Here is a 56987-nt window from a genome sequence, read left to right on the forward strand (position 1 = left end):
TACCCGCGCGCCGACCGGCGCATCGTGCAGTACCCCGAGCGCTACGCCGACGAGATCTTCGTGGAGGCCCGGGACTGGCTGCGCGGACTCATCGCCGGCGAACCCGACGAGGACTGACCCCCGAGCCGTCTCCTTGCGCCTGGCCCCGCGCCTTCCCCTCGCCTCGCGCCTTCCCGGCCCCTGGGTATTTCGCATGGGAGCCTTCGTGCGGTTCCCCGGCGCCGGGAGCGGAGTTCGGCTCCCATGCGGCACTCACCGTCGCGACGTCCGGCTCGCGATGGCATGACGGATGCGGGAGACCAGCGATGCGCTGCCGGAGCGGAGATCCTGCTGGGTGAGCCGGACGACGATCCAGCCCAGATCCTCCAGATCGCGCTGGCGCTGGATGTCACGGCGCCACTGCACGGCGTCCGTCCGGTGCCCGTCGCCCTCGTACTCGATGGCGATCCTGAGCTCGGGGTACGACAGGTCCAGACGGGCGACGACCCGGTCACCCTCGCACACCTCGTACTGCAGCACCGGCTCGGGAAGGCCTGCACGCCGCAGCAGAAGTCTGGTCTCGGTCTCCTTGGGGGACTCGGCACCCGTCCGTGCGTGCGGCAGTGCCGCCCGAATCCTCGCCGACCCCGGGAAGGCGTGCCATGCCGTCAGCCGCCGGGCGATCTCCTCGTGGTCGATGAGGGGACGCCCGGGGAGAAGCCCCGGATAACCGTCGGCCCGGCTGAGCAGGGCATCGAGCAGGACCACCGTGTGGTCGGGGGACAGGTCCCGGGCGACGGTGAAGACCGCGGCGATCGGATCGACGACCTGTACGTGATGCACGATCCAGGTCTGCGCGCGGCCTGCATCGAGTCGGCGTCCGCGCACACGCGGGCCGTGCGGCGACGCACCGTCTCGCGGCACGGCGACCTCGATGGGTTCGAGCGGGGTCCAGCGATGCGGCGTCGGCAGGCCCCATAGGCGCACCGCGGTCCAGCCGACGAGGCGGTGATGCTCCCGCATCCGGGGCCGGTAGCACTCGACGAGTGTGAGGAACGTATCGGGCGCCGACGTGGCGCGCACGCTGCGGAACGGGCGGTCCAGGTCCGGCGCGCTCCCACGCCATCTGCCGACTCCCGCCGCGACCGCGTCGGAGAGGACGAACACCGGACCGAGGCTCGGCGGGAGGCGGATGCGGTGACGCATCGCTCCATCGAACTCCCCCGTCACCGCCGGACCGTCACCGAACCCACGCGTTGTGGACAACTCCCCGCTCTCCCGGGTTGTGCAGGGCGAAGTCGCCGGCCCGCATGGGAGCCGAAGTGCGGTGCGAAGGCCGTGGAACCCGACTTACCCTCCCATGCGGAGGGCGAGGGGGCGGGAGGGCGAGGTGGCGAGGGGCGGGAGGGCGAGGGGGGCGGGAGGGGGCGCGGCGGGGTCAGGCCGCCAGGAGGTCCAGGGTCTGGCTGCGCGCGGTGATGCCGTCCAGGGATTCGGATGCGAAGGAGCCCGCGACCGGCGAGATCATGACCTCGTCGACACCGTGGCGGGCGGCGAACTCGGCCAGGGCCGAGCGCACGGTCTCGGCGTCTCCGACCAGCCAGTTCGCGACGGTGGCGTCGATGAGCCTCTGCTCGTCGGCATTCGCGGCATCCGCCAGCCCCTGCTGCGCCTCCTCGACCGTCTCCAGCGGGATGAGAGGCTGGTTGCGTCGCAGCCGTGCCATCATCCGCAGCTGCGGCAGAGCGCGGGCGCGGGCCTCCTCCGCCGTGGGGGAGACGACGGCGTTCGCCGTGAGGAACGTGCGCGGCTCGGCCAGCACCGCGCTGGGCTGGAACGTGGATCGGTACAGGTCGAGGGCCCGGTCGAGCCCCTGCCCGGAGAAGTGGTTCGCGAACACGTACGGCAGACCGCGGGATGCCGCGAGCTGGGCCGAGTAGTCGCTGGAGCCGAGCAGCCAGATCTCCGGCGCACCGGTCGCCGAGGGCGTGGCGCGCACCGTGTACTCGCGGCCGGTCGTGAACTGCAGGGCGGCGCCCTCCGGCTGCAGCATGAGCGCGATGTCCTGCACGTGCGAGGGGAAGCGCTCGACGTCACCGGCCGTGCCGGACTGGCGCAGCAGCTGGGTGATCACGGGATCGCTGCCGGGGGCGCGGCCGATGCCGAGGTCGATGCGACCGGGCGCGATGGCCTCGAGCATCGCGAACTGCTCGGCGACGATGAGCGGTGCATGATTGGGCAGCATCACCCCGCCGGATCCGACGCGGATGCGCTGCGTGCGGGCGGCGGCCGCCGCGATGAGCATCGGTGGGGTGGTGGATGCCACGGCGGGCATATTGTGATGCTCCGCGAACCAGTAGCGCCGGAATCCGAGGCCGTCGGCGCGCTGCGCGAGGGCCATCGACGACGCCACGGCCTGCGCTGTCGTCTGTCCGGTGCGCACCGGGACCAGGTCGAGGACGGACAGGGCCGGGGTGATCGTTGAGGCGCTCATCATCATCGACAACGCGCGAGCGCCCGCAGGCATTCCACCGTGTCCCCCGAGGTCGTGCGAGGCGTGTGCGATCGCGTCGTCGGCCGGGCCCCGGTAGTGTGTCGTCGTGGCATCACAACGACGTCCTCCCGGCTCTCAGGCTTCACTGCGTGAAGCCAATCGGCGTCGAGTGGTGGCTGCGATCAAGAAGCAGGGCAGCCTGACCCAGGTCGAGCTCGTGGCTGTGACGGGGCTGTCCGCGGCATCCGTCTCCAACATCGTCAAGGAGCTCTCCGCGGCGGGCGTCCTGCGCACGAGCCCCAGCATCCGCAGCGGACGCCGGGCGACGCTGGTGTCGTTCGCCCGCGCCGTCGGTCTCGTCGCGGGCATCCACGTCGCCGCCAGGCATCTGCGCGTGCTGGTGGCCGATGTCAACGGCACCGTGCTCGGCGAGAACCACATGCCGCTGGCGCGCGACCATCGCGCCGACAACGAGCTCGACCGCGCGTCTCTGCTGCTGTCGGACATCCTCGTCAACCTGGAATCCGGCATGGACGAGCTGCGCGGCGTGGGCGTCGCGGTCTCCGCGCCCATCGACCGCGCGTCGGGGCGGGTCGCCGGTCGTGGGATCCTGCGCGGCTGGACCGGGGTCGACATCGTCGAGGTCGTGCACCGACGGCTGCGGCAGCCGGTGTTCCTCGACAACGCCTCGAATCTCGCGGCGCTCGCCGAGGCGAGGCTGGGTGCCGCGCGCGGCAGGCAGAACGTCATCGTCCTCGACATCGGCGAGGGCATCGGGGCGGGACTGCTGCTGGAGGGCCGGGTGCTGCGCGGTCACAACGGCATCGCCGGCGAGCTCGGGCACACCGTGATCGCCGAGGACGGCCCGCTGTGCCGCTGCGGCAATCGCGGATGCCTGGAGGCCATCGCCGGGGGGCCGGCGATCCTCGAGCGCCTGGGCGACGAGGGCGGGATCACCAAGGTCGTCGACGTCGTGGTGCACGCGATGGCGGGCGATGACGACTGCATCCGGGCCCTGGCCGAGGCCGGCCGGCACATCGGCGTGGCCGCCGGCAACCTGTGCAACCTCTTCGACCCGGAGCGGATCGTCGTCGGCGGCGATCTCGCCCGCGCGGGGGAGCTGCTGCTGGGACCGATCCGGATGGCGATGGAGAGCACCACCATCCTCACCGGGGCGGCGGTGCCGGACGTCGTCCAGGCGCAGCTCGGGCTGGACGCCGCGGTCATGGGCGCCGCCGTGCGGGCGATCGATGAGACGAACGTGCGCGAAGCCGTCCTCTGAGGCGGATGCGAAATCGTTGCCTTCAAGTCTTGACGTCAAGGCTTGAAGGCTGGCACACTCAGGGAGTCGCCACAGTGGCCGGCACAGCAATGGAGGTTTTCGATGAAGATCACAACCACAAGAGCGCTCGCCGCCTCGACGGCGCTCCTCCTGACGATGGGTGCGCTCGCGGGGTGTTCGAACGGGACTCAGACCGGCGATGCGCCGGCTGACACCGCCACGGACGGCGCGGCCACGATCGGGCTGCTTCTGCCCGACAACGTCACTGAGCGCTACGCGAGCGCTGACAAGCCCTACTTCGAGGAGAAGGTCAAAGACCTCTGCGCGGACTGCGAGGTCCTGTACGCCAACGCCGACGGCGACGCCGCCAAGCAGCAGCAGCAGGCGGAGTCGATGCTGACCCAGGGCGTGGACGTCCTCGTCCTCGATCCCTTCGACGGCAAGGCCGCCGCCGCCATCGTCAACCAGGCCAAGGCCAAGAGCATCCCGGTCATCTCCTACGACCGCCTCGTCGACAGCGCCGACGTCTCCTACTACGTCTCCTTCGACAACGAGAAGGTCGGGGAGCTGCAGGCGCAGGCCCTCGTCGACCGGATGAAGGAGCTCGGCCTTCCCGACGACTCCGGCATCATCATGGTCAACGGCTCGCCCACAGACCCGAACGCCGCACAGTTCAAGAAGGGCGCGCACAACATCATCGACGCGTCCGGCCTGACCGTGCTCAGCGAGTTCGACACACCCGGATGGGAGCCGCCGAAGGCTCAGGACTGGGTCGCAGGGCAGGTGACCAAGTTCGGTGACGAGATCACCGGCGTGTACGACGCCAACGACGACACCGCCGGCGGTGCGATCGCCGCGCTGAAGGCCGGCGGCGTCACCCCGCTGCCGCCCGTCACCGGCCAGGACGCCGCGCTCTCCGGCATCCAGCGCATCCTCTCCGGCGACCAGTACATGACCGTCTACAAGGCGTTCAAGCCGGAGGCCTACCAGGCCGCCGAGCTGGCCGTCTCCCTGGCCAAGGGCGAATCGCCCGAGGCCGACACCACGGCGGACACCGCCAGCGGCGACGCGGTCCCCTCGTTCCTGCTGACGCCCGTCGCGGTGACGGTGGACAACATCAAGGACACGGTGGTGGCGGACGGGCTCTACACGGTAGACCAGATCTGCACGGCTGAGTACGCCGAGGCCTGCGCGGCCAACGGCCTGAAGTAATCGGCCAGGTGGGCGCCGGCATCATGCCGGCGCCCACCGACCATGACGAAGGAGCCACAGTGGCAGCAGCAACAGACCTGGAGGAGCAGCAGCCCGCCACACGCGAGCCCGTGCTGTCGATCCGAAACATCTCCAAGGGATTCGGCGCCGTGCGCGCGCTGACCGACATCGATCTGGACGTCTACCCCGGCGAGGTCGTCGCCCTGGTGGGCGACAACGGCGCCGGCAAGTCGACGCTCGTGAAGATCCTCGCCGGCGTCCATCCCGCCGACAGCGGCACGATCACGTTCAACGGCGCACCCGCCACGATCACCTCGCCGACCTCCTCGCGCGAGCTGGGCATCGCCACGGTGTTCCAGGACCTCGCGCTGTGCGACAACCTCGACGTGGTCTCCAACCTGTTCCTGGGGCGCGAGCCCGGGCGCGGCACCATCGACGAGGAGTACATGGAGCAGCACGCCTGGGAGCTGCTGCGCCAGCTGTCGGCGAAGATCCCCTCGGTGCGCATCGCCGTCGCCTCGCTCTCCGGCGGTCAGCGCCAGACCGTCGCCATCGCGCGGTCGCTCATCGGCGAGCCGCGCATCGTCATCCTCGACGAGCCGACCGCGGCGCTGGGCGTCGCGCAGACCGCCGAGGTGCTCAACCTCATCGAGCGGCTGCGCGAGCGCGGGCTCGGCGTCATCCTCATCAGCCACAACATGGCGGATGTGCAGGCCGTGGCCGACCGTGTGGTCGTGCTGCGGCTGGGCCGCAACAACGGCGTGTTCCGCACGGCCGACGTCAGCTACGAGGACATCGTCGCCGCGATCACCGGCGCCACCGACAACCCGGTCAGCACGCGCGCCGGCCGCGCGGATGAGAAGGACGCATGATGAGCAGCGCACAGCCCGTCAAGGACAACTCCCAGCCGACGACCGTCGCGCTGGACATGCAGGACGAGCGCCTCGTGCGCGGTGAGGGGATCAAGGGCGCCATCGCGGGCTTCGGCACGCGCATCCGCACCGGCGACCTCGGGTCGCTGCCGATCTTCCTCGGCCTCATCCTCATCTGGATCGTCTTCCAGCTGCTGAACCCGAACTTCCTCTCCGCCGACAACCTCGTCAACCTCACCATGCAGTGCGCGGCGCTGGGCACCATCGCACTGGGCGTCGTCGTCGTGCTCCTGGTCGCGCAGATCGACCTGTCGATCGGGTCGCTCAGCGGGCTGGCATCCGCCATCATCGGCGTCACCTTCGTGAACCTGGGCTGGCCGATCTGGCTGGCCATCCTCCTGGCCCTCGCCGTCGGCGCCTCCATCGGCTACCTGTACGGGTTCCTCTTCACCCGGTTCGGGGTGCCGACCTTCGTGGTCACCCTGGCGGGTCTGCTGGGATTCCTGGGTCTGCAGCTGTGGATCCTCGGGCCGACCGGCACCATCAACCTGCCGTACTCGTCGTGGCTCGTGCAGTTCGCGACGACCTGGTTCCTGCCGCCGTGGCTGGCGTACCTGATCGCGGGACTGGCCGTCGTCGGCATCGTCGTCACCGACCTCATGCGCCGCAGCCGTCGCAGCCGTGCGGGCCTGTCCACGGGCTCGCTGTCGCTGGTCGTCATCAAGGCCGTCGTGGTGGCGGTGGTCGCCGCGGCGGCGATCGCGTACCTGGCCACCAACCGCGGCGTGGGCGTGATGTTCCTCACCTTCATCGCACTCGTGGCCATCATGGCCTTCCTGCTCACCCGCACCCGTTGGGGGCGCTGGATCTACGCGGTCGGCGGCAACGAGGAGGCCGCGCGGCGCGCGGGCATCAACGTGCGCACCATCTACATCTCGGCCCTCATGGTCGGCACGGTGCTGGCATCCGTCGGCGGCCTGATGGCGGCGGCCCGCCTCACCGCGGCGAGCATCTCCAGCGGTGGCGGCACGACCAACCTCGTGGCGATCGCCGCGGCCGTGATCGGCGGGACGAGCCTGTTCGGCGGCCGCGGGTCGGCCTGGTCGGCGCTGCTGGGGATCTTCGTGATCCAGTCCATCGACAACGGTCTGACGCTGCTGAGCCTGGACTCGTCGGTGCGGTTCATGGTCACCGGCGCCGTGCTGCTGCTGGCGGTCATCATCGACTCGCTGTCGCGGCGCTCGAGAGCGCAGCACGGTCAATCCTGACCGGGTCCGGAGGACGGATGCGGCCGGCGCGCGGGATCCGAACCCGCCGCCGGCCGCTCGCGTGCGCGGCGCGGGCACGGGCCCGGACACGGCCGTCGTGGGGGTGGTCACGGATGCCGCGTGCCGCACCCCGCGTGCACCACGGCATCCGTGCGGTTGCGGATCGGCATCCGTTTCCCGTCGGATGCCGGCAGTAGCATTTCCCAATGGACCCCAGCATCTTCTTCGTCATCGTCGGTGCGGTCGCGGTGGCGGCGGTCGCACGATGGCGGGGGTGGCCCGCACCGCTGCTGGTGACGGTGGTCGCACTGGCGGCCTCGTTCCTGCCGTTCGTGCCCAACATCGCCATCGACGGGCATGTGCTGCTGAACATCGTGCTGCCGCCGCTGCTGTACTCCGCGGCGCTGGACGTCTCCTTCGTGAGCTTCCGCCGGGCGATGCCGCAGATCCGCCGGCTCGGGATCGGCCTGGTCGTGGTGACGACGCTTGTCGTGGGGTTCGTGGCGTGGTGGCTGCTGCCGGAGCTGACGCTGCCGGGTGCGCTGCTGCTGGGCGCGATCGTCGCCCCGCCGGATGCCGTGTCGGCCGCCGCGATCGGCCGCAAGCTCGGCCTGCCTCGCCGCGTGATGACGGTGCTGTCGGGGGAGAGCCTGATCAACGACGCCACCTCGCTGACGCTGTACCGCGTGCTCGCGGCGGTCGTGGCGGGCGCGGCGGCCTTCCACCTCGGGGCGACCATCTGGCAGTTCGTCCTCGCGGTGATCGTGGGCGTGCTGATCGGCGTCGTGTTCGGGATCGGTCTGCATCAGCTGCGCATGCGCAGCGACGATGCGGTCATCAACGGCACGGTCGGCCTGCTGGCGCCCTTCGGCGCCTATGCGATCGCCGAGCAGCTCGGCGGCTCCGGTGTGATCGCCGTCGTCGCGATGGGACTGTTCGTCGGCTTCAACGCCCCGAGCACGAGTTACCGGACCAGACAGCAGGACGCCCCGCTGTGGCTGAGTGCGGACTTCCTGCTGGAGTCGTTCGTCTTCGCCTACATCGGCCTGCAGCTGCCGCGCGTGGTCGCCGACCTCAACGAGGGCGAGGTCGGGCCCGTGATCGGACTGTCGGCCGTGGTGCTGCTGGTCGTGCTGCTGGTGCGGCCGCTGTTCGTGTACCCCGCGCACGCGTGGGGGCAGTGGTGGGTGCGGATGCGACTGCGCAAGCTGGACCAGCAAGCCGGCGGACCGGCGGGCGCCGTCCGGCGCGGCAAGCACACCACGACGGCCGCGCAGCTGCGGCGGAGGCTGTCCGAGAACAGACTGTCCTGGCGCGACAACGCCGTGATCTCGTGGGCGGGGATGCGGGGCGTGGTGACGCTGGCGACGGCGCTGGCGGCATCCGACCTGGCGGGGCTGGACACCCAGGCCGCGCACGCGCTGGTCGTGGCGGCCTTCGTCGTGACGGTCGGAACGCTGCTGCTGCAGGGGCTGACGCTGCCCTGGCTGATCCGGGCGCTCCGCGTCGTGGACGGCAGGGAGGCGCAGCAGGACGCCAGGCAGCTCGCGGCGGTCCGAGATCGCAGCCGCAAAGCCGGTAAGGCGTACCTGCGCGACATGCGCAGGCAGTGGGCGCGCGAGCACGGGGAGGACGCGCTGCCCGCGTTCGACGGGTTCGCCAAGCGGCTGCTGCAGGTCGAGGTGGAGACGGATGCCGAGACCACCCAGATCGACCTGCGCCCGCGCCCCAGTTACGAGCAGCTGCTGGCGCTGTCCAAGGGATGGCTGTCGATGCGCAGGCAGCTGCTGCTGGAGGAGCGGGACGCCGGCAACCTCAGCGAAGAGGTCATGCACGAGCTGATCATGGCGATGGATGCCGAGGAGCTCGCGCTCGACACCCGCGCCGCCACGCGCCCGCAGTCCCGGGTGTAGGGCTCGGGCTCCCGACAGCCCGCGCTCATCCCGCCCTGCGGCGTTCGTCGACGGCCCGCGGGGCGAACAGCTCCGGCACCACTCCCTTGAGCAGTGATCCGGGCTCCACCTTCAGCGCGTCCGCGAGGCGGATGAGGGTCGGGATGCCCATCATCGCGCGCCCCTTCTCGTAGCTGCGGACGTTGGAGGGGTCGATGCGTGCGAGATGCGCGAGGTCGTCCTGAGTCAGTCCGCGCTGCTTCCGAGCCTCCGCCACCAGAGCGCCGATGTGGGCGGCGGCGGGGGAGGGGACACGGGGCACCCGTCCAGCGTCCCGCCGAGTGGTTGGTTGTGCCAGGGTTAAGGAACCCGGGTACAAGTACCTGCCACCGGGTCAGGACCTGGGAGGACGTCGATGCCCGGCGAGCAGCTGTACGAGACCGCGCTGGACGAGCTGCTCGCGGAGTTCCGCGCGCTGGCGGACAGCAGGCGGATGGCAGGCAGCTATCTGGAGCAGCTCGCCCGCCACTACCTGACCGTCGAGCCGCTGTGGGCCGACCAGCTCGGTGCGGTGTGGCTGTGGAAGGACTGGCCGGGGCGCGAGGGCAGACCCGACACCGGCATCGATCTGGTGGCCGAGGTCCAGGGCGGTGGGCTGCTGGCCGTGCAGGTGAAGTTCTTCGCCGAGAGCCATCGGATGCAGAAGGGCGATCTCGACTCGTTCTTCGAGGCGATGGGGAAGGAGCCCTTCACGGAGGGGCTCGTCATCGACACGACGAGCGCACCCTGGTCGACGAATGCCGAGGAGGCGCTGAAGAACCGCACCAAGCCCGTGCGCCGCGTCTCGCTCGCCGAGCTCCGGCACAGCTCGATCGACTGGTCGACGTACGAACTGCTGAAGCCCGAGGTGGCACCGTCCCGGCACGCCCTGAAGACGCTGCGGGCGCACCAGCACGAGGCCGTGAACGCGGTGATGGCGGGTCTGAAGCCAGGCGGGGAGCACGACCGCGGCAAGCTCATCATGGCCTGCGGCACGGGGAAGACCTTCACGGCGCTCAAACTCGCCGAGCGCTGGACGAACGAGATTGCCGGCGGTGCGGCGACCGTGCTGTTCATGGTGCCGTCGCTGGCGCTGCTGCAGCAGTCCCTGGACGAGTGGTCCCGCGAACGCGACCCGGAGTTGGGGTTCCGTGCCTTCGCCGTGGGATCGGATGCCAACATCGGGCGCCGCCGGAACGACGATCTCACGAGCGTGCTCATGGAGGACCTCGGAGCGCCCGCGACGACGAACGGCCGCAGGCTCGCGGAGCTGCTCGGCGACGTCGAGGAGGAGCACGAAGGGCTCACGGTCGTGTTCTCGACCTACCAGTCCATCGAGGCGGTCTCCGAGGCGCAGCGCCTGCGCGGCGACACCTTCGACCTCGTCATCTGCGATGAGGCGCATAGGACGACCGGCGTCACTCTGACTGATCAACCCGAGTCGCACTTCGTCAAGGTGCACGACAACGACGTGATCCCGGCATCCGCCCGCGTCTACATGACCGCGACGCCGCGCATCTTCGCGCCTGAGGTGAAGAACGCTGCCTCGCAGAAGTCGGCCGAGCTCGTCTCGATGGACGACGAGGAGCTGTTCGGGCCGGTGCTGTACCGGATCGGCTTCGACCAGGCGGTGCGTAGCGGGCTGCTCACCGACTACAAGGTCGTCGTGCTGGGCGTCAGCGAGGACGACGTGATCGGCGAGCTTCAGCAGGATCTCTCCGATCACGGGCATGAGCTGAAGATCACCGACATCGCCAAGCTGGTCGGCTGCTACAACGCTCTGGCCAAGCGCAACGCCGGGACGATCGCGGAGGGCTTCGGCGGCGATGTCCTTCCGATGCGCCGTGCCGTCGCCTTCGCGGCCGACATCAAGACATCGAAGAGCGTCGCGAACGACTTCGAGGTGCTGGCCAACGGTCACCTGCGCAACCTGCTCAACGACGATCCGACGGATGACCTCGGTGTTCAGGCCCGCCACGTCGACGGCACGATGAACGCGACGGTGCGCGGGGAGCTGCTCGACTGGCTGAAGGCGACGCCGGAGTCGGATGAGTTCGGCAAGCCGGTCGCGCGTGTGCTCACCAATGCGCGGTGCCTGAGCGAAGGCGTCGACGTGCCGAGCCTGGATGCGGTGCTGTTCTTCAGCCCGCGCAAGAGCCAGGTCGATGTCGTGCAGGCCGTCGGGCGCGTGATGCGCCGCTCACCGCACAAGAAGCTCGGCTACATCGTGTTGCCGATCGCGATCCCGGCGGGCATCGCGCCGGAAGAGGCGCTGAACGACAACGAGCGCTACAAGGTCGTTTGGCAGGTGCTGCAGGCCCTGCGCGCGCACGACGAGCGTCTGGACGCGGCGATCAACCAGGGCGCGTTCACGGGGAAGCTGCCTGAGCAGGTCGTGATCGAGCGGGTCAGCCTGTCTCCGGCGGCCAAGCGCGAGGGCTCGGCGTTCGATTCCGAGCGCAGGGGGCCGGAGGAATTCGGATCGGATGACGGGTCCGGCTCCGTGCCTCTCGCTCAGACATTGCCCGGGCTCACCTCGACGGCGGATGCCTGGAAGGACTCGGTCTACGCCAAGCTCGTCGCCAAGGTCGGCGACCGCATGTATTGGGACGATTGGGCCGGCGACATCGCCCAGATCGCCCAGCGGTTCATCGCCTTGATCACCGCGCACGTCGGCGCCGCGGGGCGAGACCCCGCGCCGTTCGAGGGCTTCCTGAAGGCGCTGCGCGCCACGGTGAACCCCGAAGTCTCCGAGGCCGAGGCGATCGAGCTGCTCGCCCAGCACCTCATCACCAAGCCGGTCTTCGAGGCGATGTTCCCGGAGGGCTCCTTCACGCAGGACAACCCCGTCTCGACGGCGATGGAGCAGGTGCTGTCGACCTTCGACGAGAACACGGCCTTCGCGCGCGAGCGCGAGCCGCTGGATGCGTTCTACACCAAGGTCACCGAGCGCATCCGCGGGCTGGACACCGTGCACGCCAAGCAGCAGATGCTCGTCACGCTCTACGACAAGTTCTTCACGAAGGCGTTCCCGCTGCTCGCCGACCGCATGGGCATCGTCTTCACCCCGGTGGAGGTGGTCGACTACATCCTGCGGTCGGCGGATGCCGTGTACCACCAGCACTTCGGCAAGCACCTGGGTGATGAGGGCGTGAACATCCTCGAGCCGTTCGTCGGGACGGGCACGTTCCTCACCCGGCTCATGCAGACCGGCCTCGTCAAGCCCGAGGACCTCACGCGCAAGTACACGCAGGAGCTGTTCGCGAACGAGATCGTGCTGCTGAGCTACTACATCGCCGCCGTCAACATCGAGAGCGTGTACCGCGAGCTGTGCGCGGAGCATGGCATCGAGCCGGCGGAGGGAGGGTTCCAGGGGATCTCCCTAACGGACACCTTCGCGATCGATGAGCGCGACAGCCAGTTGGCGGGTGGGGTGTTCCCGGGGAACACCGCGCGGCTGGAGCGGCAGAAGGCGACGAAGGTGGATGTCATCGTGATGAATCCGCCGTATCGGGCGGGGCAGGCCAGCGCGAACGACGGGGCGCAGAACGCCAGGTACCCGATCACGGATGCCCGGATTGCGGAGACCTATGCCAAGCGGTCGACGGCGACGCTGAAGAACGGACTCTACGACTCGTACTACCGCGCGCTGCGGTGGGCGACGGACCGCCTGGGCGATCAAGGCGTCATCGCGTTCGTGTCGAATTCGGGGTTTATTGATGGAGCGACGGCGGATGGCGTCCGGTTGACCTGGGCGCAGGAGTTCAGCGATGTCATCGTGTTCAACCTGCGGGGCAATGCACGTCACATGGGTGAGGTCCGCCGGCGCGAGGCAGGGAATGTCTTCGGGGAGGGGTCGCAGACGGGTGTCGCCATCACCATGCTGGTGAAGGATGCGAGTCATCAGGGGGGCGCACGTATTCACTACGCCGATATCGGTGACTATCTCAGCCGTGAGGAGAAACTGGACCGGCTTCGGTCTGACACGTCGGTCATGACGACGGAGTTCGAACCGGTCACACCGAATGGCGCTGGCGATTGGATCAACCAGCGAGATGCAAGATACGGCACGTGGCAGCCCATAGGCGACAAGGCCACGAAGGGGCGAGCAGGCGAGGCGATTTTCATAGATTTCTCGAACGGCTTGAAGACGAATCGTGACGCCTGGGTCTTCAACTTCAGCCAGATTGCACTGCGTGCGAACGTCCGGTCGCATGTTGACAGCCTCAACGCTGAACGGGAGCGGGTGTTCGCACTGATCGCGGAGGGGATAGAAGGCCGACCAGATGAACTGCTTGTGCGTGATTCCACTCTTGCGGCGTGGGATGGAATTAATGTGACAGATCTGCGTCGCAACCGCCCGACGACTCTTGACAGTGCAGGCTATCGGCGGGCCCTCTACCGTCCGTTCATGCGCGAACACGTGTATTTTGATCGAACCCAGAGGCTGAACAACCGTACGTATCAGTTGCCGAAGCTCTGGCCGACTGCCGCCCACGCGAACGTGACAATTGCTGTCAGCACGAAGGGCTCAGCGCCCCTTCTCGTGTGGGAAGTGCCAAGTCTGGATTTGAATGGTCTTACCCAGCTCTTCCCCCGTTACACCTGGGAACCGGCATCCGCTCCTGACGGTGCTTTCAATCTCGACGCACTCGCGGCATCCGACTCCGATGTCGTCGTCGACGGGTACCGGCGCGTCGACAACATCACCGACGCGACCCTCGCCGCCTACCGCAGGGTGCACGGCGATGCCGTCACGAAGGACGACATCTTCTACGGCGTCTACGCGCTGCTGCATCATCCGAGCTATCGTGAGACGTACGCCGCCGATCTGCAGAAGATGCTCCCGCGCATCCCGCAGGTGGTCGGCTTCCCCGAGTACGCCCGCATCGGCCGACAACTCGCCGACCTGCACGTCGACTACGAGTCGGTGGAGCAGTACCCGCTCACCGAGAACCTCGCGCTCACCGCGCCGGACGACCCCTACGAGCGCTACCGCATCGACAAGCTGTCCTGGATCTCCCGCAAGGACCACACGGTGATCCGCTACAACGCGCACCTCGAGATCCTCGGCATCCCCGAGGAGGAGTCGCTCTACAAGGTCGGCGGCCGCAGCCCCCTCGAATGGGTGATCGACCGCTATCGCGTGAAGGTCGACAAGGCCTCCGGCATCGTCAACGATCCCAATGCCTGGCTGCGCGAGCAGCACAACCCCCGCTACGTCGTCGACCTCATCCGCTCCCTCGTGACCGTGAGCCTCGAGACTCAGCGGCTGATCGCCGCGCTGCCGGCGTTCGAGGTGATCGAGCCGGGTGAAAGGAACGAGTGATGAGCGACTCATCCGTCGTCATCCTGGGTGTTGAGCTGTCAGGATTCGGCGACCTCGCAACCTGGATCGAGGTCCTGTGCACTGCCGTCGCCGGCGGCGCAGCAGTTCTGGTCTTCGTGACTCTTCGGCTCCGCGAGCGGCGGCAGGCACTTACAGACCTCCATACGTCGCTGACGTCTGGGGAGATCGCGCAGGCACGTAACGCGATCGGTGCTCTTCTCTATTCGGGAATCGATGGTGGACGAGCGAACCGACTCGCTTCCATAGAGGCATATTTCACATTGATCTGGGCGGTGCAGCGGGCCCGTAACGTGTTCCGTACGTTTCGCATCAGATGGACATCGCTCGGCGCACCACAGCGACAGATCGTGACGCGAATGCACGCTGGGTGGAAGGACGCGAGTCTCGCGCTCACGTGGAACCTCACCGAGATCGCCGAGAACATCGTTCGGTTTCATGACCTCTATGGCCGTGAATGGTCCATAGAAGACACGGACGCCTGGGCGGACATCAGCGCGTATATCGATGCGGATCGATTCCGCTGACTACGCGGTAATCACGGTTATACATGTCACCTCAGGCGGAGGGAAGACTGCGGGTTTGACCTTCGTCACGCAGCAGCCGTGTCCGACCCCTCTGGCAGTATTCGAATGGCGCCTCTGAGGGGAAGTGCCGCCTGAGAAGGGGAGAGTATGGGTTACGCAGTCATCGACCTGGAGACCACGGGCTTCTCGCCCGCGCGCGGCGATCGCATCCTGGAGGTCGGCGTCGTGCTGCTCGACGATGCCGGCGCGGTCGAGTACGAGTGGACGACGCTCGTCAATCCGCAGCGCGACGTGGGGGCCACGCACGTGCACGGCATCCGTGCGGGCGACGTCGTCAATGCGCCGCTGTTCTCCGACATCGCCGCCCATCTCGTGAGCATGCTGAGCGGGCGGACGCTCGTCGCGCACAACCAGGCGTTCGACGTCCGCTTCCTGCGCGCCGAGCTGGAGTCCGGCGGGTACCTGCTGCCGTCGACCTATGCGGCGCTGTGCACCATGCTCTGGTCCCGCTCGGTGTTCGGCGCGGCCAAGCTCAGCGACGTGTGCGCCGTGCTGTCCATTGAGAACGCCGCCGCCCACGCCGCGCTCGGCGACGCCCGCGCGACGGCCGCCGTGCTCGCCGCTCTCATCGACGCGGCGGGGCACAGCCCGCGGTGGGAAGCGGATGCCGAAGGAGCCGTCTTCCCGCTGACGCCGGCCGGGCAGGGGCCCGCGCGGAACGCGCCGCGGGCCGAGGCCTCCGCATCGTCGCCGATGGCGTTCGTCGACACCGCGGGGCTCCCGCTCTGGGAGCGCGTGAGCATCCCGCTGGACGCCTCAGATCCGGCTGCGGCCGTCTACCTCGACATGCTCACGCGCGTCATGGAGGACGGGCTCATCTCCACCGTCGAGTACTCGCGACTCGAGGCCATCGCCGAGGTTGCGCATCTCGACGCGCACCGGGTGACCGCGCTGCACGCCGACTACCTCGCCGCAGCCCGGGCAGAGGCCCTCGCCGACGGCATCGTCAGCGACGCCGAACGTCGTGAGCTGGCGCAGATCGCGACCATCCTCGACCAGCCGATGCCCGCGCTCCCCGCGAACCAGCCCGCCGCGCAGCCCATCGCCGTCGGCGACGTCGTGCGGCACCGCCGCGATGATGCCGCCTCACCGGCACCCGGCACCGGAGCGCATTTCACCCTCGTGCCCGGTGCACGCGTCGTATTCACCGGCACGCTGAGCCGTCCGCGTGATGCCTGGGCGCGGGCGATCGCCGACGCGGGCTTCATCACCGGCAGCGTGACCAAGAACTGTGTGGTGCTCGTCGCCGAAGACCCCGCGAGCCAGTCGGGCAAGGCGAAGACCGCCCGCGCCCACGGTATCCCCATCGTCACCGAGGCCGAGTTCGTCCCGGCCTTCGAGGCGTACCTGGCACGGAACTCCGCGGGGTGAGATGTCGCGCTCCCGCGTGTACCCGCCAGCGGTCGCCATCCTCCGACCGGCATCCGGTGCGAGTTATCCACAGATGCTCGAAACGATCTTCGAATGTCGGAGGCCTCGTCCATGATGGAGACATGGCAGCTTTCACCGACGTCGCGGCGCTGATCCCCACCCTGCGTGGGCGGCTTCGCGACGGAGCCGACGCGGACCTCGCGCGGGCGTCGATGATGGCGATGACGGATGCCGACGTCGTGCGGATCCTGGAGGAGACGGCGTCCCTCGCGCACGAGGTCGAGCAGATCCAGGTCATGGCGGCCGGCATCATCGCCCTGCGCTCGAAGCGGGAGCGGGGACACTCCGGGCTCTCCGCGTCGCGAGGGCACAGGTCGGCCGCAGCACTCGTCCAGAACGTCACAGGATCGACCAAGGCGGATGCCGATCGGCAGGTGCGCGTGGGGGAGGCGCTCGTGGATGACGGCGCAGCGCCCGCCGATCCGGCGCCCGCGCGTGAGGCGCTGCCGGTCGCCGTTCCGTGGTTCCAGCCCCTCCGCGACGCGCTGCGAGACGACCACCTCACCGCAGCGCAGTTCGATGCGATCCGGCGCGGACTCGGCGAACCTGCCGAACAGCCTCATGACCGCGCGGATGCCGGGGGCGGGGCCACCGATGAGGAGCAGCGCGTCAGGTGGACCCGGGCCGCCGAGCACCTCGTCTGCGACGCCTCGCATCGCACCGCCGAGGAGCTCTGGCAGCAGGCGCGAACCATCCGCGACATGCTCGACCCCGAAGGCGCGGAAGCCCGGTTCATGGAGCGGTTCGAGAAGAGGTCGTTCCGCACCTACCGTGCACAGGACGGGCAGAAGCGGGCGACCATGGTGCTCGACGACGAGGGCGACCTGTTCCTCGAAACCGTGCTGGCGGCGGCGCTGCGGCCACGGCGCGGCGGGCCGCGGTTCGTCGATCCCGAGGAGAAGGCGCGGGCGGCATCCCTCTCGGAAGACCCGCGCACCAACGATCAGCTCGCGTACGACCTGATCCTCGACATGCTCAGGGCAGGGACCCTCGCCGATGCCGAGAGCGTGTTCGGCACGCGCCAGGCCGGAGTGCGCCTGGTCCAGACGGTGAACGCCGTCGGCGTCCGATCCGCCGTCGCGCACAGCGAAGACCACCTGATCTCGGTCCCGGCTTCGATCGCCGAGCAGCGCGGCTGCGACAGCGGATTCGTGGCCGTGACGGTCGATTCCTGTGGCAACCCGCTCGATGTCGGCCGGGAGCAGCGGCTCTTCACACCGCGGCAGCGCATTGCGCTGGCGATTCGCGACGGCGGATGCCGCTGGGACGGATGCGACAGACCCGCCTCCTACTGCGAAGCCCACCACATCGACGAATGGAAACGGGATCGGGGTCGAACAGACATCGACCGTGGGATCCTGCTGTGCCGCTACCACCACATGGCGCTGCACCACGGCGGATGGCGGATCGCGCGAGAAGGTCGCGGCGATTTCACCCTGCAAGATCCCGCAGGGGACGAGCATGCGATGCGACCGCGCACCGTGCTGAGCTATGCGTTCGGTGGGATCGACCCGCCGCCGAAAAGAATCCGCTCCGCCGTCTGAGCGGAGCGAACGCCCGCACGACCGTTCCCCGTGCTGATCACGGGGAAGGACGGTGCGCCTCGCGAGGGGGCGGTGTGCCTCACGAGGGGGCGGTGCGCCTCATGGGGAAGCACCGTGTGCCGGGCCGGTCACGTCATGCGCGGGTCGGATCACCGCTCTGCGAGTACCAGCAGCTCACCGACCTCGCAGTCCAGTGCTTCGCAGATGGCGCGCAGGGTGGAGTAGCGGATGGCGCGGGCGCGGTCGTTCTTCAGCACCGACAGGTTCACGATGCTCACGCCCACCCGTGCGCTGAGCTCCGTCAGGGTCATGCCGCGCTCGGTGAGAAGCTCGTCCAGCCGGCAGTGGATGCCGGTGTCCTCCTCGTCGACGGCCGCCGGAGTCATACCAGACCCTCCGTCTCCCGCTGCAGCAGCGCGCCGCGGCGGAAGACGATCACGAGCACGCCGAGGGCGAAGGACGCGGCGATGAGCGGCACCTGGTCCAGGAGCAGTGCATATCCCCGGTCGAAATCGAAGTCGCTGTCGAGCACCGCGAACACGCCGTTCAATCCCATCTTCGAGAAGAAGGCGCTTCCGAGTGCGGTGACCAACAGCACCATTGACATCGCCAAGGTGAGGCGCACGTTCACCCCGTCGAACACAAGGCCGCGCAGAAGACGGCGGCAGATCAGGATGGCCAGCGCAGTCGTCGCGACCAGGCCCAGGGTATGAGTCGCGATCGCGATGACGAGGGATGCGATGCTGATGGAGTTCACGTCCTGCACGACCAGCGTCGCGGTGTCCACGCTCGCCGTCGCGCCGGACCCGATGGCGGCGGTGATCTCCTGCACGGGGATGCGGGAGGTGACGGTCACCGCGCTCGCGTTCTCGAAGAGGGAGACCGTGTCGCGGATGCCGGAGTACACCAGCCATCCGACGATCAGTGCTCCGACGACGATGGCCGTGTAGAAGTCGTTGCGATCCGCGATCGCCTGCGTGCGCGCATCCTTCGCCATGATCACACCAGCCTTTCTGTGTCGCGCTGCATGCGCTGACCGATCTCGAACGCGCCCGCCACCACCGCGAGGGCGGCGGCCCAGCCGAGCGGGGCGAGAGGCACGGCGGCGAGGAACGTCGGCAGCATGGTGCCCGCCAGCTCCACGGCATCCGCGATCTGCGCGTTCGCGACGCCGTGCACGACGGCGCCGCCGATGCCGCTGACGACGACGAGGATCGCGACGGCCCCGATCCCCCAACCGGCCGAACGCACGAACGGGCGGCCGTGGAACACCAGCAGGCACAGCCAGGCGACGACGACGCACGCGCCGATCGGAAGCAGAGTGACGAGGACGTCGCCGAAGATCAGCATCCCTCGCGCGGATGCCGGGACGGACGCCAGCAGCAGTGTCGCGGAGTCGTACGAGGCCTCTGTCACCGCATCGGAGTCCGTCGGCATCGGAGCGTCCATCAGGGGCATACTCACCGGCACTGCGGCGCCGGAGAGGATCTCGACGATCCGGGCGACCAGCAGGACGGTCTGCGTCACGGCGATCGCTGCGGCCGCACCCGCGATGAAGCCGAGGATCAGCTTCTCCGACAACTGGACCGCTCGTCGTGGGGTTATGGTCGTGCTCATCACCTTCTCCTTATCGATATTCGTTGTTATCGCTTGTCGATAAGATAACGAAAGTCGATAAAGGTGTCAACACCTCCCGACGCTCGCGCTGTCACGCGGATATGCCGACGGCGAACACGGCCGAACGGACCCGCCGCGGTCGTTACTCTCGATGTACAAGGCACCACTGCCGCTTCGCCCCGTGCGAAAGGAAGTCACAGCATGTTCGAGAGATTCACGGACCGAGCCCGTCGTGTGGTCGTCCTCGCCCAGGAAGAGGCGAAGATGCTCAATCACAACTACATCGGCACCGAGCACATCCTGCTCGGCCTCATCCACGAGGGTGAGGGCGTCGCGGCGAAGGCGCTCGAGAGTCTGGGCATCTCCCTCGACGCCGTGCGTGAGCAGGTGCAGGACATCATCGGTCAGGGTCAGCAGCAGCCGACCGGACACATCCCCTTCACCCCGCGCGCGAAGAAGGTGCTCGAGTTGTCGTTGCGCGAGGCGCTGCAGCTCGGCCACAACTACATCGGCACCGAGCACATCCTGCTCGGTCTCATCCGCGAGGGTGAGGGCGTCGCCGCCCAGGTGCTCGTCAAGCTCGGCGCGGACCTGAACAAGGTGCGCCAGCAGGTCATCCAGCTGCTCTCCGGCGGCCCGGGAGGCCGGGAGACGGCATCCGTGGGTGCGCAGACCGGCGACGGACCCGCCTCCTCGCAGGGCGGCTCGCAGGTGCTCGACCAGTTCGGCCGCAACCTCACCCAGGCCGCCCGCGACGGCAAGCTCGATCCGGTGATCGGGCGCGAGAAGGAGGCGGAGCGGGTCATGCAGATCCTCTCCCGCCGCTCCAAGAACAACCCCGTCCTCATCGGCGAGCCCGGCGTCGGCAAGACCGCCGTCGTCGAGGGACTCGCTCAGGCGATCGTCAAAGGCAACGTCCCCGAGACGCTCAAGGACAAGCAGCTGTACTCGCTCGACCTCGGCTCGCTCATCGCCGGATCCCGCTACCGCGGCGACTTCGAGGAGCGTCTGAAGAAGGTCACGAAGGAGATCCGCACCCGCGGCGACATCATCGTCTTCATCGACGAGATCCACACCCTCGTGGGGGCGGGCGCCGCCGAGGGAGCGATCGACGCGGCCAGCATCCTCAAGCCCCTGCTCGCGCGCGGTGAGCTGCAGACCATCGGCGCCACCACTCTCGACGAGTACCGCAAGTACTTCGAGAAGGATGCCGCGCTCGAGCGCCGCTTCCAGCCGGTGCAGGTCAACGAGCCCACGCTCCCGCACGCCATCAACATCCTCAAGGGGCTGCGCGACCGCTACGAGGCGCACCACAAGGTGCAGATCACCGACGGTGCGCTCGTCGCCGCGGCGAACCTCGCCGACCGCTATGTCAGCGACCGCTTCCTGCCGGACAAGGCCATCGACCTGATCGACGAGGCCGGCGCCCGCCTGCGCCTGTCGATCCTGTCCAGCCCGCCGGAGCTGCGGGAGTTCGACGAGAAGATCGCCAGGGTCCGCCAGGAGAAGGAGGCGGCCAGCGAGGAGCAGGACTTCGAGAAGGCGGCGGCTCTGCGCGACCAGGAGAAGGAGCTGCTCGGCGAGCGGCTGCGCCTGGAGAAGCAGTGGCGCGCGGGCGAGGTCTCGTCCCCCGCGGTCGTTGACGAGGGTCTGATCGCCGAGGTGCTCGCGCAGGCCACGGGCATCCCCGTCTTCAAGCTCACCGAGGAAGAGTCCAGCCGCCTCGTGTTCATGGAGAAGGCGCTGCACCAGCGCGTCATCGGGCAGGAGGAGGCCATCGCGGCGCTCTCCCGCACGATCCGCCGCCAGCGCGCGGGGCTGAAGGACCCGAAGCGGCCCTCGGGCTCGTTCATCTTCGCCGGCCCCACGGGCGTCGGAAAGACCGAGCTGGCCAAGGCGCTCGCCGAGTTCCTGTTCGACGACGAGGCGGCATTGATCTCCCTCGACATGTCGGAGTTCGGTGAGAAGCACACCGTCTCACGTCTGTTCGGCGCCCCTCCGGGATTCGTCGGGTTCGAGGAGGGCGGCCAGCTGACGGAGAAGGTGCGTCGCAAGCCGTTCTCGGTCGTGCTGTTCGATGAGATCGAGAAGGCCCACCCCGACATCTTCAACTCGCTGCTGCAGATCCTCGAGGAGGGTCGTCTGACCGACGGCCAGGGTCGCGTCGTCGACTTCAAGAACACCGTGATCATCATGACGACCAACCTCGGCTCGTCGGCGATCGCCGGCGGCCCGGTCGGCTTCCAGGTGGAGGGCAACTCGCAGACGACGTACGAGCGGATGAAGGGCAAGGTCGACGAGGAGCTCAAGCGCCACTTCAAGCCCGAGTTCCTCAACCGCCTTGACGACATCATCGTGTTCCCGCAGCTGAACAAGGACGAGTTGCGACAGATCGTCGGCCTGTTCGTCAAGCAGCTGGGCGAGCGCCTGCTCGACCGCGACATGACCGTCGAGCTGTCGGATGCCGCGAAGGACAAGCTCATCGAGATCGGCTTCGACCCGACGCTCGGTGCGCGCCCGTTGCGCCGCGCCATGCAGCGGGAGATCGAGGACCAGCTGTCCGAGAACATCCTGCACGGCGAGCTCAACAGCGGCGACCACGTGAAGGTCGACGTCGTGGACGGCAAGTTCACGTTCGACTCGGCGCCGCGTGGCGAGAAGGTCTCGGTCGGCGTCAACACCGGTGGTGGGATCTCCGCGACGCCCGACCTCGCGGCCGGCTGAATCGGCGGGTTTCCCCTCTGGCAGGGCTCGGATGCTTCGGCATCCGGGTCCTCCTGTCATGTTCGCCCGGGCTTCCGGCGGCGAAGTCGGCGGGGAGAAGAGCTCTAGGCTGGAGGTTGTGAGCGAGTACAGCATCCGACCGGCGCGCACCGCCGACATCTCCGGCATCCATGCGCTTCTGGAGCCGCTGGTGGAGCGGCGCATCCTGCTGGGCAAGGATCTCGCCGTCCTCTACGGCGCCGTGCAGGAGTTCGTCGTCGCCGAGGCGGATGGCGAACTCATCGGATGCGGTGCGCTGCACGTGATGTGGGAGGACCTCGGCGAGGTGCGCACACTGCTGGTGCGGGAGGACCATCTGCACCACGGCATCGGGCGCGCGCTCGTCGAGGAGCTCGAGCGTCGCGCCGAAGACCTCGGGCTCACCCGGCTGTTCTGCCTCACCTTCGAGACCGTGTTCTTCACGCGGCTGGGGTTCACCCCCATCGGGGAGCACGTCGTGGCACCCGACGTGTACTCGCAACTGCTGCGGAGCGGTGACGCCGGTGTCGAGGAGTTCCTCGACCTCGCGCACGTCAAGCCGAACACGCTCGGCAACACGAGGATGCTCAAGCACCTGAATTAGCCTGGAAGCATGCCACGTCAGTCAGCCGCCGTCTACCGCCGTCGCCGGCTCGTGGCCGTGCTGCTCCTCCTGCTGCTCGTCACCGCAGTGATCGTCGGCGGCGTGTGGCTCGCGAAGGCGCAGCCGTGGAAGGTCTTCCTGGACGCCGTGTCCACCGCCTCGGCATCCGCGCAGCCGACCGTCTCTTCCACCGCGGCCGGCACGCCGTCCAGTGGCGCCGGCCCGACCGATGCGCCGAGTCCGCGACCCACGGAGACCGATGGGATCGTGGCGTGCGAGGCGGGTGACGTGGAGGTGAAGGCGGTGACGGATGCCGAGACCTACGCCGCGGGAGTGCTCCCGAAGCTGTCCATCGAGCTCACCAGCAAGAGCGACCGGGACTGCACGATGAACGTCGGATCGAGCACGCAGGTGTTCACGGTCACCAGTGGCAATGACGTCTGGTGGCGCTCCACGGACTGTCAGACCGATCCGACCGATCAGATCGCGACGCTGAAGGCGGGCACCACGGTCAGTACACTCACTCCGGTCGTCTGGGACCGCACGCGTTCCGCGGAGGACACGTGCGACCAGGAGAATCGCAGCCGGGCCCCGGGTGGCGGTGCCTCCTATCACGTCAGCGTGTCGATCGGCGGGTTCGACAGCGCCGTCTCGCGGCAGATCTTTCTGCGCTGAGTGGGACCCGTCAGCGTCAAATTGTTGCTTTTTCACCAATATTTTGGGATACCATGGATCTCGGTCCTCGGAACTCCGCGGTGAAGCCATCCCCAGTGGTGTCGTAATCAGCGTCCCCAGCGCTTCGACAGTCATCGCAGTGAGGGCTCGAGGGTCCTCTCGATTTCCTCAGTCCCCAATGGGGAATTCGAGAGGACCCCACTCTTCTATGCTGGATGCATGGCGAAGAAGAGGGGGAGCGCGAGGCGTCCGAAACCCCAGGATTTCCGCTCCGATGCGCTGGCGCAGGCCCTGGAGAAACAGGACATGGCGGCCGTCGCACTGTCCCTGCGCCACGGCAACGTCATCGTGCCGCTGATCAAGCCGGGGCCGCGCGATAACCCGCTCGACGGCGGGGAGGTGTGGACGTACCGCGATCCGGACACCGGGGAGGTGGCTCTGCTGCTGTTCAGCGACGCGAAGAACAAGCCCGCCAATCTTCCGCCGGGTGTCGGCATCTACTCGCCGTCCTGGCTGAAGGCGTTCCTCATCGCGCACCGCGACGTCATCACCACCGTCTTCCTCGACATCGCCGGGCCGCACCCCATGCAGGCGCCGCCGGCGGAGTTGCTCAAAGCGCTCGACGACTGAGCAGGCAGGGAGGATCGGTTTCGGGTGGCCTGTTCCCGGATCGACTGGTCTTGTACGCTCCCGGTCCGACCGGCCTCTGCTTGACCGGATCAGGGAACGCCGGAATACGGGCGGTCAGAATGGCGGGATCTCGTCCTTCTTCCTGCGTCCGGTCATCCGGGTGCGGATGTCGCCGAGTGCGGCACGCAGGGTCTTCGATCTGTCGTCGACCACCTGCTGGTAACCGAGTCTGGCGGCTTCGCTGCGGCGGTGCGCGGCCTGCGTGACGGGACGGATCTCGCCGGCGAGGGACAGCTCGCCGACGGCGGCGACGGTGCGTGGGACTGACAGCCGGCGGATGGAGCCCGCCACGGCGACCGCGATGGCGAGATCGGCGGCGGGTTCGGTGAAGCGCACGCCTCCCACGGTCGAGACGTACACATCGAGCGTGGAGGTCTGGACGCCTGCGCGTCGTTCCAGGATCGCGAGCACCATCGCCACCCGGGAGGAGTCCAGGCCATGCACCACGCGCCGGGGGTTCGGGGCGTTCGACTCGATGGTCAGCGCCTGCACCTCCACGGGAAGTGCTCGCCGCCCCTCCATCGCGATGGCCACGCAGGTGCCGGGCTCCGCCGCGCCCTGCGACAGGAACAGCCCGCTGGGATCGGGCACCTCGGTGATGCCCGCACCGGTCATCTCGAAGCATCCGACTTCGTCGGTGGGGCCGAACCTGTTCTTCAGTGCTCGGATGAACCGCAGCGCCGTCTGCCGATCGCCCTCGAAGTGGCACACCACATCGACCAGATGCTCCAGCACGCGGGGGCCGGCGACGGCGCCGTCCTTGGTGACGTGCCCGACGATGATCACCGGCAGTCCGCGATCCTTGGCGACGCGGATGAGCGTGGCGGCGACTTCGCGCACCTGGCTGGGCTGGCCGGCCGCACCGTCGATCAGCCCGGATGCCACGGTCTGCACCGAGTCCACGATCACGAGGTCCGGAGCCACGGCGTCGATGTGGCCGAGAATCGTGGCGAGATCCGTCTCACTGGCCAGGAACAGCTCGTCGTGCAGCGCACCGGTGCGCTCGGCGCGCAGCCGCACCTGCGCGGGGGATTCCTCGGCGCTCGCGTACAGCACGCGCCGCCCTGAACGGGCGGTGGCCGCGGCGACCTCCAGCAGCAGCGTCGACTTGCCGACCCCCGGATCGCCGGACAGCAGGATGGCGGCCCCCGGGACGATGCCGCCGCCCAGCACACGGTCGAACTCCGCCACTCCGCTGCTGCGGCGCGGGGCGTCGGCCGTCGTGATCTGCGTGATCGGCCGCGCCGTGCGACTCGCCGGCGGCGCGACGGCATCCGTCTGCCGGACGATGCCCGTCTGCGCGCTCCGCTCCTGCACGGTTCCCCACTGCTGGCACTCGCCGCAACGTCCGACCCACTTCACCGTCGTCCATCCGCACTCCGTGCAGACGAAGGCGGGTGGGGCGGGTTTGCGGGTGACCATGCTGTCAGGTTAGCCGCGGTGTCCGACACTCGCGCGGTGTCGGACCTGCCCGGCGTTCATGGGGCGCACGTGGCCGCTCCAGCTCAGCGGATGCGGCGCATCGCACCAAATTGAGCGGGGATGCCCCGCGCTGTGCGCCGGATCTCGATTGGCGTGCGGGTGTGAGCGTGCCGTAAGCTGGACGGCGGTGACGTGTCCGAGCGGCCGAAGGTGCAACTCTCGAAAAGTTGTGTAGGGTAACCCCCTACCGTGGGTTCAAATCCCACCGTCACCGCCACGGTGGAAGCCCCGCGATACCTTGAAAACAGGGGGATCGTGGGGCTTTCACAATGCCCGAGGAGTGGCCGATGCCATGGCGGGACTCGGGGCCGCTCGTGCCGAGAGCGATCTCTCTCCCCGCGCATGATAGCCGCCATCCGCGCACGATGGCCACCATCCCCGCTCGGCACCGTCGTCATCCCCGCTCGGCGGCGACGGCCTCACGCACGGCGGACGCCGTCTCCACGATGAACCGCTGCAGGAACCCGGGGTCATCGCCGGCGACGATGAAGGTGGAGATGCCGTCCTCCACGGCGAGCGCGGTGAGCTGCTCGGGGGTCTCGCGGCCGGAGATGTTCAGCAGGCGGACGATCTCGTCGGGCCGGCGATCGGCATCCGCCGCGGCGTCGTCGATGCGCGCGTTGGCCTGCGCGATGTCCCCCGGTCGCATGTACCCCAGCGAGGGAAGCCACCCGTCGGCGAGCCGACCGGTCAGCCGCAGCATCCGCGGCTTGTACGCACCCACCCAGATCGGCACGCGATGAGCGGGCGCCGGGCCGCGCTTCGCCCCATCGACGGGGTAGTACGCGCCGCCGCGCACGACGGCGTGCGAGTCGGTGTCCCACAGGTCGCGGATCAGCGGGATGGCCTCGGTGAGCGCCTCGACGGCCTGACCGGCGGTGAGGCGGCGCCCGCCCATCGCCTCGATCGCGTCCCAGAACCCGCCGCTGCCGATGCCGAGGGCGAACCTGCCGTCGGAGAGCAGGTCGAGGGATGCTGCGGCCCGGGCGGTGACGGGCGCCGGCCGCAGAGGCAGGTTCAGCACGTTGGGTGCGATCCGGATCGACGTCGTCGTGGCCGCTGCATACGACATCAGCGTCCACGTGTCGAGGAACGCGGGCTGGTAGGGGTGGTCCTGGAACGTCACGAGATCGAAGCCCAGCCGCTCGCTCAGCTGCGCCAGCCGCACCGACCTCTGCGGATCCGCCGCAAGAGGGGTCGGGAATGTGCCGAAGCGGATCGGATGCCTGTAGTCCATGAGTCCCTCAACACTGCATTCGGACGAGTGCTTCCCGCTCGGGCCGCTCGTGCGGGCGATGCCATCAAGCGGGTCCGGATGCTGGTCAGCCCCCGATCGGATGCCGGGGCGCGCGTCGCGGGGGAGGCGGCGGCACCTCCTTGGCGGCCGTCACCTCGTCGAGCCGGATGGTGACCGGTCCGTGCCGTGTCTCCACCACGCATGTCTCGTCATCGCGTTCCCGCAGATGGCCGACGGCATCCGTGAAACCGTCCGGGATCTTCCTGCGCACCGTCATCCGCGTCCCCAGCGGGGCCTCGCGGATGAGTCGGACGGCGTCGCGCATGCCCTCAGCCTATCCACCGCCGCCGACCTTCGGACGGGATCATCCTCGCATCCGTTGATCCGCGCGGCGCCGGAAGCGAAACGCAACACCGTGTCATCGGAGGCGACATGAAGCACGTCTTTCCGACTCGCGGCGACATCGGACGGTAACGCCGCGATACGCGACGACATGTGAATTGTGACCTGTCGTGCTCGCGAGCATCGTCGTTCCCACCCCGGACCGCGGGGCCACGGAACAGGCGAAAGGCAGTCACAGGGATGAGAGCTCGCGCAGGGCGCACGACCGCGATCGGATCCGCGGCGGCCCTCCTGATGATGCTGACGGCGTGCACCGGGGCGGCGCAGTCCGCCGCCCTCGCCGAGGGCGCCGCCCCGGCCTCCGGTGGGACGATCGTGTACGCGCACCAGCAGGAGCCGCCGTGCATCTTCGGCGGCTGGATCGAGCAGGCCTACATCTCCCACCAGGTCCTCGACAGCCTCGTCTCGCGCACCGCGGACGGCGAGATCGTCCCCTGGCTCGCGGAGAAGTGGCAGGTGTCCGACGACGGGCTCGGCTACACGCTCACCCTCAAGGACGGGGTGGAGTTCACCGACGGGACGCCCGTGGACGCCGAGGCCATCGCCGACAACTTCGACTACTGGGCCGCCGGCGGCAACCCCACCGCCGCGGTGTGGCTCGACGGATTCTACGAATCGGCGGAGGCGATCGACCCCCGCACCGTCGTGATCCGCCTCTCGCGCCCGTACACGCGCTTCCTGGAGAACCTCTCGCAGGCCTACTTCGGCATCCAGTCCCCGCACGCGCTGCAGACCCGCACGGAGGAGGAGAACTGCGAGGCGCCCACCGGCTCCGGAGCGTTCATCGTCGAGGAGTGGAACCGCGGCCAGGACGTGGTGCTCGTCCGCAACGAGGATTACACGTCCTGGCCGGCGGATGCCGAGCACGCCGGCCCCGCGCTCGTCGAGCGCATCGACTGGCGCTTCGTGACGGACGCGACCACGCGCGTGGCGGCGCTGCAGTCCGGCGAGGCGGACCTCATCTACGACGTGCCGGCCACCTCCTGGGCGGCGCTGGAGCAGGCGGGATACACGCTCGAGAAGTACGTCACCCCCGGCCGCCCGCAGCAGATCTCGTTCAACACCGTGCAGGGCCCGTTCGTCGACGAGAACGTGCGCAGGGCGTTCATCCTCGCACTGGACCGCGAGGCGATCGTCTCCACCGTCGGGCAGGGCGTGATCCCCTACGAGGGCAACGGCGCCGTCAGCCGCGCCACTCCCGGGTACAGTGCGGACGCCGCCGACGCCTACACGCAGGACATCACGCGGGCTGACCGCCTCCTCGACGAGGCGGGATGGACCGGACGCGATGCGGACGGCTACCGGACCAAGGGGGGCGAGACGCTCGAGGTGCTGCTGCCGTACGGCGCGGGCACCATCATCAACGCCGACGGCGTCGCGATCCTGCAGGCCGTCCAGGAGCAGGCCAAGGCCGTCGGGTTCAAGCTCGACCTGCGGCCGCTGAGCCCGGCCGAGCACTTCAGCGGCGAGTTCAGCGGGGCCGACACGCATGACCTCAGCGTCGGGTACTGGACCTCGGTCAACGCCGGCATCCTGTACATCAACTGGCGGCCCAGCACGCCGGAGAAGCCGAACCTCTCCAACTCGGCGTTCTACGACGACCCCGAGCTGGAGCGCCTCATCCTCGAGGCCAACAGCGAGTCCGACCGGGAGACGCAGGACGCCCTGTACCGCCAGGCGCAGGAGTACATCGCGGATCGCGCGCTCTCATTCGGGCTGTACGACAGGCTCAGCACACTCGCCGTGAGCCCTCGCCTGCAGGGCGTGCGGCAGGAGCAGTCGCAGGGAGGGCCGAGCTTCCATGACGCGCACTTCATCGACTGACACGGCTCGGAACCCCAGGAGTGCACCGAGCCCCAGGAGCCTCCGCCGCATCCGAACCGTGCTGAGCGCTCCGGTCGGCGCGCTGACCGTGCTCTGGGGCGCCGCGACGGCGACCTTCTTCGCCCAGCTCGCCCTCCCCGGCGACCGGGCGACGACGATCCTCAACATCCGAACCGGTCAGGCGCAGGCGCGCACGCCCGAGGAGCTCGCTCCGATCATCGCGCAGTTCGGCCTGGACCACCCCATCCTCGTCCAGTACGCCGACTACCTCGGCGGACTGCTGCGCGGCGACCTCGGCACCTCCTTCCAGCAGTTCCGTCCGGTGCGGGACATCATCGCCGAGCAGCTGGGCGCGACGCTCGTGCTGGCCGTCGCCGGCATTGCCGCCGCCTGGATCCTCATGGTGGTGTGGGTGACCCTCACCGCCGGCCGCACGCCGCGCATCCGTGCCCTCGGCTCGGGACTCGACACGCTCGTCGCAGGCCTGCCGCACTACTGGCTGGGCATCCTCCTGCTGCTCGTGTTCGCCCTGCACCTGGGCTGGTTCCCGGTCATCGGCGGGTCGAGCCCCGCCGACCTGGTGCTGCCCGCCCTGACCCTCGGAATCCCGCTCGCCGGCTTCATGGGCCAGGCGGTGCGCACCGAGTTCGAGCACGCGCTCGAGCAGCCCTTCGTCCTCAGCGCCCGCATGCGCGGCGGCAGCGACCTCGGCATCCGGCTCTCGCACGTGCTCCGGCACGCGGTGCTCCCCGCGATCACCCTGACCGGGTGGGCGCTGGGCTCCGCGGCCTCGGGGGCGGTCATCGTCGAGAGCGTCTTCTCCCGCCCCGGCATCGGACAGACCCTCGTCGCGGCGGTGGGCAGCCAGGACCTCCCGGTGGTGACAGGGATCGTGGTGCTCGTCGCCCTCGTCTACGTCATCGCCAACCTGCTCGTGGACGTCGTCTACCGGCTCATCGACCCGAGGATCACCGCATGACCGCGCTCGCGCATCCGTCCCCGACCCGCACGGCGGGCCGCATCCGACTCCGCACCGGCACGGCCCTGTCCGCGGGCGTCCTCGCCCTGTTCGCTCTCGCGGCCCTCGCCCCGGCGCTGCTGGCCCCTCGCGAGCCGACGGCGCAGGACTTCGAGCACGCCCTGCAGCCGCCGTCCCGGCTGTTCTGGTTCGGCACCGACGAGGTCGGACGCGACCTGTTCAGCCGCATCGTCCACGGCACGAGGGAGTCGCTGCTGATCGGCGTGGGCGCCGCCGGCCTCGCCCTGCTGCTGGCGCTGCTGCTGGGGTCCCTCGCCGCGCTGGGCGGACGTCTCGTCGCCGGGCTCGCGAGCAGGCTCATCGACGTGCTCCTCGCCCTCCCGCTGCTGCTGTTCGCCCTCCTTCTCGTGGCCATCCTCGGGCCGTCCGCCACGACCCTGGTCATCTCGGTCGGGGTGAGCTCGGCGCCGGGCTACGCGCGCATGGTGCGCGGCCAGATCCTCTCGGCCAAGAACGCGGGATACGTCGAGGCCGCGCGGGCGCTCGGACACAGCCGTGCGCGCATCGTGGGCCGGCACATCCTGCCCAACGCCATGCGCCCTCTCGTGGCGCTGTTCACCATGTCGATCGGGCAGTCGATCGTGTGGGCGTCGGGGATGTCGTTCCTCGGCCTCGGCGTCGCGCCGCCCTCGTCGGAATGGGGCGCCCTGCTCGACGCCGGACGCGCCCACCTGCTGCAGGCCGGCTGGCTGACCTTCATCCCCGGGCTCGTGATCCTCGTGCTCGCGCTTGCGGCGACGACCGTCGGCAGGGCCATCCAGGAGCACCTCGAGAAGGGAGAGGGCGCATGACCCTCACCGCACAGGAGACCGCATCCGCGGTGATCCCCGACGCGGATGCCGTGCGGCTGAGCGTCCGCGGGCTCGACGTGGGCTTCACGGGCCGCGACGGGCGCACGCGCAGCATCGTACGCGACGTCTCCTTCGACCTGCGCGCGGGCCGCTGCGTCGCGATCGTCGGCGAATCCGGCTCGGGCAAGAGCGTGACCGCGCGCACCCTGGTCGGCCTCACGGGCGAGGGCGCCGTCGTCGACGCCGCCGAGCTGACTCTGGGGGACGTCGACCTGGCATCGGCCACGCGCGCCGAATGGCGCGGCATCCGCGGCCGGCGGATCGGATTCATCCAGCAGGACGCCCTGGTGTCGCTGGACCCGCTCCGCCGGGTCGGCAGCGAGATCGCGGAGGCGCTCCGGCTGCACCGCCGCGGGCGACGTGCGCACCGGCGCCGCCGGGTGCTGGACCTGCTGACGAGCGTCGAGGTGCCGCTTCCCGAGCGCCGCGCGCGCCAGCGCCCCGGCGAGCTGTCCGGAGGGCTCCGGCAGCGCGCTCTCATCGCATCGGCCATCGCCCTCGACCCCGAGGTCGTCATCGCCGACGAGCCCACCACGGCGCTCGACGTCACCGTGCAGGCGCAGGTGCTCGCGCTGCTGGAGGACATGAAGGCGCACGGCTCGGCGATCCTCCTGATCAGCCACGACCTGTCGGTCGTCGCGCACCTGGCCGACGAGATCCTCGTCATGCGCGCGGGCGATGTCCTCGAGCACGGCACGACCTCCGAGGTCCTGCGCGCCCCACGGCATCCGTACACCCGTGCGCTCATCAGCGCCGTGCCCGGCGCGCACACGCGCGGCCGTCGCCTCGCGCCGCAGCAGGAGCCCGCACCCGATCCGCACCGCGTGCGACCGGACACGGCGGGGGACGGGCCCGTCGTGCAGGCGCGCGGCCTCGTCAAGCGCTTCCGCGGCGGCCTCCTCGCCGTCGACGACGTCTCCTTCGACGTGCATCGCGGCGAGACCCTCGGCATCGTCGGTGAATCGGGCTCCGGCAAGAGCACCACGGCGCGCCTCGTACTGGCCCTGGAGAAGGCGGATGCCGGAGAGGTGCGCCTGCTGGGACACGCGTGGTCCACGGCATCCGAACGCGCACGGCGCTCCCTGCGCCGCCGCGTCGGGGTCGTCCACCAGGATCCGCTGAGCTCCTTCGACCCGCGCTGGAGTACGGAGCGCATCCTGCAGGATGCCATCGGAGCGGATGCCGGAGGGCGATCGGCACGGGACCGGCGCGTGCGGGACCTGCTCGCCCAGGTCGCACTGCCGGAGTCGGTGCGGACGCGGCATCCGCTGACGCTGTCCGGAGGCCAGCGCCAGCGCATCGCCATCGCACGGGCGCTGGCGACCTCGCCCGAGATCATCGTGCTGGACGAGGCGGTCTCGGCCCTGGACGTCTCCGTGCAGGCGCAGATCCTGGATCTGCTCGGCGACCTGCAGCGCGAGTACGGGCTGAGCTACCTGTTCATCTCGCACGACCTCGGCGTCATCCATCACATGAGCGACCGCGTCCTCGTGATGAAGGACGGCGTCGTCGTGGAGCAGGGCGACGCCGACCGGATCTTCCTGCACCCCGCCCACCCCTACACCCGGGAGCTCATCGGCTCCCTGACCACCCTCGAGAATCCCGACGACAACGGAGGAGCATCATGACAGATCGCCGCGCCCTGCACTTCAACGCATTCGTGATGAACACGAACTCGCACATCAAGCACGGGCACTGGCGCAGGCCGGATGCCCGACAGGTGGACTTCGAGGACGTCGACCTGTGGATCGACCTGGCCAGGACGCTGGAGGAGGCGAGGTTCGACGCCCTGTTCTTCGCCGACGTCACCGGGCACTACGGAGACGCCGACGCCGACTACGAGGTGTACGTGCGGCACGGCCTGCAGATCCCCAGCAACGACCCGATGGTGCTCCTGGGCGCGCTCGCCGTCGTCACGAAGGACATCGGGCTCGCGCTGACCTCGAACGTCATGCAGAACCACCCGTTCAACTTCGCCCGGCAGATCTCCACCCTCGACCACATCTCGCGAGGCCGGATCGCCTGGAACATCGTCACCGGGATGCAGGACAACGGCGCGCGCAACTTCGGGCTGCCGCAGCTGGTCGACCACACCGAGCGGTACGCATGGGCCGAGGAGTACGTGGACGTCGTCTACAAGCTCTGGGAGGGCTCCTGGGACGAGGGCGCCGTCGTGAAGGACAAGGAGAACGGCGTGTACGCCGATGCGTCCAAAGTGAACAAGATCCACCACGAGAGCCGGCGCTACCGGGTCGAGGGTCCGCACCTGCCGTCGCCGTCGCCGCAGCGCACGCCGCTGCTGTTCCAGGCCGGGTCGTCGACGGCCGGTCGGCTGTTCGCCGCGCGGAACGCGGAGGCCACGTTCATCGCCGCCCCGGATCCGAAGGTCGCCAGGTGGCAGATCGACCAGACCCGCGCGCTGGCGGTGGAGCACGGGCGCGAGCCCGGGGACATCAAGTTCTTCCAGGGGATGAGCTTCATCATCGGCGACACGGAGATCGAGGCGAACGAGAAGGCCGAGGAGTACGCCCGCTGGTCGAGTCAGGAGGGCGTCCTCGCCCACGCGGCGGTCGTGGACAGGTCGACGGGACGGGTCTACCCGCCGGAGACCCCGCTGAAGGACGTCGACACGAACACGGCGAAGGGCAGGCTCGAGCAGCTGCGCCGCTCGATCACGGATCGGGAGCCGCTCGTGGGCGACATGGCGAACCGCCTCACCCGCTCCGACCGCATCGTCGGGACGCCGGAGCAGATCGCCGACCGGATCGAGCAGTGGCAGGACGCCGGCGTGGACGGCGTCAACGTCACCAACTGGGTGTTGCCCGGCTCGTTCGAGGAGTTCGCGGAGAAGGTCATGCCGGTGCTGCGCGAGCGTGGCCTCGCCCAGTCCGACTACACGCCCGGAACCCTGCGGGAGAAGCTGTTCGGCGCGCCGCGACTGAATGCGCGTCACCCCGCGGCGCGCTACCGCGGCGCGTTCTCCGGCGGCTCCCGCTCGAAGCCCGTCGCGGTCCGCGCCTGAGAGCCGGGGCGGGATCCGGTCGGCGGCATCATGCGCGCGCCCGCCGTTGAGAGCAGCCCGCCCCGACCCGGTCGCCGAGCTCGCCTGCAGCGGATCGGAGGGGGCCCGACGGATCGGGGCCGTGCTTCTCGCGACTCGGATGTCAGGAGGACGGGGACAGATCCGGGGGCGTGCGGATGCCGAACTCGTGCCGCAGCGCGCTGAGCGCCCCGTGCCACCCGGACATGCCGGTGACGCCGGGCCCCGGCGTCGTCGACGCGGACACGAGGTAGACGCCCCGCACCGGGGTGCGCCACGGGTCGGGGCTCAGCACGGGGCGGGCCAGCAGCTGGCGCAGATCCGGCGCGCCCGCGGCGATGTCCCCACCCGGGTAGCCGGGGTTGTGCTGCTCGAGATCGTGCGCGCTGCGCGAGCTGACGGCGAGGATCGTGTCCCGGAACCCCGGTGCGAAGCGCTCCAGCTGCCGGATCACCGCCTCGCGGCGGTCGGCCGGGCAGCCGGCGGGGACGTGCGTGTAGGTCCACAGCGTGTGCCGGCCGGAGGGCGCGCGGGTGCTGTCGAACAGCGACGGCTGCGAGACCAGCACGTACGGCCGCTCGGGCAGCTCACCGCGATGCACCCGGTTCTCGGCCTCCGCGACCTCCGTGTGCGTCCCGCCGATGTGCACGGTGCCCGCCCGCCGCAGCTCCGGGTTCGCCCACGGTACCGGCTCGCTGAGGGCGAAGTCGACCTTGGCCACGCCATCGCCGTACCGGAAGCGCTCCAGGGCACGCAGGTAGCGCGGCGGCATCGTGCCGCCCGCCAGGCGGATGAGGGTCTTCGGCGTGATGTCCAGCAGGGTCGCCCGTGTCGGCGGGAGCTCGTGCAGGTCGGCGACCTCGTGATCGAGCACGATGTCGCCGCCGTGGCGGAGCAGGTCCCGGACCAGCTCGTCGCTGATCGCCTGGCTGCCGCCGGTGGGGATGGGCCATCCCCTGGCGTGCGCGAACGCCGTGAGCGAGAGGCCCGCCCCGGTCCCCGCGATGCTGGGCTGGGGGAGGATGGCGTGCGCGGCGACGCCGCTCAGCAGCGCCGGTGCCGCATCCTCGCGGAAGCGGGCATGCCGGGCGAGGGTTCCCTGCTCGAGCGCCCGCAGCGCGAACGCGGCGGCGGTGCCGGGATGGCGGGGGATGCGCAGCAGGGTGGTGCCGATGAGGTCCGCCACCTGCGTGGCGTGCTCCACGAGCGGTCGCAGCAGGCGCCCGTACGCCCGACCGTCGCGACCGAGGGAGTCCACGGTGCGCGCGAGGTCACGGTGCGCCACGGCCGCCCGCCCTCCGTCGAGCGGATGCCCGAACGAGACGTCCGGAGTGCGGAAGGCGATGCGCTCTGCGAGGGCGAACTCCCGGAAGAAGCGCGACTCCATCGCCAGCGGGTGCACGGCGGAGCAGACGTCGTGCCGGAAGCCGGGAAGGGTCAGTTCGCGGGTGGTCGCCCCGCCGCCGGCGCGGTCGGCGCGCTCGTACACGCGGACGCGCAGGCCCGCTCGGGCGAGCGTGACGGCCGCGGCCAGCCCGTTGGGCCCGGCGCCGACGACCACCGCGTCGAGGTCGTCGTCCGTGCGGGGCATCCGTTGCTCCTCCACCATCCGCTGTGCTGCCCTCCCACGGTAGCCGACGTGCTCTCCGACCCCCGCATCGTCCGAAGCGGGCAGCCTCGGGTCATGCCCTCACCTTCGCCCACGGCCGCGACGCCGTGGCGGCCGTTCATCGCCGAATCCGTCGCAGGGCTGCTGACCGGCGCCGACGTGCGGTGGTGGCTCTCGGGCGGGGTGGCGCTGGACCGCTGGCTGGGCCACGGCATCCGTCCGCGCCGCAACATCGACGTGAGCGTCGTGGCGCGTGATCTCGCAGCCCTCGTCGGGAGTCTCCCCGACGGCTTCAGCGCGTGGATCGAGACGGAGGACGATGCGCTGGTCGCGCTCACCGCGGCTGATGCGGATGCCGATGTGCAGGCCGTGCGGATTCTCGACGACACGGCGGAGGCGTGGGTCCTGCAGGTCAACGTGGAGGACGGCGCGCCCCGCGCATGGGTGTACAAGCGGGACCCGCGGCTGACGCTTCCCTGGGCATCGGCCGTGCTCGACGTTGACGGCGTGCCGACCGGCGCCCCCGAGGTGCAGCTGGTCTGGAAGGCGCTGCGGCCCCGCCCGGAGGACGACATCGACAAGGACGCCGTCCTCCCGCGGCTCGACGAGCGGGCGCGGTCCTGGTACGAGCGAGCGATCCTCTCGATCCACCCGCACTCCAGCTGGTCGATCCACGTGCGCAGCCCCCACGCACCGGCGAAGGCCAGCTGGAACCGCAGGAAGAGCTGAGTGCTCAGTCCAGTGACCAGCCCGTGTGCGCCTCGGCGAGGTAGGTGCGGCCGGCCTCGGAGTCGACGACCGACCGCAGCTCGCCGAGCTGGCGGCGCCGGTCGAAGTCGTTGTTCTCCGGCAGCCGGTGCCGCATGCCCGTCATCCACCAGGAGAAGTTCTGCGCCTTCCGGTTCCGACGCGAGGCGGCCTCGGCGTAGCCGTCGATGAGGCGGGGTCGTTCTCGGCGATCAGCGCGATGAGCGCCGCTGCTCACCGTCGGCGAGGGGGCTGGTCATCTCCGAGGCTTTCTTTGTAAGATTATGAAACGAAGTGTTGGCAAGGATCCGATCAGGCGAAGGGGCCACATGACTGTCATCGAGCTCACCGGGAAGTGGACGGTCACGGCGTCCTCCGGACCTGTCCCCGCGGGGATCGCGGGTCGGCCTATCCCCGCGCGAGTGCCGGGGGCCGTTCATCTGGACCTCCAGCGCGCCGGCCTCATCGCCGATCCCTTCGACGGCGCGAATGAGACCGAGCAGCAGTGGATCGGCGACGTCGACTGGACCTTCACGACAGTGTTCGAGTGGGCGGATGACGGCACCGAGCGTCAGGAGCTGGTCGCGGAGGGACTCGACACCGTCGCGGTCATCGCCCTCAACGGGGTGGAGGTCGGGCGCGCCGAGAATCAGCACAGATCGCATCGGTTCGACATCTCCGCAGCGCTCGTGACCGGGGAGAACACGCTGCGCATCGACTTCGCGGCGCCGGTGCCGGCGGCCGAGGCGCGCTCCCAGGAGCACGGCCCGCGTCCGCATGTGAACCACCATCCGTACAACGCGATCCGCAAGATGGCCAGCAGCTTCGGCTGGGATTGGGGCATCGACGTCGCCGGAGCCGGCATCTGGCGACCGATCAGAGTGGAGACCTGGAGCGATGCGCGCATCGCGGCGGTGCGCCCGCTCGTCGACGTGAATCGCGAGAACGGGACGGTCGGGATCGTGGACGTCCACATCGACGTGGAGCGCGCTGATCGCCTGCGCGAACCGGAGCTGGACGTGGAGGTCGAGATCGCCGGGCAGCGGATCCCGACGCGGGTCCCGATGGGGAGCACCTCCGTCGTCGTGCACGTGGAGGTGCCCGATCCGGAGCTCTGGTGGCCGAGGAGCCATGGCGCGCAGCCGCTGTACCCTCTCGCGGTGCGTCTTCAGGGGCGCGAGCAGTGGCGACGGCGCATCGGGTTCCGGACCGTCCGGGTCGACACCGCGCCCGATGAGCAGGGCACTCCCTACGCCGTCTACGTCAACGACCGTCTCGTGCACATCCGCGGAGCGAACTGGATCCCCGACCACGCCTTCCCCAGCGAGGTCGATGCGGATCGCTGCGCGCGTCGGATCGCGGATGCCACCGAGGCGAACATCAACCTGCTGCGCGTCTGGGGCGGTGGGATCTACGAGTCTGAGGACTTCTACACGATCTGCGATGAGCAGGGCGTCCTCGTGCAGCAGGACCTCCTGCTCGCGTGCGCCGCATATGCGGAGGAGGCCTGGCTCCACCGGGAGGTCGAGGCGGAGGCGCGCGAGGCGATAACGCGCCTGTCGTCGCACCCGTCGCTGGTGATCTGGAACGGTGGCAACGAGAACATCGTCGCCTACGCGGACTGGGGCTGGCGGCACAGGCTCGAGGGCCGAACGTGGGGCGAGGCGTACTTCCGACGTCTCCTCCCGGGGCTGCTGGCGGAGCTCGACCCGACTCGGTTCTTCTCCCCCGGAAGCCCGTACTCGTTCTCCGCGTATCTCAGCCCCAACCTCGGTCAGCACGGCACGACCCATATCTGGGACGTGTGGAACGAGAAGGACTACACCGCGTACGCCGAGTGGACGCCTCGGTTCGTCGCGGAGTTCGGGTTCCAGGGTCCGCCGGCGTGGACCACTCTCACGGATGTCGTGCACGATGCGCCGCTGGATCCGCACGGGCCTCAGATGCTCGTGCATCAGAAGGCGGAGCGGGGGAACGAGAAGCTCGAGCGGGGCCTCGGACCGCATCTTCCCCGGCCCCGCACGATCGACGACTGGCACTGGGCCACGCAGCTCAACCAGGCGGCCGCCGTTCGCTTCGGCATCGAGCACTTCCGCTCGCTGGCCCCCTACAACACCGGCACGATCGTGTGGCAGCTCAATGACGACTGGCCGGTGATCTCGTGGGCCGCCGTCGACTTCGCGGAGCGCCGCAAACCGCTCTGGTACGCGATCCGAGCGGTGTACGAACCGCGTCTGGTCACCGTCCAGCCCCGTGAGGAGGGCCTCGCGGCCGTCCTGCTCAACGACCACGACGATGCGTGGGCAGGGGAACTGGCACTGCGTCGCATGAGCTTCGACGGCTTCGTGCTGTCGAGCGCGGTCATCGCGTGCGAGGTCGGCGCGCGAAGCGAGTCGACGGTGCAGATCCCACCCGCGCTCCGTACGCCCGCAGATCCCTCCGGCGAGGTGCTCGTCGCCGAGGCGGCCGATTTCGGCCGCGCCGTGCATGATTTCGCGGAAGTGGTCGAGCAGCGATTGGAGCGGCAGCCCTTCGAGGCCGTCTCGAGCGCGCAGGATGGTGCCGTGCGCGTCACGGTCAGCGCGAGATCCTATGTGCGGGATCTGTTCGTGCTGGCTGATCGAGGGCATCCGGACGCGAGTGTCGATACCGGGCTGGTGACGCTGCTGCCGGGGGAGCGCTGCGACTTCACGGTGACCGGCGTGCCCCCGCAGATCGATCCCGGCGTGTTCCTCGACCCGCTGGTACTGCGCCACGCGGGTGATCTCCAGGGCTGAGAGCAACGAGGACGCCACGCGTCCGCCTGCGGACTCGTGCGCTTCGAGCCGCAGGCGGGCGTGCTCGGTGTGCATCCGAGGGCTCTGGGACACTTTGTTCAAAAAGGAACAAACCCTCTTGACGGACTTAGTTTTGTAGAGTAACAATGACCTCGGGGTCTCACCCCCTCCACCCCCTGAGCTCATCAGGGTTCGTCGACGTCGCCGGCCCAGGCTGCGGCGTGAGGAAAGGACCGAGGATGCTTCTTCACTCTCCGCGCGTTCATCGCGCATCCGCCACGATCGCCGCGGGTGCTCTCGCCCTCGGGCTCGCACTGACCGGCTGCGCGAGCGGATCGGACGGCCAGGGCTCGTCCACCGCGTCGGACACGCTTGTCGCGTTCACCGGGCAGGCCGGCGACTACCAGCGGAACTTCAATCCCTACTCACCCACGAACATCGGCGGACTGGGCACGATCTTCGAGTCGCTGTTCTTCGTGACCAACGTCAACTCGAACGACTACGTGCCGCTGCTGGCGACCGAGTACACCTGGAACGAGGATGGCACCCAGCTCGACCTCACCCTTCGCGAGGGAGTCACCTGGAGCGACGGCGAGGAGTTCAACGCGGATGACGTGGTCTTCACCTTCGGGATGCTGCTGGACAACCCCTCGCTGAACACCGGCGGGTTCGACGGAACGGCGACGAAGGTCGATGACCTCCACGTGCGCCTCGACTTCCCCGCGCCGGCGTTCGTCAGCGGACCCGAGATCCTCGGGCGCACGTTCATCGTGCCCGAGCACCTCTGGAAGGGCATCGATCCGGTCACCGACGTCGTCGCGGACCCGGTCGGCACGGGCCCGTACGTGCTGACCAACTTCAAGCCGCAGGCGTTCACGATCACCGCGAATGAGGACTACTGGGGCGGCGCGCCCGAGGTCCAGAACGTGCGCTACCTCTCCCTGTCCGGGAACACGGCGGGTGCGGATGCACTCGCCGCAGGAAAGATCGACTGGCAGACGGGCCCGGTCCCCGACATCCAGAACGTCGCGAAGAACTACCCCGGCTACGACTCGATCACCATCGGCGTGAACCAGATGGCACTGCTGACCTGCTCGAGCGCGGAGCTCGGCTGCACGGGTCCGCAGACGGAGCCGGCCGTCCGGCAGGCCATCTACTATGCGCTCGATCGCTCGCAGATCAATTCGCTCGCCTTCGAGAACACCGCCAGCGACATGTCGCCGACCTTCGCGCTGCTCCCCTCGCAGGAGGACCTCATCTCCGACGGCATCCAGGAGCGCACCGTCCCGGAGGCGCCCGAGCCGGACCGGGTCGACGAGCTTCTCACCTCGGCGGGCTACGAGAAGGGCGAGGACGGCATCTACGCCAAGGACGGCGAATCGCTGAGCCTCACGATCGAGGTGGTGACCGGCTGGACCGACTACATCACCGCCATCGACACGATGGGCCAGCAGCTCAAGTCCGCGGGCATCGAGGTCACCGCGGCTCAGTCCTCCTGGAACGAGTGGACCGACAAGAAGAGCAAGGGGAACTTCGAGCTCGCGATCGACTCGCTCGGCCAGGGCGCGGCTTCGGACCCGTACTACCTGTACAACAACTACTTCTCGACGGCGAACACCGCGCCCGTCGGCGAGGCGGCGCCCATCAACGTCGCCCGGTTCAGCGATCCGGCGGTCGATGAGGCGCTGTCCGTGCTGAAGAAGACGAACCCCGACGACGTCGAGGCGCGGCAGGAGCAGTTCGACATCATTCAGGCGGCCATCGTCGAGGACATGCCCTACATCCCCGTGCTGACGGGCGGGACGACGAGCGAGTTCCACGCGGACAAGTTCACCGGCTGGCCCACGGCCGATGATCTGTACGCATTCCCCGCGATCTGGGCCTCGCCCGACAACGCCCAGATCTTCAAGGCGCTCAAGCCCACCGGCGAGTGAGGCGCGCAGAGGAGGAGCTCGTGAAGATCGAGGACGTGACGTGATGAACTACTACACGAGAAAACTGGGGTTCTATGCCGCCGCGCTCTGGGCGGCGCTGACCCTCAACTTCCTGATCCCGCGGATGCTCCCGGGCAACCCCGTCGACATCCTGCTCGCCAAGCTCCAGCAGCGAGGCGGGCAGGTCTCGGCGGACACCCGGCGCGCATACGAGCTCCTCCTCGGCGGTGACTCCACCCAGCCGCTGATCGTCCAGTACTGGAACTACCTGGTCAACATCTTCCACGGCGACCTGGGGGTCTCGGTCACCTACTTCCCCGCGCCCGTCACGGAGGTGATCGCCTCCTCCCTGCCGTGGACGATCATGCTCGTCGGGATCGCGACGGTGCTGGCGTTCATCATCGGCGTGGCTCTGGGAGCATTCGTCGGATGGAAGCCGGGCACGTGGGTGGATTCGCTCATCCCCGCTACGACCCTCCTGGCCGCCGTCCCGTACTTCTGGCTCGCACTCATCTTCATCTACATCCTCTCCACGACGCTCTCGGTGTTCCCCTCCCAGGGCGGCTACGACGTCGTGCTGGATCCGGGGTGGAACTGGGAGTTCATCCGATCGGCACTGTTCTACGGCTTCCTGCCCGCGCTGACGATCGTGATCGCATCGCTGGGCGGCTGGCTGCTGGGCATGCGGAACATGATGGTGTCGACGCTGTCGGAGGACTACATCCTGACGGCGCGCGCCAAGGGGCTCGCCGAGGGACGGATCCTGCGCGATTACGCGGCGCGCAATGCGGTCCTGCCCTCGATCGCGGGGTTCGCCATCTCGCTGGGCTTCGTCGTCTCCGGCTCGGTTGTGACCGAGCAGGTCTTCTCCTATCCGGGGATCGGGGCCAAGCTGCTGTCCGCTGTGACCAACAACGATTACGCCCTCATGCAGGGGCTGTTCCTCTTCATCACCATCGCGGTGCTGGGCGCGAACCTGATCGTGGACCTGTTCTACGGGCTCATCGATCCCCGGACACGAGTACGGAGCTGAATCCATGACGAATATCACGCCGACCGCGGAGCGGGTCACCGCGGATGCCACCAGGACGATCGTGATCCGTCAGGTGCGTGCAGGAGGCAGACCGCCTGAGAGGCGGAGGCGATCGGTGCTGCGCCAGATGGTGCCGACGATGACGCCGTGGTTGGCGTTCGGCCTCATCCTCGTGGGAGGGATCATCCTGTTCGGGCTGATCGGGCCGCGTCTCGTCGGGGATCCGGCGGTCATCCGGGACATCGGTCTGACCGGGCCCTCCGCGGAGCATCTCCTGGGGACGACGCAGACCGGTCAGGACGTGCTCTCGCAGCTGGCTCACGCCACGCGCGGCTCGCTGGAGATCGGCTTCATCGTGGGCGTGCTCGCGACCGTGTTCTCCGCCGTCTTCGGGGTTCTCGGAGCCTACGTGGGCGGCCTGGCGGATGAGGCCTTCTCCCTGCTCTCGAACGTGTTCCTCGTGATCCCCGGACTGCCGCTGGTGATCGTCATATCCGGGTTCGTCCCCGCCGAGTCGCGCGGGCTGTGGACCATCGCCGTGGTCCTCGCGATCACGGGGTGGGCGGGGTCGGCGCGCGTCCTGCGGGCTCAGACGCTCTCGATCCGCAGCCGCGACTACGTCGCCGCATCCCGTGTCGCGGGGGAGAAGGCGTGGCGGGTCATCCTCGTCGAGATCCTGCCGAACCTCCTCCCGGTCCTCGCCTCCCAGTTCGTGTTCGCCGTGATCGCCGCCATCCTCAGTGAGGCGGGACTGTCGTTCCTGGGACTGGGCGCCTCCAACTCCTCGACGCTGGGAACCATGCTCTTCTACGCGCAGAACGGGTTCGCCCTGCCCCTCGGAGCCTGGTGGTGGTTCGTTCCGCCGGGACTGCTGATCGCCCTGTTCGGCATGGGGCTGTCCCTCATCAACTTCTCGATCGACGAGATCATCAACCCCAAGCTCAAGCACATCCGCCAGCACGCGGCCAGGCAGCGACGGGCGGCGCGCGCGGTGCGACGCGGGAAGGGGGAGCGGCGATGAGGGCGGACAGTGGCGACGGCCATCCGGTTCTGACCGTGGAGGACCTGACCGTCGTCTACGAGGTCGAGACTCCGGTCACCGCGGTGAAGGAAGCGTCCTTCACCCTCGCCGCCGGGGAGATCCTGGGATTGGCGGGGGAGTCCGGCTGCGGCAAGACGACGCTCGCCTATGCGATCAATCGGCTCCACAAGCCGCCGGCGCGGATCGCCTCCGGTCGCATCTCGTTCCATGATCGCGACGGGGAGGACATCGACCTTCTGGGCCTGGACGAGAAGCGCCTTCGGGCGTTCCGCTGGTCTCAGCTGTCGATGGTGTTCCAGGGCGCCATGAACGCCCTGAACCCGGTTCTGAACATCCGCGCCCAATTGGAGGATGTGCTGATCGAGCACGATCCGGGTTTGTCCCGCGCGGAGCGCAGAGCGCGCGCCGCCGATGTCCTCCGCCGCGTCGGCGTGGATCCGCTTCGGCTCGTCTCGTACCCTCATGAGCTCTCGGGCGGCATGCGCCAGCGCGTGATGATCGCGATGGCCATGATCCTCCAGCCGCAGGTGATGATCATGGACGAGCCGACCACGGCGCTGGATGTCGTCGTGCAGCGCGACATCCTTCGCGAGATCGTGCGCCTGCGCGACGAGCTCGGATTCGCCGTGATCTTCATCACGCATGATCTGCCGCTGCTGCTGGAGATCAGCGACCGCATCGCGGTGATGCTGCGCGGCGAGATCATCGAGCTCGGGACCGCTGACGAGGTGTACCGGAATCCTCGGCACGACTACACCCGCAGGCTGCTCGGGTCCTTCCCGAGCCTGAGCGGATCGCGCGGATCGTTCATCCGCACCGGAGTGGAAGAGGAGGCGTGAGCCGTGACCAGTGTGCGCGTCACTGACCTCGTCAAGGAGTTCAGCATCCGTTCAGGGATCCATCGCCGGCGTCTGCGCGCGGTCGATGGCGTCAGTTTCGATCTGGTCCCCGGCCGCACGGTCGCGCTGGTAGGGGAGTCCGGATCCGGGAAATCGACGATCGCCCGCATCCTCTCCAAGCTCGAGACGGCGACGTCGGGGAGCATCGAGGTCACCGACGATGACGGCGTCCCCGTGGCCCGGCGCCATTACCGGCGGGATGTGCAGATGGTGTTCCAGGATCCGTTCGCCTCCCTCAACCCCTTCCACTCCGTGGACCACCACATCGCCAGGCCCCTGCAGATCCACCGGGTTGCGCGAGGTGCGGATGACACCTATCGGCGCGTCGTCGAGATGCTGGAGCGGGTGAACCTCGACGAGTCGTTCGCACAGCGCCGCCCGCACGAGCTCTCCGGAGGGCAGCGGCAGCGCGTCGCGATCGCACGGGCGCTCGCGCCCGGTGCGCGTGTGTTGCTGGCGGACGAGCCCGTCTCCATGCTCGACGTGTCGATCCGCCTGGACGTGCTGAACCTTCTCGGCAGGCTCCAGCGCGAGGATCGGCTCGCGGTGCTGTACATCACGCACGATCTGGCCACGGCCCGGCACTTCTCCGATGAGATCCTCGTGATGTACCGCGGCCGCGTGGTCGAGCGGGGGCCCTCCGACGACGTGATCCTCGACCCGCACCACGACTACACCCGACTCCTCGCGCTCGCCGCGCCCGATCCGGAGCGGGTGGGGAAGGTCGTCAGCGGAGAGCGGGCGCCGGACCGCAGTGCGCTGGATCCGAGCGTCTGCTACAACCACTTCACCCGGACATGGGAGGAGGCGGGAGCCATGGCGCTCGCGGAGTGAGGATCGGCGGGCAGGCGGCCGCGAGCGGCAGGGGCTCGCCGATGCTGGGTTCCGATTCCGGCGATGGCCAGGGGAGAATGTGGGGGACGACTGCGTTGCCGGCCTCTGTGCCGAGGAAGGTGTCGAACTTGGATGAGATGTCCGCGGCCACTCGAGCTGCTCTCCTCGAAGTGCTCATCCATGGCGAGCTGCCCCGCGCCGAGATCGCACGTCGTCTGCATCTGTCCCGCGCGAGCCTGACGCGGATCACCCGTCAGCTCGTCGACGACGGCTTCCTCATCGAGGGCGAGACGAGGCTGATGGCGCAGACCGGGCGTCCCTCCGAGATGCTCCGCGTCAATGCGGGCGCGCGGCACTTCCTTGGCATAAAACTGACGGGGGATCATCTCTACGCCGCCGTCACCGACCTGTCCGCGGCGATCCTCGATTCCCACGATCAGCCCCTGGCATCCGCCGACCCCGTGGAGGTGGTGGCGCAGATCGCCGAGATCGCACGGGGAATGCGTGCGAGGCAGCCCGACCTCGTCGCGATCGGGGTCGCGATCGCGGGTCGTGTCTCGCAACAGGACGGCGGAGCGGTCGTCGAGGACTCCCGCTTCCTCGGCTGGGAGGATGTGCCGCTGGGGAGCATGCTCACCGAGGCGACGGGGCTGCCGTGCGCGGTGGAGAACGATGTGCAGGCCCTGACGGCGACGGAGCACTGGTTCGGCGCCGGTGCGGGCATCGATGACATGGCGCTCATCACTGTCGGTGCGGGCATCGGCTGCGGTCTGGTCGTGGGCGGGACGGTCGTCGAGGGGGCGCATTCGCGATCCGGACTGGTCAGTCACATGATCGTCGACGAGGCCGGACCGTACTGCGAGCTCGGGCATCGCGGCTGTGCCTCGAGCATGCTCGTCAACAGCTCCCTCGTGGCGGCCTACCGTCGGGCCGATGTCACGTACGAGGGCGTCGTCGAGGCCGCTCGTGAGGGTGATCCCATCGCGCTCGCGGCCTTCGCGGACGCCGGGCGGGCGCTGGGGACCCTGATCGCCGCAGTGGTCAACCTCATCGACCCGGAGAAGATCGTTCTCACCGGCGACGGCATCGCCGTGCACGAGCTGGGAGCGGCGGCGCTGCGCGAGGCGCTCGCGCAGCGCGTCGACCGTGATGCGGCCGAGGTCGATGTCGACGTGCGCCTGTGGGACTTCTCGAAGTGGGCCCGCGCCGGGGCGGGGATCGCGATCCGGGCCATGCTCGCCTGATTCCTTTGTTTCATGATTTGACAAACTGTGCAGAGGCGAGGGACGCTGGTCTCAGCATCCGATGGAGGGCCCGTCATGGCCGATATTCGCCGCTTCCACGCCGCAGGCACGGCCCTGATCGTCGTGCTCCGGGACGAGGGCCTGCCCGAGATCCTGCACTGGGGTGCGGACGTCGGAGAAGTCTCGGCGGAATCGCTCGCCGCTCTGGACGGCGCCCTCGCGCGTCAGATCCCGCCCAGCGCGCTGGACGAGCCGTGGCCGCTCACGATCCTGCCGACGGAGAGGGACGGGTTCGCCGGTCGACCGGCGCTGAGCGGATCTCGTGGCGGTTCGCCGCTCCTGCCGGACTGGCGCGTCGTCCGCATCGACGCGGATGAGCGCGGATTCTCGATCCTCGCGGATGCCGAGGGGATGCGTCTGCACAGTGAACTCCGCCTGGATGCTGCCGGAGTGCTGCATATCGATCACCGCATCGAGAACTGCGGGACGGAGGAGCTGCGCATCACCGCGCTCGATGCCACAGTGCCGCTGGACCCCCGTGCGGAGGAGCTGCTGGACTTCACCGGGCGCTGGGCGCGCGAGCGGTCTCCGCAACGGCGGCCACTCGGGATGGGGACGATGGTGCGCGAAACGCGGCGCGGCCGCACCGGTCACGATTCACCGATGCTCACGGTCGCAGGAACGACCGGCTTCACGAGCCGTTCGGGCGAGGTGTGGGGCGTGCACCTGGCATGGAGCGCGGATTCCGTGCATCGGACCGATCGGCTGCCGGAGGGGCGCGGTGTTCTCGGAGTCGGCGAGCTGCTGCGGCCGGATGAGATCGTCCTCGCTCGCGGGCAGGAATTCACCGCCCCGACCGCGTGGTTCGTGTGGAGCGATGGAGGTCTGGACGGCCTGTCCTCCCGGCTGCACCGCTCGCTGCGGGCGCGGCGCTCGCATCCCTCTGCAGCGCGGCCGGTGATGCTGAACACCTGGGAAGCGGTGTACTTCGACCATGACCTGACAACGCTGATCGCGCTGGCGGACGCCGCGGCCGACGTCGGCGTGGAGCGCTTCGTCCTCGACGACGGCTGGTTCCGCGGGCGGCGTTCCGACGACGCCGGCCTGGGCGACTGGAGCGTGGATCCCGCGGTGTGGCCGGATGGGCTGCATCCGATCATCGACCACGTGCGGTCGCGGGGAATGGGCTTCGGGCTGTGGGTGGAACCGGAGATGGTCAGCCCCGACTCCGAGCTGGCGCGGAGCCATCCCGAGTGGCTGCTGAGCGCGCCCGACCGCCCGCCTCGCGCCTGGCGGCATCAGCACGTGCTCGATGTCGCGCGGCCGGAGGTGGCGGAGCATCTGCTCGAGCGCTTGGACGCGATCCTCGAGGAGTACCCGATCGAGTTCCTGAAGTGGGATCACAATCGTGACCTGTTCGAGGCCGCGCACGCCGGGCGGGCCGGGTCGGGCGTGCACACGCGTGCGGTGTATGCGTTGCTCGACGAATTGCGGCGGAGGCATCCTTCCGTCGAGATCGAGTCGTGCGCCTCGGGCGGTGCACGCGTGGATCTCGGCATCCTTCAGCGCGCAGATCGCATCTGGGCATCCGACACCAACGATCCCGTCGAGCGCGTCCGCATCCAGCGCTGGACCGAGCTGCTCGTGCCGCCCGAACTGATCGGCAGTCATATCGGCCCGTCCCGCGCGCATACGACGCATCGCGTGACGGATCTCCGCTTCCGCATGGCGACGACGCTCTTCGCCTCCGCGGGGATCGAGGCCGACATCACCCGGTTCTCCCCGGATGAGCGCAGCGAGCTGGCCGCCGGGATCGCGGAGTACAAGCGCCTTCGCGGGCTCATGCACAGCGGGAGCCTCGTTCACGACGAGTCGGACGGTGGTGAGCAGCTGCTGACCGGAGTGGTCTCTTCCGATCGTCGTCATGCGCTGTACCGTCTCGCGCGCACCGGCACGGGCGAATGGGCTGTGCCTCCGGCGCTGCGCCTGCCGGGCCTGGATCCCCGCCTGGTGTACCGCCTCCACGTCATCGAGGCGCTGTCGGCCCAGCAGTACCTGGATGTTCGTCCCGTGCCATGGCTTGCGGAGGGCGTCACGCTGCCGGGAGCGCTCCTGGAGACGGTCGGCGTGCGGACCCCGCTTCTCGCCCCCGCGTCCGCGCTCGTGCTGGAACTCATCGCGTCCGATGGCGATCCGCCCGCGTTCAGGAGCGATGCCCCAGCACGAAGCGATCCCGCCCGGCATACGCACCGAGCACGGACTGCAGGGCCGTCACGACGAGAAGGGTGACCAGCGGGCCGCTCCGGCTGCCGGACGCGGCGTGCAGCGCCCCGAACAGGGTGGGTCCGATCGCCGCGATCGCGTAGCCGACGGACGGCGACATCCCCGACGGCGTGGACTGCACGCCCATATACTCCGCGACCTGCCGGGCGACAGGGTCGCGCCATATGCCGAGGCGGTCGTCGAAGCGGGTGCCTCGGCCTGTCGGCCGCACATCTCGTGACGGTTCGCGCGCCACCAGAGCGCGTGTGCGAGAGGGGAGGGTGCCGCGCCGGTCAGCAGCAGGGAGAGCCGCCATCCGGCGCCGGGATCCGTGCAGGGCTCCCCGGCAGGGATCTGGTGACCGCAGTCGAACTCGTCCGGCAGGGGGATCCCGGCTACTCCGCCGGCCGGACGGCGCTGAGCACGAGCTGGCGGAACCAGCGCTGAGCCGGGGACAGGCTGGCCTCGCGGCGCGTGTACAGCGACACCGGCGTGCTCTGGCCCGGCCACGGGAGCTCGGCGATCCGCAGGCCCCGGAACCATCCGCTGAACACCTCCGCGACGTGTCGCGGCAGCAGCACGACCAGGTCCGTCGCCTGGACCACGGCCGGCACGGTGGCGTACTCCTCGACGGTCAGCGCCACCTGCGGCATCAGGCCGTGCTCGGTGAGAGCCTGCAGGGGGAACACGTGCCCGCCGCGAGCGGAGACGCGCACGATGCGGCGACCGGCGAACATGTCGGGTTCCCCATCGCGGAGCGGATGCGCCTGGGAGGACAGCGCGACGTACTCGACCGCGCGCACATGCGTGCGCCACAGTCGCGGACTGCCGATCATCGAGACGCTCATGGCCAGGTCGATGGCGCCGCGGATCAGCCCCTCCTCGACCTGGTCGGCATCCAGCCGCTCCACCTGCAGATGCGGGCCGGCGGCCTCGTGCGCGAGAGCCTTCATGATCGAGGGGAGGAAGGTCTGCTCGCCGATGGAGGTCAGACCCAGCGCGAGCTCGCCGTGGAAACCCGCCGGCTCGAAGGCATCCGGGTCGCTCACGGTCTCATCGATCTGCGCGAGCGCCTCGTGCAGCGGCGCGAACAGGGCGGTCGCCTTCGCGGTGGGAACCATGTCGTGGCCCTCACGACGGAACAGCTCGTCGCCGAACTTCGCCCGCAGCCGCTTGAGGGTGTAGCTCACCGTCGGCTGGGTGACGTGCAGTCGTGCCGCTGCCGCGGTCACGCTGCGCAGTTCGTAGAGCACGACGAACGTCCGCAGCTGGTTGAGATCCGCAAGGGCCACGTATCGAGATTATCTATAGAAGAGCGATTTCGTATCTATTGGACGGTGCTTCCGGTCCGACCTAGAGTCAGGGATGACAGCCCCCGCGTGACAAGGACGACACACGTTGATCATCGACATCCATGGCCACTACACGACAGCCCCCGCATCGCTCGGCGCCTGGCGCGACCTGCAGATCGCGTTCACGAGGGGCGACGGCGACGCGCCGGACCCGGCCGCCCTGCGCATCAGCGACGACGACATCCGCGAGAGCATCGAGGCCAACCAGCTGCGCCTCATGAACGAGCGGGGCAGCGACATCACCGTCTTCAGCCCGCGCGCCTCGTTCATGGCCCACCACATCGGGGACCTCGCCGTCAGCGAGACCTGGGCCCGCATCTGCAACGATCTCGTGGCGCGCGTGAGCGGACTGTTCCCGGACCGCTTCATGATGGGGGCGATGCTCCCGCAGTCCCCCGCCGCCGACCCCGCCACCAGTGTGCCGGAACTGGTTCGCGCCGTCGAGGAGCTCGGCGCCGTGGCGGTGAACATCAACCCCGATCCATCGGGTGGGACCTGGTCCGCGCCCGCGCTGACTGATCGCGCCTGGTACCCGATCTACGAGAAGCTCGTCGAATATCAGCTGCCCGCGATGGTGCACGTGAGCACCACCTGCCGGCCGGATGTCTTCCACACCACCGGCGACCACTACCTCGGCGCCGACACGACCGCCGTCATGCAGCTGATCAAGGGCGACCTGTTCCGCGACTTCCCGGACCTGAAGCTCGTCATCCCGCACGGCGGCGGAGCGGTGCCCTACCACTGGGGGCGATTCCGCGGGCTGGCGATGGCGCTGGGCCGTCCGGAGCTCGAGGAGCACCTGCTGAACAACGTCTACTTCGACACCTGCGTGTACCATCAGCCGGGCATCGATCTGCTCACCGAGGTGATCCCCGCCGGCAACATCCTCTTCGCCAGCGAGATGATCGGCGCCGTCCGCGACGTCGATCCTCGCAGCGGGCACTACTTCGACGACACCAAGCGCTACGTCGACGCCACACCGAACCTCGACGATGCCCGGCGACGGGCCGTGTTCGAGGGCAACGCGCGCCGCGTCTACCCGCGGCTGGATCGCGCGCTCGCTGCGCGCGGACTCTGAAAGGCCCGCCTCATGCGTCTGAACAACCTCGGCATCGTCCGCACCAGCATCCCGCGCCCCGACCCCGACGACGTGGCCCGGCTGTCCCGCTTCGGGGTCGCCACCGTTCACGAGGCGATGGGCCGGGTCGGTCTCCTGCGCCCCTACATCCGTCCGGCGTACCACGGTGCACGGCTGTGCGGGCCCGCCGTCACGGTCCTGCTCCAGCCCGGTGACAACTGGATGATGCACGTCGCCGCGGAGCAGGTGCAGGACGGCGACGTCGTCGTCGCCGGCTGCACGACCGAGAGCGAGGACGGCTTCTTCGGCGAGCTGCTGGCGACCTCCCTCGTCTCACGCGGCTGCCGGGGCCTGGTGATCGACGGAGGCGTGCGCGACGTCGCGGATCTGGAGAAGATGGACTTCCCGGTCTTCTCCCGGGCCATCAACGCCAAGGGCACCGTGAAGGCCACGCTCGGCTCCGTGAACATCCCCGTCGTCGTCGCCAACGCGCTCGTCAACCCGGGCGACGTCGTCGTCGCCGACGTGGACGGCGTCGTCGTCGTCCCGCGCGAGCTCGTGGGTGCGGTGGCGGATGCCGCGCAGAAGCGCGAGGACAATGAGGAGTCCAAGCGGGAGAAGTTCCGCAGCGGTGTGCTGGGCCTGGACCTGTACGGAATGCGCGAGCCGCTCGCAGCCGCCGGCCTGGAGTACGTGGAGGACTGACGCATGCCGGACACTGCATCCGCGCACGGCGGCACCAGCGGCGGATTCACCAAGACCGAGGGCTGGCTGGACTGGTACGACGGGCCGACCTCCCCGACATTCCGGCTGCCCGAGGGCGCCGTCGACGCGCACTGCCACGTCTTCGGCCCCGGCGAGCGGTTCCCCTACGCGCCCGAGCGGAAGTACACCCCGTGCGACGCGTCCGCCGAGCAGCTTTTCGCGCTGCGGGACCACCTCGGCTTCACGCGCAACGTCATCGTGCAGGCCACCTGCCACGGCGCCGACAATCGCGCGCTCGTCGACGCGCTGCAGCGCAGCGAGGGTCGTGCCCGCGGCGTGGCCACGGTGCGGCGCGATGTCACCGATCACGAGCTCGCCGACCTGCACGCGGCCGGTGTGCGGGGCGTGCGCTTCAACTTCGTCAAGCGCCTCGTCGATCGGGTGCCCATCGATTCGCTCGAGGAGATCGTCGCGAAGATCGCCCCCCTCGGGTGGCATGTCGTCATCTACTTCGAGGCCGCGGACCTCCCCGAGCTCTACGACTTCTTCTCCGGCATCCCCACCGACATCGTCGTCGACCACATGGGCAGACCCGACGTCACCAAGGACCCGGACGGCCCGGAGTTCGGGCTCTTCCTGCGCTTCATGCGCGAGAATCCCCGCGTGTGGACCAAGGTCACGTGTCCCGAGCGGCTGAGCGTCACCGGGCCGCGCGCCCTGGACGGCGAGCAGCAGGCGTACGTCGACGTCGTGCCGTTCGCCCGTCGTGTGGTCGAGGAGTTCCCCGACCGCGTGCTGTGGGGGACCGACTGGCCCCACCCCAACCTCACCGACCACATGCCCGACGACGGGCTGATGGTCGACTACATCCCCCGGATCGCGACGACGCCCGAGCTGCAGCGGAAGATGCTCGTCGACAACCCGTCTCGCCTGTACTGGGCGTGATCCGGACTCTCCGAAGGAGCATGATCATGGCGCTCGACAAGCCATACCAGTTCGCGATGTCGCTCATGAAGCCCGAGAACCGCGAACGCTTCCTCGACGACCAGGCCGGTTACCTCGACGACTGGGACCTGAACCCCGTCCAGCGCCGGGCCGTGCTCGACATGGACCTGAACACCATGATCGCCGAGGTCGACGCGGAGACCTTCGAGGACGCCGCATGAAGGCGATCTCGTCCATGGCCACGCGCCACGCGCTCACTGACCTGTTCGCCGCGGCGGCGCAGGCGGGTCTGCCTCGCGTTCGACTCGAGTCGGTCGGGGGAGTGGATGCCGCCTCCCGCGTGGCGGACGGCGAGCTGTTCGACCTCGTCCTCCTCGCCGCCGGCGCACTGGGAAGACTGGCGGATGCCGGCCACGTGGACGCCGCGACCGTCAGACCGCTCATGCTGTCGCAGACGGCCGCCGCCGTACCGGACCCCTCCGTCGTGTCGGCACCGCTACAGGAAGGGATCGCGTTCGCGGATGCCGCGCAGCTGCGGGACGCCCTGCGATCGGCCCGTCGGATCGGATACTCGACCGGCCCCAGTGGCACCGCACTGCTGCGCATGATCGAGGAATGGGGTCTCGCCGACGAGCTCGACGGCGGGCTCGTGCAGGCGCGATCCGGCATCCCCGTGGCGGCGTCCCTCTCCTCGGGCGATGTCGACCTCGGCTTCCAGCAGCTGAGCGAACTGGTCGGTCAGCCCGGCATCCGCATCCTCGGGCGCCTCCCGGACGACTGCGCGATCGACACCGTCTTCGCGGGGGCTGTGGCCACGGCATCCGCCGACTCGGCGGGAGCCGCCGAGGTGCTGGCGTTCCTCGCCTCCGATGCCACCGTGGCGATCAGACGCCGGCACGCGTTCGGCGTCCCGGCCTGACGGACCGGACCCCGGTTCACCCGGGCGTGCCGGGGGCGGTGGCCCCCGTGCTCGCCGTCGCCGGAGCCCGGCGGATGCCGATCCACGACACCACGCCGCCCGCGGCGAACAGCGCGGCGGTGACCCAGGCCGCACTGTGGAAGCCGTCCAGGTCGAGGGTCCCGCCGACGATCGTCGACAGCAGCGCCACCACCAGCAGGCCCGCCACGCGGGAGACCGCGTTGTTCACCGCCGAGGCGATGCCGCTGCGGCGCTCGTCGATGGCTCCGAGGATGGTCGAGGTCAGCGGTGCGACGGTCAGCGCCAGCCCCAGGCCGAGCACGAGCATGCTCGGCAGCACCTGCCACCAGTAGTCGAACTCCGTCGCGACGGTGAGCAGCAGCGCGGCGCCCGCCGCCATCAGCAGCGGCCCGATCGTCATGAACAGGCGCGGGCCCAGGCGCCCCGCCCAGGCCCCTGCGCGGGAGCTGAGCAGGATCATGAGGATCGTGATGGGCAGGCTCGCCAGGCCCGCCGCCGTCGCGCTCAGCCCCGGTCCCTGCTGCAGGTAGACGCCGATCACGAAGCCGTTGAGCGACAGTGCGGCGTACACGAACAGCGTGGAGAGGTTGCCCCATGCGAAGTTGCGCACGCCGAACAGCGACAGCGGCAGCAACGCGGCATCCGATCTCTGCCGGAACAGGAAGAGCATCATCAGCACGATTCCCGCGACGCCCGGCCCCCAGATCACCGGTGACGTCCAGCCCATCCGCCCCTGCTCGATGAGCGAGAACACCAGACCGCCCAGCCCCAGCGCGCACAGCACGCCGCTGGTCCAGTCCACGCGGATCGAGCGCTCGTGACCGGGAAGAGCGAGCCTGCGCAGCAGGATCAGGTTCACCGCGATGGGCAGCACGTTGATGAGGAAGACGAACCGCCAGGACAGCAGGTCCACGAACAGGCCGCCCATGAGCGGCCCGATCATCTGCGCGGCGGTGGTCACTGCCGTCCACACCCCGATCGCGCGGGCCTGCACCTCGCCGCGCATGACCGAGGTGATCAGCGCCAGCGAGCTCGGCACCAGCAGGGCGCCCGCCGCGCCCTGCGCCGCTCTGGCGATGATCAGCACGAGCGGATCCGGGGCGAGGGCCACCGCGACCGATGCCGCACCGAACGCGATCAGGCCGACCCGCATGACCGTGACGCGGCCGTACGCGTCGGAGACCGAGCCCGCGAGCAGGATGAGCGCGCTCAGGGTGATGAGGTAGGCGTCGACGACCCACTGCTGTGTGGCGATGCCGCCGCCGAGCTCGCGACTGATCGCCGGGAGGGCGACGGTGACGACCGTGCCGTCCAGGAACGTCACGAACGACGCGAGGATGGCGACCGCGACGACCAGTCGCTGCAGCGGGGTGAACGAGGTCACAGGCAGACACTACCTCCTCCCATCGACGCGCGGGCCGTCCGAGCGTACGCTGACCTCAGGCGGGTCGACCTGCCCGCTTGCAGCCGGCGCGAGCCGATGACGAGGAGCGGTGTGCGATGGACTCGATGATGATGGACGAGATGTCCAAGAACCTGCGGATGCCGGGCATGGAGATGATGGACATGGCTGTCCTGCAGGCCTGCATGGACGCGTGTTCGGCCTGCGAGCAGGCCTGCACGATCTGCTCGATGCAGCGGATGGACTGCGCACCCGCGTGCATGAACTGCGCCGACATGGCGGGCACCATGATGCGCGGCATGATGCGGATGCAGGGCATGACGCCGGCGGTGATGATGGCGATGCTCGACGCCTGTGCGGCCATGTGCCAGTACGCCATGGACAAGTGCATGGATCACGCCGACATGAGCGAGGTCTGCCGGATGTGCGCGCAGGCGTGCCGGGCCTGCATGGACGCCTGCGCGGCGATGCGCGAGTCGATGATGAAGCAGGCGTCCTGAGGCGCGCCGTCGCCCGCGCTCCTCAGCGTGCCACGTTGTAGCGCGCCGTGCCGATCGCCAGCACCCCGTAGTCGCGGTGCAGCGCCACGGGTGCGCCTGATGGCGCCTCCAGCGCGGCTCCCCCGGCGTTCCAGACCGTCACGGCCTCGCCGTCCAGAGTGCGCAGATGAAGGACGCCGGATACCGGGTCGGCGTCCGTGACGAGGGCGTCCGCCCAGCCGAGCGGCGTCGCCGCAGCCATCCGGGCCTGGATGAGGTGCAGTGCGTGCCCCGGTGCGAACGAGGAGCACGTGTGGCCGTGGTCGCACATGCACGCAGCACGCTCATTCACCTCGAAGGGTGAAAGGCGGTTGCGCGGGCTGGTCACGGCGGTCTCCTCTTGATCGGTGGTCCGAGGCTACGTCCGGCTGCCGCCGACGTCGATCCGCACGGAAACAAGGCGAAACATCCCGCTCCCTCTCGGGGCCCGGGCGGGGAATACAGACTGGGCGGGGAGTGTTCGCCGCAGTATGACCACACTGGGAATCATCGGCGCGGGGAACATCGGCAGTCAGGTCGCTCGGGCGGCCGTGAAGGCAGGGTACGACGTGGTGATCGCGAACTCGCGCGGGCCGGAGACCCTCGCCGACCTCGTGGCGGAGCTCGGGCCGAAGGCCAGGGCCGCGACGGCCGAGGAGGCGGGTCGTGCCGGCGACGCGGTCGTCGTCACCGTGCCCCTGCACGCGATCCCGCAGATCCCCGCCGAGCCCCTCGTCGGCAAGATCGTGCTCGACACCAACAATTACTACTTCGAGCGCGACGGGCACATCGACGAGCTCGACCGCGGCGAGACCACCACCTCCGAGATCGTCCAGCGGCATTTCGCGGGCGCCAGGGTCGCGAAGGCCTTCAACCACATCTACGCGAGCGCCATCACCACCGACGGCGCCCCCGCGGGCACCGCGAACCGCCGTGCACTGGCCACGGCCGGCGACGACGCGGAGGCCGTGGCGTTCGTGACGCGCCTGTACGACGAGCTCGGCTTCGACACCGTCAACATCGGCCCGCTCAGCCAGTCCTGGCGCATCGAGCGCGACCGCCCCGGCTACGGGGTGCGGCAGAACGCCGAGGAGCTCACCGCGGCCCTCGCGGCCGCCAACAGATTGCCCTGACCCGCAGCCGCGGGTGATCGGCACCGGCTGATGACCCGCGGGCAGCGGGGGCGCTCATCTCCGCAGAGCGGCGGCGGGTGCGACGGCGGAGCGCACATGCCGCCACGCCGGATCCGACAGCCGGTCCGACAGCCGTGTGAACACCTCCGTGCTGCGAGCGCCGGGCCAGTCGGCGGGGAGGAGCGCGGCGGGAAGGCCGGGGTCGGTGTAGGGCAGCACCCGCCAGCTGTCGATGAGGCGCACGTACGCGTCGAACGGCGCGGCGGATCCTGCGGCGGCGACGGATGCCAGGAACCGCTCGTGCTCGGCGCGCAGCGCGCGAAGATCCCACCAGTCGGCGACGGCGTCGGCCAGCGGCACGGCCGGCCGGGGGTCGGCGGTGC

Annotated in this window: 51 protein-coding genes and 1 tRNA gene (2 of these 52 cut by a window edge); 36 read left to right on the forward strand and 16 right to left on the reverse strand. The window is 69.2% G+C overall.

The features are described from left to right. On the forward strand, positions 1-117 hold the end of the coding sequence (gene pheA, locus ABD770_RS08445) for a prephenate dehydratase (RefSeq protein WP_344819100.1). The gene continues 828 nt to the left of window position 1, outside the view; 117 of the gene's 945 nt are visible here — the last part of the coding sequence; the start codon falls outside the window, past its left edge; the stop codon is at positions 115-117. 135 nt (positions 118-252) lie between these two features. Here pheA and ABD770_RS08450 read toward each other — a convergent pair whose 3' ends face one another. Further along, the gene (locus tag ABD770_RS08450) at positions 253-1185 is read right to left on the reverse strand and encodes an endonuclease domain-containing protein (RefSeq protein WP_344819101.1); all 933 of its coding nucleotides are present in this window, start codon (positions 1183-1185) and stop codon (positions 253-255) included. Positions 1186-1417: 232 nt separating this feature from the next. Continuing rightward, on the reverse strand, positions 1418-2473 hold the full coding sequence (locus ABD770_RS08455; RefSeq protein ID WP_344819102.1) for an LLM class flavin-dependent oxidoreductase: 1056 nt from the start codon (positions 2471-2473) through the stop codon (positions 1418-1420). A 172-nt stretch (positions 2474-2645) separates the two neighbouring features. Here ABD770_RS08455 and ABD770_RS08460 point away from each other — a divergent pair, with 172 nt between their 5' ends. The 5 genes from ABD770_RS08460 to ABD770_RS08480 all read left to right on the forward strand — a co-directional run bounded on the left by ABD770_RS08460 (position 2646) and on the right by ABD770_RS08480 (position 9020). Continuing rightward, positions 2646-3755, forward strand: coding sequence for an ROK family transcriptional regulator (locus ABD770_RS08460; RefSeq protein WP_425562746.1), 1110 nt, complete (start codon positions 2646-2648; stop codon positions 3753-3755). A gap of 102 nt (positions 3756-3857) precedes the next feature. Continuing rightward, positions 3858-4967 carry an ABC transporter substrate-binding protein gene (locus ABD770_RS08465; RefSeq protein ID WP_344819104.1) on the forward strand — a complete coding sequence of 370 codons (1110 nt, stop codon included), beginning with the start codon at positions 3858-3860 and terminating at the stop codon, positions 4965-4967. Positions 4968-5026: 59 nt separating this feature from the next. After that, on the forward strand, positions 5027-5839 hold the full coding sequence (locus tag ABD770_RS08470) for an ATP-binding cassette domain-containing protein (protein WP_344819105.1): 813 nt from the start codon (positions 5027-5029) through the stop codon (positions 5837-5839). Then, on the forward strand, positions 5836-7107 hold the full coding sequence (locus ABD770_RS08475) for a sugar ABC transporter permease (RefSeq protein ID WP_344819106.1): 1272 nt from the start codon (positions 5836-5838) through the stop codon (positions 7105-7107). The genes ABD770_RS08470 and ABD770_RS08475 overlap by 4 nt, the downstream gene beginning before the upstream one ends. Before the next feature lie 206 nt (positions 7108-7313). Continuing rightward, entirely contained in the window at positions 7314-9020 is a 1707-nt protein-coding gene (locus ABD770_RS08480) for a cation:proton antiporter (RefSeq protein WP_344819108.1), read from the forward strand. 25 nt (positions 9021-9045) lie between these two features. Here ABD770_RS08480 and ABD770_RS08485 read toward each other — a convergent pair whose 3' ends face one another. Further along, the gene (locus ABD770_RS08485; RefSeq protein WP_344819109.1) at positions 9046-9321 is read right to left on the reverse strand and encodes a helix-turn-helix domain-containing protein; all 276 of its coding nucleotides are present in this window, start codon (positions 9319-9321) and stop codon (positions 9046-9048) included. A 93-nt stretch (positions 9322-9414) separates the two neighbouring features. Between ABD770_RS08485 and ABD770_RS08490 the strand changes: the two genes are divergently transcribed. The 4 genes from ABD770_RS08490 to ABD770_RS08505 all read left to right on the forward strand — a co-directional run bounded on the left by ABD770_RS08490 (position 9415) and on the right by ABD770_RS08505 (position 17947). Then, positions 9415-14367: a type ISP restriction/modification enzyme gene (locus ABD770_RS08490; protein ID WP_344819110.1), complete on the forward strand. Its 4953-nt coding sequence runs from the start codon at positions 9415-9417 to the stop codon at positions 14365-14367. Then, positions 14367-14912, forward strand: coding sequence for a hypothetical protein (locus ABD770_RS08495; protein WP_344819111.1), 546 nt, complete (start codon positions 14367-14369; stop codon positions 14910-14912). Before ABD770_RS08490 ends, ABD770_RS08495 begins: the two co-directional genes overlap by 1 nt. Before the next feature lie 147 nt (positions 14913-15059). Next, the gene (locus tag ABD770_RS08500; protein WP_344819112.1) at positions 15060-16343 is read left to right on the forward strand and encodes an exonuclease domain-containing protein; all 1284 of its coding nucleotides are present in this window, start codon (positions 15060-15062) and stop codon (positions 16341-16343) included. Positions 16344-16465: 122 nt separating this feature from the next. Beyond that, on the forward strand, positions 16466-17947 hold the full coding sequence (locus tag ABD770_RS08505) for an HNH endonuclease signature motif containing protein (protein ID WP_344819114.1): 1482 nt from the start codon (positions 16466-16468) through the stop codon (positions 17945-17947). Between the two features lie 149 nt (positions 17948-18096). Here ABD770_RS08505 and ABD770_RS08510 read toward each other — a convergent pair whose 3' ends face one another. Genes ABD770_RS08510 through ABD770_RS08520 form a run of 3 tightly spaced genes read right to left on the reverse strand, consistent with a single transcriptional unit; the run spans position 18097 to position 19564 of the window. Further along, positions 18097-18333, reverse strand: coding sequence for a helix-turn-helix domain-containing protein (locus tag ABD770_RS08510; RefSeq protein WP_344819115.1), 237 nt, complete (start codon positions 18331-18333; stop codon positions 18097-18099). Beyond that, positions 18330-18944 carry a hypothetical protein gene (locus ABD770_RS08515; RefSeq protein ID WP_344819116.1) on the reverse strand — a complete coding sequence of 205 codons (615 nt, stop codon included), beginning with the start codon at positions 18942-18944 and terminating at the stop codon, positions 18330-18332. Before ABD770_RS08515 ends, ABD770_RS08510 begins: the two co-directional genes overlap by 4 nt. A gap of 2 nt (positions 18945-18946) precedes the next feature. Beyond that, a complete protein-coding gene (locus ABD770_RS08520) occupies positions 18947-19564 on the reverse strand; it encodes a hypothetical protein (RefSeq protein ID WP_344819117.1) in 618 nt (205 codons plus the stop codon). Positions 19565-19765: 201 nt separating this feature from the next. Here ABD770_RS08520 and ABD770_RS08525 point away from each other — a divergent pair, with 201 nt between their 5' ends. From ABD770_RS08525 to ABD770_RS08540, 4 genes are all read left to right on the forward strand, one after another. Next, positions 19766-22288 carry an ATP-dependent Clp protease ATP-binding subunit gene (locus tag ABD770_RS08525; RefSeq protein WP_344819118.1) on the forward strand — a complete coding sequence of 841 codons (2523 nt, stop codon included), beginning with the start codon at positions 19766-19768 and terminating at the stop codon, positions 22286-22288. A gap of 118 nt (positions 22289-22406) precedes the next feature. Beyond that, on the forward strand, positions 22407-22910 hold the full coding sequence (locus ABD770_RS08530) for an amino-acid N-acetyltransferase (protein WP_344819119.1): 504 nt from the start codon (positions 22407-22409) through the stop codon (positions 22908-22910). A gap of 9 nt (positions 22911-22919) precedes the next feature. After that, complete coding sequence (locus ABD770_RS08535) at positions 22920-23585, forward strand: hypothetical protein (RefSeq protein WP_344819120.1); 666 nt, start codon at positions 22920-22922, stop codon at positions 23583-23585. Between the two features lie 219 nt (positions 23586-23804). Beyond that, positions 23805-24215: a dehydrogenase gene (locus tag ABD770_RS08540; protein WP_344819121.1), complete on the forward strand. Its 411-nt coding sequence runs from the start codon at positions 23805-23807 to the stop codon at positions 24213-24215. Positions 24216-24329: 114 nt separating this feature from the next. On the opposite strand, the gene radA is transcribed toward ABD770_RS08540, so the two are convergent. Continuing rightward, positions 24330-25697, reverse strand: coding sequence for a DNA repair protein RadA (gene radA / locus ABD770_RS08545; RefSeq protein ID WP_344819123.1), 1368 nt, complete (start codon positions 25695-25697; stop codon positions 24330-24332). A gap of 186 nt (positions 25698-25883) precedes the next feature. Between radA and ABD770_RS08550 the strand changes: the two genes are divergently transcribed. Beyond that, positions 25884-25974, forward strand: a tRNA-Ser gene (locus tag ABD770_RS08550). 177 nt (positions 25975-26151) lie between these two features. On the opposite strand, the gene ABD770_RS08555 is transcribed toward ABD770_RS08550, so the two are convergent. Together ABD770_RS08555 and ABD770_RS08560 are read right to left on the reverse strand one after the other, a co-directional pair. Further along, on the reverse strand, positions 26152-26994 hold the full coding sequence (locus ABD770_RS08555; RefSeq protein ID WP_344819124.1) for an LLM class flavin-dependent oxidoreductase: 843 nt from the start codon (positions 26992-26994) through the stop codon (positions 26152-26154). An 85-nt stretch (positions 26995-27079) separates the two neighbouring features. Further along, the gene (locus ABD770_RS08560; RefSeq protein ID WP_344819125.1) at positions 27080-27319 is read right to left on the reverse strand and encodes a putative acetyltransferase; all 240 of its coding nucleotides are present in this window, start codon (positions 27317-27319) and stop codon (positions 27080-27082) included. 257 nt (positions 27320-27576) lie between these two features. Here ABD770_RS08560 and ABD770_RS08565 point away from each other — a divergent pair, with 257 nt between their 5' ends. The 5 genes from ABD770_RS08565 to ABD770_RS08585 are packed head-to-tail and all read left to right on the forward strand — an operon-like array spanning position 27577 to position 34132. After that, complete coding sequence (locus ABD770_RS08565; RefSeq protein ID WP_344819126.1) at positions 27577-29220, forward strand: ABC transporter substrate-binding protein; 1644 nt, start codon at positions 27577-27579, stop codon at positions 29218-29220. A gap of 58 nt (positions 29221-29278) precedes the next feature. Then, on the forward strand, positions 29279-30199 hold the full coding sequence (locus ABD770_RS08570; protein ID WP_344819127.1) for an ABC transporter permease: 921 nt from the start codon (positions 29279-29281) through the stop codon (positions 30197-30199). Continuing rightward, positions 30196-31050, forward strand: a complete 855-nt coding sequence (locus tag ABD770_RS08575; protein WP_344819128.1) for an ABC transporter permease — start codon at positions 30196-30198, stop codon at positions 31048-31050. Before ABD770_RS08570 ends, ABD770_RS08575 begins: the two co-directional genes overlap by 4 nt. Then, a complete protein-coding gene (locus ABD770_RS08580) occupies positions 31047-32738 on the forward strand; it encodes a dipeptide ABC transporter ATP-binding protein (protein ID WP_344819129.1) in 1692 nt (563 codons plus the stop codon). Before ABD770_RS08575 ends, ABD770_RS08580 begins: the two co-directional genes overlap by 4 nt. After that, positions 32735-34132, forward strand: coding sequence for an LLM class flavin-dependent oxidoreductase (locus ABD770_RS08585; RefSeq protein WP_344819130.1), 1398 nt, complete (start codon positions 32735-32737; stop codon positions 34130-34132). Before ABD770_RS08580 ends, ABD770_RS08585 begins: the two co-directional genes overlap by 4 nt. 142 nt (positions 34133-34274) lie before the next feature. Here the strand turns inward: ABD770_RS08585 and ABD770_RS08590 are convergent, their stop codons facing one another. Continuing rightward, positions 34275-35741, reverse strand: coding sequence for a phytoene desaturase family protein (locus ABD770_RS08590; RefSeq protein WP_344819131.1), 1467 nt, complete (start codon positions 35739-35741; stop codon positions 34275-34277). Between the two features lie 93 nt (positions 35742-35834). On the opposite strand from ABD770_RS08590, the gene ABD770_RS08595 reads away from it, so the two are divergent. After that, entirely contained in the window at positions 35835-36488 is a 654-nt protein-coding gene (locus tag ABD770_RS08595) for a nucleotidyltransferase domain-containing protein (RefSeq protein WP_344819132.1), read from the forward strand. Between the two features lie 4 nt (positions 36489-36492). Here ABD770_RS08595 and ABD770_RS08600 read toward each other — a convergent pair whose 3' ends face one another. Further along, on the reverse strand, positions 36493-36744 hold the full coding sequence (locus ABD770_RS08600; protein ID WP_344819133.1) for a hypothetical protein: 252 nt from the start codon (positions 36742-36744) through the stop codon (positions 36493-36495). A gap of 91 nt (positions 36745-36835) precedes the next feature. On the opposite strand from ABD770_RS08600, the gene ABD770_RS08605 reads away from it, so the two are divergent. From ABD770_RS08605 to ABD770_RS08640, 8 genes are all read left to right on the forward strand, one after another. Continuing rightward, the gene (locus ABD770_RS08605) at positions 36836-39283 is read left to right on the forward strand and encodes a glycoside hydrolase family 2 protein (protein ID WP_344819134.1); all 2448 of its coding nucleotides are present in this window, start codon (positions 36836-36838) and stop codon (positions 39281-39283) included. A gap of 239 nt (positions 39284-39522) precedes the next feature. Further along, positions 39523-41217 (forward strand): ABC transporter substrate-binding protein, encoded by a 1695-nt coding sequence (locus ABD770_RS08610; protein WP_344819135.1) that lies wholly within the window; start codon positions 39523-39525, stop codon positions 41215-41217. Positions 41218-41260: 43 nt separating this feature from the next. Beyond that, complete coding sequence (locus ABD770_RS08615; RefSeq protein WP_344819136.1) at positions 41261-42250, forward strand: ABC transporter permease; 990 nt, start codon at positions 41261-41263, stop codon at positions 42248-42250. A gap of 4 nt (positions 42251-42254) precedes the next feature. Next, positions 42255-43271, forward strand: coding sequence for an ABC transporter permease (locus ABD770_RS08620; RefSeq protein ID WP_344819137.1), 1017 nt, complete (start codon positions 42255-42257; stop codon positions 43269-43271). After that, the gene (locus ABD770_RS08625; protein ID WP_344819138.1) at positions 43268-44131 is read left to right on the forward strand and encodes an ABC transporter ATP-binding protein; all 864 of its coding nucleotides are present in this window, start codon (positions 43268-43270) and stop codon (positions 44129-44131) included. Before ABD770_RS08620 ends, ABD770_RS08625 begins: the two co-directional genes overlap by 4 nt. Before the next feature lie 3 nt (positions 44132-44134). Beyond that, positions 44135-45025 carry an ABC transporter ATP-binding protein gene (locus ABD770_RS08630; RefSeq protein WP_344819139.1) on the forward strand — a complete coding sequence of 297 codons (891 nt, stop codon included), beginning with the start codon at positions 44135-44137 and terminating at the stop codon, positions 45023-45025. 137 nt (positions 45026-45162) lie between these two features. Further along, complete coding sequence (locus ABD770_RS08635; RefSeq protein WP_344819896.1) at positions 45163-46269, forward strand: ROK family protein; 1107 nt, start codon at positions 45163-45165, stop codon at positions 46267-46269. Positions 46270-46344: 75 nt separating this feature from the next. Then, entirely contained in the window at positions 46345-48558 is a 2214-nt protein-coding gene (locus ABD770_RS08640) for an alpha-galactosidase (RefSeq protein WP_344819140.1), read from the forward strand. Here the strand turns inward: ABD770_RS08640 and ABD770_RS08645 are convergent. Continuing rightward, on the reverse strand, positions 48473-48847 hold the full coding sequence (locus ABD770_RS08645; RefSeq protein ID WP_344819141.1) for a hypothetical protein: 375 nt from the start codon (positions 48845-48847) through the stop codon (positions 48473-48475). The genes ABD770_RS08640 and ABD770_RS08645 overlap by 86 nt on opposite strands. A gap of 79 nt (positions 48848-48926) precedes the next feature. Continuing rightward, on the reverse strand, positions 48927-49823 hold the full coding sequence (locus ABD770_RS08650) for a LysR family transcriptional regulator (RefSeq protein WP_344819142.1): 897 nt from the start codon (positions 49821-49823) through the stop codon (positions 48927-48929). A gap of 106 nt (positions 49824-49929) precedes the next feature. On the opposite strand from ABD770_RS08650, the gene ABD770_RS08655 reads away from it, so the two are divergent. The 5 genes from ABD770_RS08655 to ABD770_RS08675 are packed head-to-tail and all read left to right on the forward strand — an operon-like array spanning position 49930 to position 53530. Beyond that, a complete protein-coding gene (locus ABD770_RS08655; protein WP_344819143.1) occupies positions 49930-50961 on the forward strand; it encodes an amidohydrolase family protein in 1032 nt (343 codons plus the stop codon). Positions 50962-50973: 12 nt separating this feature from the next. Continuing rightward, complete coding sequence (gene ligK, locus ABD770_RS08660) at positions 50974-51666, forward strand: 4-carboxy-4-hydroxy-2-oxoadipate aldolase/oxaloacetate decarboxylase (protein ID WP_344819144.1); 693 nt, start codon at positions 50974-50976, stop codon at positions 51664-51666. A 3-nt stretch (positions 51667-51669) separates the two neighbouring features. Further along, positions 51670-52611 carry an amidohydrolase family protein gene (locus ABD770_RS08665; RefSeq protein WP_344819145.1) on the forward strand — a complete coding sequence of 314 codons (942 nt, stop codon included), beginning with the start codon at positions 51670-51672 and terminating at the stop codon, positions 52609-52611. 26 nt (positions 52612-52637) lie between these two features. Further along, positions 52638-52832, forward strand: coding sequence for a hypothetical protein (locus tag ABD770_RS08670; RefSeq protein ID WP_344819146.1), 195 nt, complete (start codon positions 52638-52640; stop codon positions 52830-52832). After that, a complete protein-coding gene (locus tag ABD770_RS08675) occupies positions 52829-53530 on the forward strand; it encodes a substrate-binding domain-containing protein (RefSeq protein ID WP_344819147.1) in 702 nt (233 codons plus the stop codon). The genes ABD770_RS08670 and ABD770_RS08675 overlap by 4 nt, the downstream gene beginning before the upstream one ends. Before the next feature lie 16 nt (positions 53531-53546). On the opposite strand, the gene ABD770_RS08680 is transcribed toward ABD770_RS08675, so the two are convergent. Next, positions 53547-54935 carry an MFS transporter gene (locus ABD770_RS08680; protein WP_344819148.1) on the reverse strand — a complete coding sequence of 463 codons (1389 nt, stop codon included), beginning with the start codon at positions 54933-54935 and terminating at the stop codon, positions 53547-53549. Positions 54936-55060: 125 nt separating this feature from the next. Between ABD770_RS08680 and ABD770_RS08685 the strand changes: the two genes are divergently transcribed. Next, the gene (locus ABD770_RS08685; RefSeq protein WP_344819149.1) at positions 55061-55453 is read left to right on the forward strand and encodes a four-helix bundle copper-binding protein; all 393 of its coding nucleotides are present in this window, start codon (positions 55061-55063) and stop codon (positions 55451-55453) included. Between the two features lie 22 nt (positions 55454-55475). Here ABD770_RS08685 and ABD770_RS08690 read toward each other — a convergent pair whose 3' ends face one another. Then, positions 55476-55820, reverse strand: a complete 345-nt coding sequence (locus tag ABD770_RS08690) for a hypothetical protein (protein WP_344819150.1) — start codon at positions 55818-55820, stop codon at positions 55476-55478. A gap of 142 nt (positions 55821-55962) precedes the next feature. On the opposite strand from ABD770_RS08690, the gene ABD770_RS08695 reads away from it, so the two are divergent. Further along, positions 55963-56604 (forward strand): NADPH-dependent F420 reductase, encoded by a 642-nt coding sequence (locus ABD770_RS08695; protein WP_344819151.1) that lies wholly within the window; start codon positions 55963-55965, stop codon positions 56602-56604. A 54-nt stretch (positions 56605-56658) separates the two neighbouring features. Here ABD770_RS08695 and ABD770_RS08700 read toward each other — a convergent pair whose 3' ends face one another. After that, positions 56659-56987 carry the 3' end of a PaaX family transcriptional regulator gene (locus ABD770_RS08700; protein WP_344819153.1) on the reverse strand. The gene runs 544 nt beyond the window's last position, so 329 of the gene's 873 nt are visible here — the last part of the coding sequence; its start codon lies off the right edge, out of view; the stop codon is at positions 56659-56661.

Origin of the sequence: Microbacterium soli (assembly GCF_039539005.1) — a bacterium.
Lineage (GTDB): Bacteria > Actinomycetota > Actinomycetes > Actinomycetales > Microbacteriaceae > Microbacterium > Microbacterium soli.

Excerpts from the sequence above, each read along its gene's own strand:
- ABD770_RS08450 (WP_344819101.1), bottom strand. The coding sequence starts at position 1,185 with ATGCGTCACCGCATCCGCCTCCCGCCGAGCCTCGGTCCGGTGTTCGTC.
- ABD770_RS08455 (WP_344819102.1), bottom strand. The coding sequence starts at position 2,473 with ATGAGCGCCTCAACGATCACCCCGGCCCTGTCCGTCCTCGACCTGGTC.
- ABD770_RS08465 (WP_344819104.1), top strand. The coding sequence starts at position 3,858 with ATGAAGATCACAACCACAAGAGCGCTCGCCGCCTCGACGGCGCTCCTC.
- ABD770_RS08475 (WP_344819106.1), top strand. The coding sequence starts at position 5,836 with ATGATGAGCAGCGCACAGCCCGTCAAGGACAACTCCCAGCCGACGACC.
- ABD770_RS08480 (WP_344819108.1), top strand. The coding sequence starts at position 7,314 with ATGGACCCCAGCATCTTCTTCGTCATCGTCGGTGCGGTCGCGGTGGCG.
- ABD770_RS08490 (WP_344819110.1), top strand. The coding sequence starts at position 9,415 with ATGCCCGGCGAGCAGCTGTACGAGACCGCGCTGGACGAGCTGCTCGCG.
- ABD770_RS08495 (WP_344819111.1), top strand. The coding sequence starts at position 14,367 with ATGAGCGACTCATCCGTCGTCATCCTGGGTGTTGAGCTGTCAGGATTC.
- ABD770_RS08500 (WP_344819112.1), top strand. The coding sequence starts at position 15,060 with ATGGGTTACGCAGTCATCGACCTGGAGACCACGGGCTTCTCGCCCGCG.
- ABD770_RS08505 (WP_344819114.1), top strand. The coding sequence starts at position 16,466 with ATGGCAGCTTTCACCGACGTCGCGGCGCTGATCCCCACCCTGCGTGGG.
- ABD770_RS08510 (WP_344819115.1), bottom strand. The coding sequence starts at position 18,333 with ATGACTCCGGCGGCCGTCGACGAGGAGGACACCGGCATCCACTGCCGG.
- ABD770_RS08515 (WP_344819116.1), bottom strand. The coding sequence starts at position 18,944 with ATGGCGAAGGATGCGCGCACGCAGGCGATCGCGGATCGCAACGACTTC.
- ABD770_RS08520 (WP_344819117.1), bottom strand. The coding sequence starts at position 19,564 with ATGAGCACGACCATAACCCCACGACGAGCGGTCCAGTTGTCGGAGAAG.
- ABD770_RS08525 (WP_344819118.1), top strand. The coding sequence starts at position 19,766 with ATGTTCGAGAGATTCACGGACCGAGCCCGTCGTGTGGTCGTCCTCGCC.
- ABD770_RS08535 (WP_344819120.1), top strand. The coding sequence starts at position 22,920 with ATGCCACGTCAGTCAGCCGCCGTCTACCGCCGTCGCCGGCTCGTGGCC.
- ABD770_RS08540 (WP_344819121.1), top strand. The coding sequence starts at position 23,805 with ATGGCGAAGAAGAGGGGGAGCGCGAGGCGTCCGAAACCCCAGGATTTC.
- radA (WP_344819123.1), bottom strand. The coding sequence starts at position 25,697 with ATGGTCACCCGCAAACCCGCCCCACCCGCCTTCGTCTGCACGGAGTGC.
- ABD770_RS08555 (WP_344819124.1), bottom strand. The coding sequence starts at position 26,994 with ATGGACTACAGGCATCCGATCCGCTTCGGCACATTCCCGACCCCTCTT.
- ABD770_RS08560 (WP_344819125.1), bottom strand. The coding sequence starts at position 27,319 with ATGCGCGACGCCGTCCGACTCATCCGCGAGGCCCCGCTGGGGACGCGG.
- ABD770_RS08565 (WP_344819126.1), top strand. The coding sequence starts at position 27,577 with ATGAGAGCTCGCGCAGGGCGCACGACCGCGATCGGATCCGCGGCGGCC.
- ABD770_RS08575 (WP_344819128.1), top strand. The coding sequence starts at position 30,196 with ATGACCGCGCTCGCGCATCCGTCCCCGACCCGCACGGCGGGCCGCATC.
- ABD770_RS08580 (WP_344819129.1), top strand. The coding sequence starts at position 31,047 with ATGACCCTCACCGCACAGGAGACCGCATCCGCGGTGATCCCCGACGCG.
- ABD770_RS08585 (WP_344819130.1), top strand. The coding sequence starts at position 32,735 with ATGACAGATCGCCGCGCCCTGCACTTCAACGCATTCGTGATGAACACG.
- ABD770_RS08590 (WP_344819131.1), bottom strand. The coding sequence starts at position 35,741 with ATGCCCCGCACGGACGACGACCTCGACGCGGTGGTCGTCGGCGCCGGG.
- ABD770_RS08595 (WP_344819132.1), top strand. The coding sequence starts at position 35,835 with ATGCCCTCACCTTCGCCCACGGCCGCGACGCCGTGGCGGCCGTTCATC.
- ABD770_RS08605 (WP_344819134.1), top strand. The coding sequence starts at position 36,836 with ATGACTGTCATCGAGCTCACCGGGAAGTGGACGGTCACGGCGTCCTCC.
- ABD770_RS08610 (WP_344819135.1), top strand. The coding sequence starts at position 39,523 with ATGCTTCTTCACTCTCCGCGCGTTCATCGCGCATCCGCCACGATCGCC.
- ABD770_RS08615 (WP_344819136.1), top strand. The coding sequence starts at position 41,261 with ATGAACTACTACACGAGAAAACTGGGGTTCTATGCCGCCGCGCTCTGG.
- ABD770_RS08620 (WP_344819137.1), top strand. The coding sequence starts at position 42,255 with ATGACGAATATCACGCCGACCGCGGAGCGGGTCACCGCGGATGCCACC.
- ABD770_RS08625 (WP_344819138.1), top strand. The coding sequence starts at position 43,268 with ATGAGGGCGGACAGTGGCGACGGCCATCCGGTTCTGACCGTGGAGGAC.
- ABD770_RS08635 (WP_344819896.1), top strand. The coding sequence starts at position 45,163 with ATGTCCGCGGCCACTCGAGCTGCTCTCCTCGAAGTGCTCATCCATGGC.
- ABD770_RS08640 (WP_344819140.1), top strand. The coding sequence starts at position 46,345 with ATGGCCGATATTCGCCGCTTCCACGCCGCAGGCACGGCCCTGATCGTC.
- ABD770_RS08645 (WP_344819141.1), bottom strand. The coding sequence starts at position 48,847 with ATGGCGGCTCTCCCTGCTGCTGACCGGCGCGGCACCCTCCCCTCTCGC.
- ligK (WP_344819144.1), top strand. The coding sequence starts at position 50,974 with ATGCGTCTGAACAACCTCGGCATCGTCCGCACCAGCATCCCGCGCCCC.
- ABD770_RS08665 (WP_344819145.1), top strand. The coding sequence starts at position 51,670 with ATGCCGGACACTGCATCCGCGCACGGCGGCACCAGCGGCGGATTCACC.
- ABD770_RS08670 (WP_344819146.1), top strand. The coding sequence starts at position 52,638 with ATGGCGCTCGACAAGCCATACCAGTTCGCGATGTCGCTCATGAAGCCC.
- ABD770_RS08675 (WP_344819147.1), top strand. The coding sequence starts at position 52,829 with ATGAAGGCGATCTCGTCCATGGCCACGCGCCACGCGCTCACTGACCTG.
- ABD770_RS08685 (WP_344819149.1), top strand. The coding sequence starts at position 55,061 with ATGATGATGGACGAGATGTCCAAGAACCTGCGGATGCCGGGCATGGAG.
- ABD770_RS08695 (WP_344819151.1), top strand. The coding sequence starts at position 55,963 with ATGACCACACTGGGAATCATCGGCGCGGGGAACATCGGCAGTCAGGTC.